52 protein-coding genes (2 of these 52 only partly in view) are annotated in these 57,671 nt (G+C 33.4%); 16 read left to right on the top strand and 36 right to left on the bottom strand.

Going from position 1 to position 57,671, the window contains the following annotated elements; all coding sequences use genetic code 11:
* From mfd to pth, 4 genes are all read left to right on the top strand, one after another.
* On the top strand, positions 1 to 848 hold the 3' end of the coding sequence (gene mfd / locus ACOOWA_RS01660) for a transcription-repair coupling factor (RefSeq protein WP_421372803.1). Its footprint begins 2,515 nt before the window's first position; only the last 848 of its 3,363 coding nucleotides appear in the window; its start codon lies beyond the left edge, outside the window; it ends in the stop codon at positions 846 to 848.
* Positions 849 to 1,386: 538 nt separating this feature from the next.
* A complete protein-coding gene (locus ACOOWA_RS01655; protein WP_421372801.1) occupies positions 1,387 to 2,298 on the top strand; it encodes a hypothetical protein in 912 nt (303 codons plus the stop codon).
* Between the two features lie 99 nt (positions 2,299 to 2,397).
* On the top strand, positions 2,398 to 3,321 hold the full coding sequence (locus tag ACOOWA_RS01650) for a hypothetical protein (RefSeq protein WP_421372799.1): 924 nt from the start codon (positions 2,398 to 2,400) through the stop codon (positions 3,319 to 3,321).
* A 91-nt stretch (positions 3,322 to 3,412) separates the two neighbouring features.
* On the top strand, positions 3,413 to 3,976 hold the full coding sequence (gene pth, locus ACOOWA_RS01645) for an aminoacyl-tRNA hydrolase (RefSeq protein ID WP_421372798.1): 564 nt from the start codon (positions 3,413 to 3,415) through the stop codon (positions 3,974 to 3,976).
* A gap of 52 nt (positions 3,977 to 4,028) precedes the next feature.
* On the opposite strand, the gene ACOOWA_RS01640 is transcribed toward pth, so the two are convergent.
* The 8 genes from ACOOWA_RS01640 to ACOOWA_RS01605 all read right to left on the bottom strand — a co-directional run bounded on the left by ACOOWA_RS01640 (position 4,029) and on the right by ACOOWA_RS01605 (position 11,423).
* Positions 4,029 to 4,664, bottom strand: a complete 636-nt coding sequence (locus ACOOWA_RS01640; protein WP_421372797.1) for a carbonic anhydrase family protein — start codon at positions 4,662 to 4,664, stop codon at positions 4,029 to 4,031.
* A 59-nt stretch (positions 4,665 to 4,723) separates the two neighbouring features.
* Positions 4,724 to 6,319: a SulP family inorganic anion transporter gene (locus ACOOWA_RS01635; protein WP_421372796.1), complete on the bottom strand. Its 1,596-nt coding sequence runs from the start codon at positions 6,317 to 6,319 to the stop codon at positions 4,724 to 4,726.
* Positions 6,320 to 6,449: 130 nt separating this feature from the next.
* Complete coding sequence (locus tag ACOOWA_RS01630) at positions 6,450 to 6,749, bottom strand: hypothetical protein (protein WP_421372795.1); 300 nt, start codon at positions 6,747 to 6,749, stop codon at positions 6,450 to 6,452.
* 22 nt (positions 6,750 to 6,771) lie between these two features.
* Positions 6,772 to 7,440 carry a carbonic anhydrase gene (locus tag ACOOWA_RS01625; RefSeq protein ID WP_421372794.1) on the bottom strand — a complete coding sequence of 223 codons (669 nt, stop codon included), beginning with the start codon at positions 7,438 to 7,440 and terminating at the stop codon, positions 6,772 to 6,774.
* A gap of 158 nt (positions 7,441 to 7,598) precedes the next feature.
* Positions 7,599 to 8,156, bottom strand: a complete 558-nt coding sequence (locus tag ACOOWA_RS01620) for a serine O-acetyltransferase (RefSeq protein WP_421372793.1) — start codon at positions 8,154 to 8,156, stop codon at positions 7,599 to 7,601.
* Between the two features lie 47 nt (positions 8,157 to 8,203).
* Positions 8,204 to 9,355, bottom strand: a complete 1,152-nt coding sequence (locus tag ACOOWA_RS01615) for a glycosyltransferase (protein ID WP_421372792.1) — start codon at positions 9,353 to 9,355, stop codon at positions 8,204 to 8,206.
* A gap of 20 nt (positions 9,356 to 9,375) precedes the next feature.
* Positions 9,376 to 10,272 carry a glycosyltransferase family A protein gene (locus ACOOWA_RS01610; protein WP_421372790.1) on the bottom strand — a complete coding sequence of 299 codons (897 nt, stop codon included), beginning with the start codon at positions 10,270 to 10,272 and terminating at the stop codon, positions 9,376 to 9,378.
* Complete coding sequence (locus ACOOWA_RS01605) at positions 10,269 to 11,423, bottom strand: glycosyltransferase (RefSeq protein WP_421372789.1); 1,155 nt, start codon at positions 11,421 to 11,423, stop codon at positions 10,269 to 10,271. Before ACOOWA_RS01605 ends, ACOOWA_RS01610 begins: the two co-directional genes overlap by 4 nt.
* An 89-nt stretch (positions 11,424 to 11,512) precedes the next feature.
* On the opposite strand from ACOOWA_RS01605, the gene ACOOWA_RS01600 reads away from it, so the two are divergent.
* Positions 11,513 to 12,289: a class I SAM-dependent methyltransferase gene (locus ACOOWA_RS01600; protein WP_421372788.1), complete on the top strand. Its 777-nt coding sequence runs from the start codon at positions 11,513 to 11,515 to the stop codon at positions 12,287 to 12,289.
* A gap of 5 nt (positions 12,290 to 12,294) precedes the next feature.
* On the opposite strand, the gene ACOOWA_RS01595 is transcribed toward ACOOWA_RS01600, so the two are convergent.
* Positions 12,295 to 13,266 carry a glycosyltransferase gene (locus ACOOWA_RS01595; RefSeq protein ID WP_421372787.1) on the bottom strand — a complete coding sequence of 324 codons (972 nt, stop codon included), beginning with the start codon at positions 13,264 to 13,266 and terminating at the stop codon, positions 12,295 to 12,297.
* Positions 13,267 to 13,274: 8 nt separating this feature from the next.
* Positions 13,275 to 13,832: an acyltransferase gene (locus ACOOWA_RS01590; RefSeq protein WP_421372786.1), complete on the bottom strand. Its 558-nt coding sequence runs from the start codon at positions 13,830 to 13,832 to the stop codon at positions 13,275 to 13,277.
* Between the two features lie 70 nt (positions 13,833 to 13,902).
* Here ACOOWA_RS01590 and ACOOWA_RS01585 point away from each other — a divergent pair, with 70 nt between their 5' ends.
* Positions 13,903 to 14,910: a glycosyltransferase gene (locus ACOOWA_RS01585; RefSeq protein ID WP_421372785.1), complete on the top strand. Its 1,008-nt coding sequence runs from the start codon at positions 13,903 to 13,905 to the stop codon at positions 14,908 to 14,910.
* Here ACOOWA_RS01585 and ACOOWA_RS01580 read toward each other — a convergent pair whose 3' ends face one another.
* From ACOOWA_RS01580 to ACOOWA_RS01480, 21 genes are all read right to left on the bottom strand, one after another.
* The gene (locus ACOOWA_RS01580; RefSeq protein ID WP_421372783.1) at positions 14,911 to 15,927 is read right to left on the bottom strand and encodes a glycosyltransferase family A protein; all 1,017 of its coding nucleotides are present in this window, start codon (positions 15,925 to 15,927) and stop codon (positions 14,911 to 14,913) included.
* Positions 15,928 to 15,946: 19 nt separating this feature from the next.
* A complete protein-coding gene (locus ACOOWA_RS01575) occupies positions 15,947 to 16,633 on the bottom strand; it encodes an NAD-dependent epimerase/dehydratase family protein (RefSeq protein WP_421372781.1) in 687 nt (228 codons plus the stop codon).
* 57 nt (positions 16,634 to 16,690) lie between these two features.
* Positions 16,691 to 17,803, bottom strand: coding sequence for a glycosyltransferase (locus tag ACOOWA_RS01570; protein ID WP_421372780.1), 1,113 nt, complete (start codon positions 17,801 to 17,803; stop codon positions 16,691 to 16,693).
* Between the two features lie 11 nt (positions 17,804 to 17,814).
* On the bottom strand, positions 17,815 to 18,672 hold the full coding sequence (locus ACOOWA_RS01565) for a hypothetical protein (RefSeq protein ID WP_421372779.1): 858 nt from the start codon (positions 18,670 to 18,672) through the stop codon (positions 17,815 to 17,817).
* Positions 18,669 to 19,532 carry a glycosyltransferase family 2 protein gene (locus tag ACOOWA_RS01560; RefSeq protein ID WP_421372778.1) on the bottom strand — a complete coding sequence of 288 codons (864 nt, stop codon included), beginning with the start codon at positions 19,530 to 19,532 and terminating at the stop codon, positions 18,669 to 18,671. The genes ACOOWA_RS01565 and ACOOWA_RS01560 overlap by 4 nt, the downstream gene beginning before the upstream one ends.
* On the bottom strand, positions 19,532 to 20,698 hold the full coding sequence (locus ACOOWA_RS01555) for a glycosyltransferase family 4 protein (RefSeq protein WP_421372777.1): 1,167 nt from the start codon (positions 20,696 to 20,698) through the stop codon (positions 19,532 to 19,534). Before ACOOWA_RS01555 ends, ACOOWA_RS01560 begins: the two co-directional genes overlap by 1 nt.
* Positions 20,699 to 20,930: 232 nt before the next feature.
* Complete coding sequence (locus ACOOWA_RS01550) at positions 20,931 to 22,043, bottom strand: acyltransferase family protein (protein WP_421372776.1); 1,113 nt, start codon at positions 22,041 to 22,043, stop codon at positions 20,931 to 20,933.
* Positions 22,044 to 22,057: 14 nt separating this feature from the next.
* Entirely contained in the window at positions 22,058 to 22,957 is a 900-nt protein-coding gene (locus ACOOWA_RS01545) for a glycosyltransferase (RefSeq protein WP_421372775.1), read from the bottom strand.
* Positions 22,954 to 23,880 carry a glycosyltransferase family 32 protein gene (locus ACOOWA_RS01540; RefSeq protein WP_421372774.1) on the bottom strand — a complete coding sequence of 309 codons (927 nt, stop codon included), beginning with the start codon at positions 23,878 to 23,880 and terminating at the stop codon, positions 22,954 to 22,956. The genes ACOOWA_RS01545 and ACOOWA_RS01540 overlap by 4 nt, the downstream gene beginning before the upstream one ends.
* Positions 23,881 to 23,888: 8 nt before the next feature.
* On the bottom strand, positions 23,889 to 24,839 hold the full coding sequence (locus ACOOWA_RS01535; RefSeq protein WP_421372773.1) for a glycosyltransferase family 2 protein: 951 nt from the start codon (positions 24,837 to 24,839) through the stop codon (positions 23,889 to 23,891).
* Positions 24,840 to 24,931: 92 nt separating this feature from the next.
* The gene (locus ACOOWA_RS01530) at positions 24,932 to 25,798 is read right to left on the bottom strand and encodes a glycosyltransferase family 2 protein (protein WP_421372772.1); all 867 of its coding nucleotides are present in this window, start codon (positions 25,796 to 25,798) and stop codon (positions 24,932 to 24,934) included.
* Positions 25,795 to 26,703: a glycosyltransferase family 2 protein gene (locus ACOOWA_RS01525; RefSeq protein ID WP_421372771.1), complete on the bottom strand. Its 909-nt coding sequence runs from the start codon at positions 26,701 to 26,703 to the stop codon at positions 25,795 to 25,797. Before ACOOWA_RS01525 ends, ACOOWA_RS01530 begins: the two co-directional genes overlap by 4 nt.
* A gap of 2 nt (positions 26,704 to 26,705) precedes the next feature.
* Positions 26,706 to 27,806: a DegT/DnrJ/EryC1/StrS family aminotransferase gene (locus tag ACOOWA_RS01520; protein ID WP_421372770.1), complete on the bottom strand. Its 1,101-nt coding sequence runs from the start codon at positions 27,804 to 27,806 to the stop codon at positions 26,706 to 26,708.
* Positions 27,799 to 28,266: an acyltransferase gene (locus tag ACOOWA_RS01515; protein WP_421372769.1), complete on the bottom strand. Its 468-nt coding sequence runs from the start codon at positions 28,264 to 28,266 to the stop codon at positions 27,799 to 27,801. Before ACOOWA_RS01515 ends, ACOOWA_RS01520 begins: the two co-directional genes overlap by 8 nt.
* A complete protein-coding gene (locus ACOOWA_RS01510; protein WP_421372767.1) occupies positions 28,256 to 28,660 on the bottom strand; it encodes a sugar 3,4-ketoisomerase in 405 nt (134 codons plus the stop codon). Before ACOOWA_RS01510 ends, ACOOWA_RS01515 begins: the two co-directional genes overlap by 11 nt.
* Positions 28,661 to 28,675: 15 nt before the next feature.
* On the bottom strand, positions 28,676 to 29,653 hold the full coding sequence (locus tag ACOOWA_RS01505; RefSeq protein WP_421372766.1) for a hypothetical protein: 978 nt from the start codon (positions 29,651 to 29,653) through the stop codon (positions 28,676 to 28,678).
* A 37-nt stretch (positions 29,654 to 29,690) separates the two neighbouring features.
* Entirely contained in the window at positions 29,691 to 30,941 is a 1,251-nt protein-coding gene (locus tag ACOOWA_RS01500) for an ABC transporter ATP-binding protein (protein ID WP_421372765.1), read from the bottom strand.
* A 68-nt stretch (positions 30,942 to 31,009) separates the two neighbouring features.
* Positions 31,010 to 31,867: an ABC transporter permease gene (locus tag ACOOWA_RS01495; protein WP_421372764.1), complete on the bottom strand. Its 858-nt coding sequence runs from the start codon at positions 31,865 to 31,867 to the stop codon at positions 31,010 to 31,012.
* Positions 31,868 to 32,039: 172 nt separating this feature from the next.
* Positions 32,040 to 32,903 (bottom strand): glucose-1-phosphate thymidylyltransferase RfbA, encoded by an 864-nt coding sequence (gene rfbA, locus ACOOWA_RS01490; RefSeq protein ID WP_421372763.1) that lies wholly within the window; start codon positions 32,901 to 32,903, stop codon positions 32,040 to 32,042.
* Positions 32,904 to 32,912: 9 nt separating this feature from the next.
* A complete protein-coding gene (gene rfbB, locus ACOOWA_RS01485) occupies positions 32,913 to 33,992 on the bottom strand; it encodes a dTDP-glucose 4,6-dehydratase (RefSeq protein WP_421372762.1) in 1,080 nt (359 codons plus the stop codon).
* Positions 33,993 to 34,119: 127 nt separating this feature from the next.
* Positions 34,120 to 35,430, bottom strand: a complete 1,311-nt coding sequence (locus tag ACOOWA_RS01480) for a UDP-glucose dehydrogenase family protein (RefSeq protein ID WP_421372761.1) — start codon at positions 35,428 to 35,430, stop codon at positions 34,120 to 34,122.
* Between the two features lie 275 nt (positions 35,431 to 35,705).
* On the opposite strand from ACOOWA_RS01480, the gene rimP reads away from it, so the two are divergent.
* The 3 genes from rimP to infB all read left to right on the top strand — a co-directional run bounded on the left by rimP (position 35,706) and on the right by infB (position 40,526).
* Positions 35,706 to 36,173, top strand: coding sequence for a ribosome assembly cofactor RimP (rimP, locus tag ACOOWA_RS01475; RefSeq protein ID WP_421372760.1), 468 nt, complete (start codon positions 35,706 to 35,708; stop codon positions 36,171 to 36,173).
* Between the two features lie 15 nt (positions 36,174 to 36,188).
* Entirely contained in the window at positions 36,189 to 37,424 is a 1,236-nt protein-coding gene (gene nusA, locus ACOOWA_RS01470) for a transcription termination factor NusA (protein ID WP_421372758.1), read from the top strand.
* Between the two features lie 78 nt (positions 37,425 to 37,502).
* Entirely contained in the window at positions 37,503 to 40,526 is a 3,024-nt protein-coding gene (gene infB / locus ACOOWA_RS01465; protein ID WP_421372757.1) for a translation initiation factor IF-2, read from the top strand.
* Positions 40,527 to 40,788: 262 nt separating this feature from the next.
* Here infB and ACOOWA_RS01460 read toward each other — a convergent pair whose 3' ends face one another.
* From ACOOWA_RS01460 to ACOOWA_RS01440, 5 genes are all read right to left on the bottom strand, one after another.
* Positions 40,789 to 41,724 (bottom strand): IS256 family transposase, variant Zn-binding type, encoded by a 936-nt coding sequence (locus tag ACOOWA_RS01460; protein WP_421374627.1) that lies wholly within the window; start codon positions 41,722 to 41,724, stop codon positions 40,789 to 40,791.
* A gap of 201 nt (positions 41,725 to 41,925) precedes the next feature.
* Positions 41,926 to 42,636 carry a hypothetical protein gene (locus ACOOWA_RS01455; RefSeq protein WP_421372756.1) on the bottom strand — a complete coding sequence of 237 codons (711 nt, stop codon included), beginning with the start codon at positions 42,634 to 42,636 and terminating at the stop codon, positions 41,926 to 41,928.
* A 198-nt stretch (positions 42,637 to 42,834) separates the two neighbouring features.
* Positions 42,835 to 43,032: a hypothetical protein gene (locus ACOOWA_RS01450; protein WP_421372755.1), complete on the bottom strand. Its 198-nt coding sequence runs from the start codon at positions 43,030 to 43,032 to the stop codon at positions 42,835 to 42,837.
* A gap of 114 nt (positions 43,033 to 43,146) precedes the next feature.
* Positions 43,147 to 45,063: a S8 family serine peptidase gene (locus ACOOWA_RS01445; protein WP_421372754.1), complete on the bottom strand. Its 1,917-nt coding sequence runs from the start codon at positions 45,061 to 45,063 to the stop codon at positions 43,147 to 43,149.
* 294 nt (positions 45,064 to 45,357) lie between these two features.
* Positions 45,358 to 45,570: a hypothetical protein gene (locus ACOOWA_RS01440; RefSeq protein ID WP_421372753.1), complete on the bottom strand. Its 213-nt coding sequence runs from the start codon at positions 45,568 to 45,570 to the stop codon at positions 45,358 to 45,360.
* Between the two features lie 694 nt (positions 45,571 to 46,264).
* Here ACOOWA_RS01440 and ACOOWA_RS01435 point away from each other — a divergent pair.
* From ACOOWA_RS01435 to ACOOWA_RS01405, 7 genes are all read left to right on the top strand, one after another.
* Entirely contained in the window at positions 46,265 to 49,138 is a 2,874-nt protein-coding gene (locus ACOOWA_RS01435; RefSeq protein ID WP_421372752.1) for a SusC/RagA family TonB-linked outer membrane protein, read from the top strand.
* 13 nt (positions 49,139 to 49,151) lie between these two features.
* Positions 49,152 to 50,720, top strand: coding sequence for a RagB/SusD family nutrient uptake outer membrane protein (locus tag ACOOWA_RS01430; protein WP_421372751.1), 1,569 nt, complete (start codon positions 49,152 to 49,154; stop codon positions 50,718 to 50,720).
* Positions 50,721 to 50,810: 90 nt separating this feature from the next.
* A complete protein-coding gene (locus ACOOWA_RS01425) occupies positions 50,811 to 52,751 on the top strand; it encodes a putative porin (protein WP_421372750.1) in 1,941 nt (646 codons plus the stop codon).
* 12 nt (positions 52,752 to 52,763) lie between these two features.
* Positions 52,764 to 54,350, top strand: coding sequence for a bacillithiol biosynthesis cysteine-adding enzyme BshC (bshC, locus tag ACOOWA_RS01420; RefSeq protein WP_421372749.1), 1,587 nt, complete (start codon positions 52,764 to 52,766; stop codon positions 54,348 to 54,350).
* A gap of 37 nt (positions 54,351 to 54,387) precedes the next feature.
* Entirely contained in the window at positions 54,388 to 56,112 is a 1,725-nt protein-coding gene (locus ACOOWA_RS01415) for an amino acid ABC transporter substrate-binding protein (RefSeq protein ID WP_421372748.1), read from the top strand.
* Positions 56,113 to 56,166: 54 nt separating this feature from the next.
* A complete protein-coding gene (gene fabD, locus ACOOWA_RS01410) occupies positions 56,167 to 57,042 on the top strand; it encodes an ACP S-malonyltransferase (protein WP_421372747.1) in 876 nt (291 codons plus the stop codon).
* A 188-nt stretch (positions 57,043 to 57,230) separates the two neighbouring features.
* Positions 57,231 to 57,671: the 5' portion of a GLPGLI family protein gene (locus tag ACOOWA_RS01405; protein ID WP_421372746.1), read on the top strand. 348 nt of this gene lie beyond the right edge of the window; the window shows 441 of its 789 coding nt (coding positions 1-441); the start codon lies at positions 57,231 to 57,233; its stop codon lies off the right edge, out of view.

Here is a 57,671-nt window from a genome sequence, read left to right as displayed (position 1 = left end):
CGATTTTCATTAATGATGCACAGCGTTTCGGAATGGCAGATCTTCATCAGATGAGAGGAAGAGTAGGACGAAGCAACCGGAAAGCATTCTGTTATCTGATTACACCGCCATTTGATATGATGACTTCTGATGCAAGAAAAAGACTGGAAGCGATTGAGCAGTTTTCAGATCTGGGAAGTGGTTTCCAGATTGCCATGAAAGATCTGGAAATCCGTGGAGCCGGAGATTTGCTCGGAGCTGAGCAAAGTGGTTTTATCAACGAAATGGGTTTTGAGACCTATCAGAAAATGATGCAGGAAGCTCTTGAAGAATTAAAAGATGATGAAAATTTTGAAGATATCTTTGAAAATGAAGAAGACCGGAATAAGCTTTTCAAATCTGTGAAAGAAGTCAATATCGATACCGATCTGGAATTGATGCTTCCCGATTCTTACGTTTCAAGCACTGAAGAAAGATTGTTGCTGTACCAAAAATTAGCTGAAATTGATAACGAGAAAGATTTAATAAAATTTGAAGATGAATTGAAAGACCGTTTCGGAACTTTACCGCATGAAGTGATCAATTTATTGAAAAGCGTTGCTTTAAAATGGCTTGCTGCAGATATTGGTTTTGAAAAAATTGTAATGAAAAACGGGATTTTCTTAGGATATTTTCCGGGTAATCCGCAGGATAAGTTTTATCAGACCGATAAATTCAGACATATTATTTCTTATTTAACTCAAAATCCTGCGCAGGCTCAATTGAAAGAAAAAGCAGGGAAAGATGGTAATAATCTGATGATGCGAAAAGATAAAGTGAAAAATGTAGATGAGGTAAATGTTTTGCTGAAGTCTGTTTTGGGAATTTAATTGAATCAAAAATATAATTGAATATCCGCGTTTAATTATAAATATAAAATCAACCTCATTTTATCATTCCACAGAAATCTAAACATATTGAAAATAAAGAAGTTTAGATTCCTGCGGAATGACAAACAAACCCTTAAAAATTAAGTTATTATAATTTACAGGCATCAGTAAAAAATATTATAAAATACCTGTTGTGCATTTATGGGAAAATATTAAACAAACTGAAAATCAAAAACTTGTATTTCTTTGATAAGCGAAGCACCCTTGTTTTACTTTATTTCAGCATAGTTTTTGAGTTTTTTGTTTAACCTTGCGTTTATTTTATCGCAAAGGAAAACAAAGAATTTAAATCAAAAAGTTTTTTTAAAGGTAAACAAAGGCTTTTCACTTACTGAAGTAAAACAAATTTATAAATGCACAATAGGTTATAAAATATCTAAAACTTTAGGCTTTGGGGTATTTTTTTTATTAAAATTTTAATATATACCCAATTACGTTGAAAATAAATTATATTTGTGAAATTAAAAAACCCAAAGTTATGATTAAAAATTATTTTCTTACAGGAGTGGCTATCTTACTTCTCAGCTTTATGTTTTCTTGCGACAATACAACAGCAGATCCTATTAATAATACCGTAAATAATAATAACAATCCCGGAAGTGGAGGAGGAAGTACACCTTCAATCACAGGACCACGAATTTTACATAAAATAAATGTGAATAATGTGACGAACCAAGAATTTGTAACCACAGGAAACGTTCTTGAAAAAGCGATTTTCAAGGAGGCGAGCGGTCCTACTTCATTCTTAGTAGGAACAGTTACCTATACTTCGGGAAAAATTACAAGAGTAAAGTTTGCGCAGGAAGTTAATGGTGCTCCGGCAAATACGTTATCTTATGACTTTAATATTACTTATGATTCAGGAGGAAAAATCAATTACACAACTTGTCAGACAATGATGGGAACAATGCCAAACTTCAACAGCGAATATACATACACATATGACGGTTCAGGCAAGATGACAAAAATTGTTGAGAAAAAGAAATCAGGAAGTACTTATACACATTTCACCAATTATAATCTGACAAATATAGGAGATAATATAACGAAAATGGTTACTGAAACAGGGATGACGAATTCGGCTGGTGTTCCGGATTTGTCTGCTACTGTTTTAACGACAACATATGATTACACTATTTACGATAATAAAATTAATCCATATACAACATTGCCAAAAACTTTTTTTGTGATGTGGAGTTTATTTCACCCTATCAATTTCCCTTCATTATCTGCTAATAATCTTCAGAGTTTTAATATAGCATTTCCATCTCCTGCTCCGGGTGTGGCTGGTCAGGTAATTCCTGGTACTTATACTTATCTGTACGATACTCAAAACTATCCGGTTTCAGATCAGACGCAAAGTCAAAAGTATCTTTATAAAGCGTTATAAAGATATTTCATTATTAGTTTTGCTAGAATATGAATAATTATATGATTTTTATACAAAAAAAAATTATATTTGTGGAAAATTAAATAATCCCGTTAGATTATGAAAAGACTTTTCTATTTTGTTGTGCTAATTGCAGGTCTATCTTCTATACATTCTTGTAAAGATTTGACTGATGAGGAAGGAAATCCACTTTTGGATTTGAATCAAAATACCGGTTTAATTGGGCCAAGAGCTTTATCCAGAGAAGTGACAGATGTGGGAACTATTGCAGAATACGAATACAATGGGCTGCTTCTTTCAAGAGTTAAAACCCCGAAAAATTCTGTAACTAACGTAGAATGGAGCGGTGATAAAATAAGTAAAATTACATTTAACGGATTTTTAGATTCCGATGGCGATGGTGTTTTAGATACAGACAGTACTTCTTATACGCAACAATATACTTACGGAAATTTAAGCAGACTGACTTTGATTTCCGAAAACAGAACGGTATACAGAAGAGCAGCACCTGTTCCTCCGGCTACTGTTGGTGTATATGCGGTTTTAGCTAAAACAAAAGCGCTTCACACTCTTACCTACAGTGCAACTACGGGTAAAATGGTAACAATTGATTCTAACTGGGGTGCAGACATTCCTAATTTTGTTTACACAGATTATTCTAAAGCTACTTACAGCTATTCAGGAGATAATGTTTCAGGAGTTTTGAAAAATATAGGAACTTTTACAGGAAGCGTAGTTAATCCTCCAACTGAAAAGTATGGCTTCGATTTTACAAATTACGATTCTAATATTAATGGCTACACATTATTGCCATTCGCGTATAAAGTTTCGGTGCTTATATCAACGGAAGTAAATGATGACAGAGCATTGATTTTGTCTCCAAATAATCCTAAAAGAATGTCTATCACAGATTTAGTTCCGCCAATTCCGGTTTCTGTTCCTTTTGCAACGGATTACAGGTATGATGCGCAAACATATGTAACACAGGGCTTTAAAGTAAATTACTTTTACAAACCATTATAAAGAATAAAAATTCTTTAAGAATATTTAAAACTCAATCCTTTTCGGGTTGAGTTTTTTCTTTCAGAACTCTTAATTTTGCAAAAAATTTCTCATGAAATATTTAATTGTCGGTCTTGGTAACAAAGGCGCAGAATACGAAAATACACGTCACAATATAGGTTTTAAAGTTGCAGATAAAATTGCAGAAACTTTAGAAGCATCATTCAATACCACTAATTTCGGCTGGATGGCAGAAGGAAAGTACAAAGGAAGAAAAGTATTGGTTCTAAAACCCGATACCTACATGAATCTTTCAGGCAATGCCGTGAAATACTGGATGCAGAAGGAAAATATTCCTTTGGAAAATGTGATGATCGTTACGGATGATCTTGCATTGCCCTTCGGAACTTTAAGAATGAAAATGAAAGGCTCGGATGCGGGTCACAACGGTCTGAAAAATATTCAGGAAGTTTTGCAGACCCAAAATTATGCAAGGCTTCGTTTTGGGATTTCAGCTGAATTTTCAGAAGGAAGACAGGTTGACTATGTTTTAGGAACCTGGAACGAAGAAGAAAGTGAGAAACTTCCCGAGAGAATAGAAAAATTTACAAAAGCCTGCTTGTCTTTTGTCTTTGCAGGAATCGGTAATACAATGTCTGCTTTTAACGGAAAATAAAAATAGGGGCGGAACAAATTCCGCCCCTATTTATTTATAAAGATAAGCTAGATTACAACCAAGTTACAACGCCGGTTTCAACGTCATAATTAGCTCCAACGATTTTAATTTTATCTTCTTCTTCAAGTCTCTTCAGAGTAGAGCTTTGCTTACGGATATCGTCAATCGCATTTTTTACATTGTGCTGATTTAATCTTTCTAAAAGATCTGCATTTCCCGAAGAACGGTCTTCACCTTCATTAATAATTGTATTGATAATAGGATTAAAATGATCAATTAGATGATTCAGATTATCCATTCCCATTCCTTCGATTTTAGCTGCATCCAGACCGCCTTTTAAAGCGCCACATTTTGTGTGACCAAGAACAACAACCAGTTTAGAACCCGCTACATTACAGCCAAATTCCATAGAACCTAAAATATCCTGATTTACAAAATTTCCTGCAATTCTGATACTGAAAACATCTCCCAATCCCTGATCAAAGATTAATTCTGCAGAAGTACGGCTGTCAATACAGCTTAAAACCACCGCAAATGGCCACTGTCCTTCACGGGTTGCATTTACCTGTTCCAAAAGATCTCTGTTTGCCTTTAAGTTTCCTACAAATCTTTGGTTTCCTTCCTTTAAAAACTGTAATGCTTTTTCTGGTGTAATTGTAGACTGAGTTTCTGATGTATGTGCTTTCATATAAATGTATTTATTTTTTGAATTATTATTTAAACTAAAGTTATAAAATTTATTTGAGCTTACATGGCTCGTTTATGGGTAATGATGATATGAGAATCTTCATCGGATTCGTAGTCTCTGTACGAAGTTTTGAAACCTAAAAGCTCCACATGAATGTCTTCTTCCTTCGCTCTAATGTTGGCAAAATCCTGAATCATCTCCAGTACATCTGTTGCGATATAAGATGTTCCTCTCGCATCAATTGTTACCGTAGAATTTGATTTAATGTTTTTCAATGTCTTTTTTATTGCCGCTTTATTCAGGAAAGATACTTCCTCTGCCAATTTTATCGTAATTCCGTCTGCATCGCTCAGTTTTTCACGGCTTAGATAATAAGCACGTTTCATATTTCCCTGTAAAATATAGAAAACCGAAATTGCCAAACCAATTCCTACTCCTTTCAATAAATCGGTTGCCACAACAGCAATCACCGTTGCCACAAATGGGATAAACTGAAACTTTCCCAAATGCCAGAAATGCTTAAATGTTGCAGGTTTTGCCAATTTATAGCCTACCAGAAGTAAAACTGCAGCCAGTGTTGCAAATGGAATTAAATTTAAAATGACAGGGATCGACAACACGCAAATCAATAACAAAAACCCGTGAATTATTGTCGATATTTTTGATGTTGCTCCGGAATTTGCATTTGCTGAACTTCTTACCACAACCGAAGTCATTGGAAGTCCGCCGATAAACGAACTGATAAGATTTCCGATTCCCTGAGCTTTCAATTCCAGATTGGTGTCTGTAATTCTTCTCTGAACATCCAGACGATCCGAAGCCTCAATACAAAGCAATGTTTCTATAGAGGCAACGGTAGCAATAGTAGCTCCGGTAAGCCACACTTTCCAGCTTAGAAAACCTGAAAAATCGGGAAGTGTAACATAATTACTAAAATCATCAAGAGTTTTAGGAACGGGTAATGAAACCAAATGTTCGCTACCTATTGCCAAAGAACTTCCGGATAATTTGAATAATTCATTCAGTAAAATTCCCACAACAACAGCCACTAACGCTCCTGGAAGCATTTTCATCCTTTTTAAGGCAGGAATATGATCCCAGGCTAAAAGCACAGCAATGGAAACAGCAGTTATAATAACTGCTCCCGGATGTATGGCTCCTAAAAGTTCTGAAAAGTAATTAAAATTTAATCCGTTATCAAAAATAGATTCGTGACCTTCATAATCTTTATCAAAACCTACCGCATGAGGAATTTGTTTTAAAATAATGATAATTCCTATGGCAGCAAGCATTCCCTCAATCACATTATTTGGAAAATAATTTGAAATACTTCCGGCTCTCGCGAAGCCTAATATCAACTGGAAAATACCGGCAATAATACCGGCGCAAAGAAACAGCTCGAAAGCCCCAAGATCTGTAATTGCCGTTAAAACAATAGCAGTAAGACCTGCAGCCGGACCCGAAACCGAAATGTTTGAATTACTGATTGTGCCAATTACCAAGCCTCCCACAATACCTGCAATGACGCCGGATAATGGTGGTGCACCAGATGCTAAAGCAATCCCTAAACATAAAGGAAGTGCAACTAAAAATACAACGAGGCCTGAAGGAAAATTCTCCTTAATTCCTCCAAATAACGAATTTGTTTTTTTCATGACAGCGAAAAATACTTAGTGTGGCCGATTGATTTTTATGAAAATCTTCGGTAATAAAAATTGGAAATTAATTTAAAAAAGACATTTATTCTACATCAAATCTGACAAGAATATTGTTAATGTATATAAATTAAGCTTCCGGAGGAGGAGAAAATATGGTAAGAAATGGCGAAAGATGAAAAGAATCATCAATCAGCACAAAAGATCTGTGCTCGAGATCAGGCTCGAAAAACTTCAGAAAATCATGTACGTTTAGAGTCTTTGGTAGAGTCTTTTCATAAACCGTAAATGATGAATAATGAGAGTGTGTTTCTTCTTCGTTCAGAATAACATTAGTTCTCTGTAATTTCCACCCGCAAATTGCAGCAATGCTCGGCAAAGCTGTAAAGTTGATGATAAACAGTAATGTAATGATACTCCAGATTTTCATTTACTCAAATTTTAAAGAAAGATTATTTGGTCTTTCTGCTCATAACCCAGTCTGAACTTGTAAGATTGTAGATTTTTTGGATGTCTTTCAGTATTTCTTCAAAATCAATCTCAAGATCTATAATTTTACCTGTTCTAAGGTCAAAAACCCAGCCGTGAACAATAGGATATTCTTCTAAAATATATCGTTCCTGCACACAGGCCATTTTAATTACGTTAATACATTGCTCCTGAACATTGAGTTCTACAAGTCTGTCATAACGTTTGCTCTCACCATCGATAGAATCTAGTTCTGCCTGATGTAATCTGTAAACATCACGAATATTTCTCAGCCAAGGATTTAAAAGCCCTAAATCCTGAGACGTCATCGCTGCTTTTACACCGCCGCAATTATAATGTCCGCAGACTATAATGTGTTTTACCTTCAGATGCTCTACTGCGTATTGTATCACCGCAGTGGAACTCATATCTAACGTATTAACCACATTGGCAATATTTCTGTGAACAAAAACTTCACCCGGTTTGGCTCCCATCAGTTCTTCTGCTGTTGCTCTGCTGTCTGAACATCCTATATAAAGATACTCAGGATTTTGAGTTTTGGCAAGATCTTCAAAGAAATGCGGATTATCTGCAACCTTAGACTCTACCCATTTTCTGTTGTTTTCGAAAATAATTTCGTACGAATTCTTCATCAATTAAAATTTTATAGATTATAATTATTTACTTTCGCTTAAATTATTTTCAAATTCAATAGACTGAATCAATAATTATACAAAAATATTAATTTTGTTGAATTATTCATCATTTTTAACAAAGTTTAATAAAGATAAAGATATGATAAAATTCAGCATTATATTGTATTGTTTATATATCCGTCTGTGGCATTTTCATTAGGATAAATTTTTGCAGGATTTCCTGTAACTACAGAATTATCAGGAACATCAGAATTTACATAAGCATTGGGAGCTATGAGAACATTATTTCCGATGTTTATATTTCCTACAATGACGGCATTCGGGCCAATCCAGACGCTGTTTCCTATTACGGGATAACCTTCATTTTTACCTCTGTTTTGTTGCCCGATGGTAACTCCCTGAGCAATATTACAGTTTTTACCGATTTTAGTTTTTGGATTAATTACCAGACTTCCCCAATGTCCGAGATAGAAACCTTCCCCAATTTGAGTTTCAGGATAAATCTGAAAACCGTATTTAATCTGAAAATGTCTCAAAACCATTCGCCAATAAATACCTAGAATTGGAGTTTTATTGTATTTCTGGGTTTTTCTTAAAATATAAATAAAATGAAGATTGGGATTTAGACATTTCGTCAAAATCTGTAATGTTGAAAGCCATTTTCCGCTTTCACGGTAAAAATCTTTCTGTATAGTAGAGTACTGATCTGCCATGGAACAAATGTAGAAAAATATGAATCAGTTTTAAAATTAAAATTAATTTACAAGTCGTTAAGAACAGATACAATTTTCTGCACCGAATTTTCAAGATTGAAAGGCATTTCGTAATCCTTCAGTTTCTCGGAGTATCTTTCAAAATCCTGAGGCTGTAACAATGCTTTTTTCATCCCGGAATAAATGCCTTCTTCAGAGTTATCTATCATTAAGCCCAGTTCTCCGTTGTTGAGCATTTCCCTCACTCCGGAAACTTCAGTGGCAATAATTTTCTTTTTTAAAGTAATCGCTTCAAATAAAACTGTCGGAAAACCTTCATATCTCGAGCTTAAAATATAAAAATCAGCATTTTTAATATAGGGATAAGGATTGTCTGTAAAACCGATCATTGTAGCGGTTTCATTAACGCGGAGATCATTTTTTAGCTTTTTTATATTTTCAAAATCATACCCGTCTCCCACGATCAGAATTTTATGTTTAAAACCTTCATCCAAAAGTTTTTTATGTACTTTCAGAAGCCTGTCGAAGCCTTTTTGCGGAAAAACGGTTCCTACAGAAATGAATGTTGGGACTTTTTGATCAAATTCATAATTTATAACTGGTTTTTCAGCATTAATTAATATTTCTTCCGTGTCTAAAGGGTTGTAGATCTTTACTATTTTTTGTTTTTCAGTTTCGTTTTGAGCTAAATTGTGAAATAGCGTTTCGATTTTTTCGGAAATCACCATGATTTTATCAAAACCGAAGAATTTTTTTATCTCAGTTTCTGTATAATCTTTTATCTGCGAAAGATCATTATGAATCCAGACTATTTTTTTTGAAGATTGAAGCGGAGAATTTAAAATTTCGTCCCGCATTCCATGGATGGCTGCAAACTCAATATCGTATTTTTTACCTTTTAATTTTCCATTGTAAAGAAGATTGGGAAATTTATTAAGAGCTTTCTGATAGATTACTCTCGCCGCTTTTTTCGGAATATCCTGTAGTCTGTTGGTGGTAATCATTTCCCCTTTATTGAGATGAATTACAGTAATCCACTCCGGAATTTGATCTAAATATTTCCCTGAAAATAAATTTAAAAGTAAATCAATCTCATAGTGATCTTCCGGAATATTTTTCAGAAAAGTTGCCAATACTTTTTCTGCTCCGCCGTGACGAAGCGAACCAATACGAATGAGAATTTTCTTTTTTTCTGGCATCTGAAATTTTTGGTTGTTCTTTAAATAAATCCTGAAACAGGATAGAGCAAGGTAGCAAGAATTTTAACTGGGAAAGAATCTAATTCAGAAATTGTTGTTTTAAAAGTTCGATGATCAGTTTTTGCGAATTTCAGATATCCTCCTATATTTCTGATGAGTGGTTGCGGATTGGTCCATAATTTTGAACTGTACGTATTCAAAAAAGCTTTATAGTTTTCTGCTAATCCGAATGCATTTTTATCATCATAAAATTGGTTGGCAAGAGACTGCTCGTCATCTTTATTCCGGAAATATATTCTTGTTACCTTATTAATGCAGTAGTGATATCCCAATTTGTCAAATTGAAACTGAAAAACTCCTTCCGGAATAAAGCCTTTCCCGGAAAGCCCTTCAAGATTGAGTTTCATTTTTTTGTAAATCTCTGTCTTGCCCATTCCCCATTTATCTCCTTTAATTTTGTACTTGTATCTCATATCGAAGATTGTGCATATGAGAGGTGTATGTGGAAAACGGTCACCTACAATATTTCCAAACTGATCTTCACAAATTGTAGAAACAAAAACAATGTTTTGCTGATCTGAAATATTTTTCCATGTGTTTACTAAAATTTCCATGGAGTCCTTTGGCAAAGCATCATCAGAATCTAACGGTGAAAAATACTGCCCTTCCGCAAGATCAATTCCGCGAAAAAAAGTTAGAAATTTATGCTGGTTTTGCTGATAATAGTAGCGAATTTTAAAACCTGCCTTCAGCCTGAATTCTTCAATAAGTTCTTTCGTTGAATCTGTAGAGCCATCATCGATTACAAGCCATTCAAAATCTTTAAAGGTTTGATTCTGTAAAGATTCAAAAACTCTCGGCAACGTATGAGCGCGATTGAATGTAGGCGTAAGTATTGTAACTAATGGTTTCTTCATCCTTTCAGCTGATATTGTTGTTGAAAAACGGAGCTTACCTCACGATAAATTTTTTCGTTATCAAACTTTTCTACAGATTTCTCCAGATTTTTCTTTAGTTTTTCTGAAACATCGGGATGGGTAAGAAATAATCTCATGCCGTTATAAATATCGTCTTCATTGGGTTCTACAAGATAACCGTCGAAGTTATGCTCAATCATTTCAGGAATTCCGCCTACATTTGTACTTACAATCGGGATATTTAAACCCATAACTTCACCTATCGTGAGAGGATAAGATTCAGACTCTGAAGGAAGTACAAAATAATCTGAGCTTTTGATGTACGGATAAGGATTAATCTGACTGTCGAGCAACAAAAACGAACTTTCAACGCCGAGATTTTTTGCCTGATTTTTCAAATTTTCCATTTCGCCGCCGCCGCCAATTACTGCAACGGTATGTTTTAAGCCTTCATCCAACAGTTTTTTATGGACTTTCATTAAAGTATGATAGTTTTTGCGGCTGTGTAATCTTCCCATTGATGAAAATACAGGATGGCTGTCATAATTTACAGGAAATTCTGAAGCTTTTTTTCGTACTTCATTCATCTTAATTGCATTGTAGATTACAGAGCTTTTAGGAAATGTTACCTGGTAAAGATCGGTAATTACCTCTTTGGTCTGCTGCGATCCAAAGATTACCCAGTCGAATTTTTTAAGATTATTAATTCTATGTAAAACTCTTTTCTTATCAGGATCGTAGCTTACATCAGTATGAAACCATGCGATTTTTCTTGATTGTAAAGGGCTGGACAATATATTATCAAATTCTGCATAAGTAGGGGCAATTTCGAGATCAAAATCTTTTTTGATGATATTTTTATACAGGAATTTCGGAAATTTTCTGAAAAACAGCAGGATGAGACTTCTTTTAATAAGCTGAAAAGTTCTGAGAAACTTATTTTCACTCATATCTTCTCTGCCTTTCTGCAAAGTAATAAACTCAATATCCTGGGGAATTTTTTTCCGGAGCTCTCCCTGATTTAGAGTGAGAAAAAAAGTAATATCAAATAAATCTCTTGGAAGATTTTCCAGAAGATCTAAAATAACCCTTTCAACCCCTCCCATTTCCATGGATCGGTGTCGGAACAACACTTTTATTTTTTGAGGCATTTGTATTTTAAAAAAAATTAATCCTTAAAAAGACAAATATAAGATTGTTTGTCTAATTCTTTTGTATTTTTGTCGCGTAAAACAAATGTATGAGTAAAATCTCTGAAATCACCACTACTTTTTTTGCCTATTTGAAGCGTCCTGATCTTTATCCCGAATTAAGACGCAAAATCTGGAAAAACATTTTTAACCGTTCTTCAGGATTACGCGGAAAAGAGGAAGCGGAACTCTGGTGTAAAAATCTCGCAGTTTCTGAAAAGGATTTTATTCAGAATATTTTAAAAATTGATTTTGTGCCGTTTGAAAATATTTTCGGTAAAGAATATAATGATGCTTTGTCAGCTCAGGAAAAAGCACCGATAAAAATGGGCGGAGCAGGATCTCTCAGCGTAATTTATTATATTAACGAATATGCAAAAGCACAAAATTCTATCGAGACCGGAGTAGCGTATGGCTGGTCTTCTTTTGCTGCTTTGGCCTCTTTGGTTAAAAGAAACGGAACGCTCTACAGTTCTGATATGCCTTATATTTTACAGAACCAGAGTGAAGATTTCGTAGGTTGTGTAATTCCCCAACAATATAAAAGAAATTGGAAACTCTTCCGGTTTGCAGATAAGGAATCTCTTCCCAGAATTTTTGAAAAACAAGATTCTTTTGATGTTGTGCATTATGACAGCGACAAAACGTATGACGGAAGAATGTGGGCGTACAGAATTCTTTGGGATAAGCTTAAGAAAGGAGGAGTTTTTATGAGTGATGATGTAGGAGACAATGCAGCATTTAAAGATTATTGCGAGCAAAATAACCGTAAGGTGCACATTATAGAGTTTGATGGTAAATACGCAGGAGTTATTATAAAAGAATAAATGCGTTAAGATTTATAATTTGAAAATCTACAGAAGGTTAAAAAATTAGATTCGCCGAAATGCAATAAAAGTTGTTGTCTGAAATAGTAATTATCATTGCCGTATAATTTTTTATAGATGTTCATTAATTTTACGAATCCCGTAAAATCATAGTATTTTTTTGATACTTGTATTGCTTCTATGATTAGTTCTTTCGATGGATCTTGGTAGATGTTTAAAAAACGATTGGGATCAAAAGATTCGTATGAATCTTTTCCTTTTTTTAAACGTTCTTTAAAAAAGACTTTTGCCTGATTGATGAACAGATTTTTTATCACTTTATCCTGCTTTCTGGACATGGAATCTTCCAAAACTCTGTATTGAAGTAAACTTTGTTCCAGATTGGCCATCTTTAAAGAATCTGTTATTATTCTCAGATAAAAATCATAATCTTCGCAATAGCGCATTTTTTCACGATAAAAATTTTGGTAAAAATCTTTTCTGAACATAATGACAGGATGGTATAAAGAGATTTTTTTCGGCATCAGGCTTCTAAGTTCTTCATTGTGAAGAGGAGCCTGCATTTTACCCAAATCGTTACCATCTTTTCCTATTTTGGTTAAGGCGGCACCAACAATAAATATATCCGGGTTAGATTCCAAAAAATCGTATTGCAATTGAAACCTGTCCTTTCTGGAAATATCATCATGATCAATTCTTGCAATATATTTCCCGTTTGCTTTGTTACAGCCAAAATTCAGATTTCTTATAAAGCCTTCAATTCCTATATTTTTCTCGCTTTGAAAAATTTTCAATCTTTTGTCATTGAATGCAAAATCATTTAAAACTTTCCACGTGTGATCAGTAGAACAGTCATCAATAATTATAAACTCAAAATCAGTAAATGTTTGGTTCAGAATCGCCTGGATGCTTTCATATAAAAAATCTCCGCCATTATATACGGACATTACCACAGAAATTTTTGGGTCAAAATTCATATTCAGAATTAATAAGATGAATGATTTTGTTTATTGATGATAATAGAATTGGCAGGCACATCCTTATGTATCACACATCCTGCACCGAGAATAACATTATCGCCAATCGTTACATCTTTTAAAATAGTCACATTGGCTCCAGTCCAGACATTGTCTCCCAATTTTATTTTTCCGATGTTGAAATCTGTTTTTGAAACCGAGAAAGGTTTTTTTGTATATTGATGGTTGTGATCAAAAATTTTCATTCCTTCTCCTAAAATACAGTTTTTTCCAATTTCAATTTCTCCTAGACAAGAGATTGTTGCTCTTGTAATATAGGTTTCTTCCCCAATAATGAGCTTGGCATTTTGTTTTACGGTAATGAAATTTGACTGATTGATGAATACATTCTTTCCAAAGTGAAATTCAGCATTTGCAGAAATATCCAGAAAGTTATCAGAGCCAAGTCTGAAAGAAGAATCTACAATGCTTTTACCGGTAAAAAAAAGATCCCGATTTTTTGCATTAATGCAACTGTTTTTGAATTGGCTTAATTTAATGAAACATAGACCTAAAAGCTTTTTCATCTGACAATGTTTTATTCAAAAGTATTAAATATTCTTTATAATTTTGTAATAATTACAGCAAAACAAATTGATGATAAACAATCTACCCTTAATAAGCATTAATATTCCTGTTTTTAAATGTGAAAAATATATCCTTCGATGTCTGGAATCTGTAAAGAATCAAACGTATAAGAATTTAGAGATTATTCTTGTAAATGACTGCACTCCAGATAACAGTATGGCGTTGATCAATGATTTCGTGAGAGATAATTCTGATATTCAGATTGATATTATTGAACATGAAAAAAATTCGGGCCTATCGGTGGTAAGAAATACCGGAATTAAATATTCTACAGGTGAATATATTTATTTTTTAGACAGTGATGACGAAATTACAAAAGATTGTATTCAGTTGCTTGTAAGTAATGCTTTGCAAACAAATTCACAGATAACAATTGCGCAAAACCGATGGATCAACACATTTGATAATACAACGAAAGATTTCGGTTTTCCCACAACAGCCGATAAAAAATATTATAATGACAGGCTTGAAATCTTTTCAGTCTATAGCAATGGTGGATTTCCTTCGTCATCTTGGAATAAACTGGTTAAAAGAGATTTTATTATAGAAAACGAAATTTATTTTGTACCCGGATTATTTGCTCAGGATGAATTGTGGTTTTTTCATTTGCTTCTCAAAACAGACACATTGTCTATCATTGATGATATTACCTATCTGTATTATCTGCATGGAGAATCTGTAATATTCAACAGAACTAAAAAGAATTTTGAAAATTTTTTAACTATTTTAGGTTTTTTTAGCAATGCTTATGATAATGAGCAGAATTGTAGGTTAAAAAAACTGATTAAAAACAAAATTATTCTTTTTAAAGAAATGGTTCTTATCATGCAATGGAAATCTCTCAAGGATAAAGATTATTTAAAAACGAATATTTCTAGAATGCAGAAACTTACACATCTTAAAATCAAAGATTATTTTGACTCTGATTTTAAGATTGAAACCAAGAAAAAGAATTTCTTTCAGAATATTCCTGCAAATCTGGCTGCAAAATTATTTATCTGGCGTTTTGAAAGATAATTACTTTTTGAATTTGTAAAATAATAAAAACAGAGAGAAATTGGACAGCAAAAATGAGTTATAAATCTTACCAATTCCCTGGAATTGGGATATAACGATCTTTTTATCAAGAGAATCGTAGGAATCCTGAAGTCTCTTTTTTTGCGAAGCTCTCTCTTCAATTTTCATCGTATCTGAAAAATTATGAAATATTTTCATAGCATTCACCAGATTTTTATATGCCGTAAATTCAAAAATACTTTTGCGGGCTGTGTAGATTTCTTTTTCTATAAATAATTTTCGCAACAGAAAATCTGTACGGGTAATATCTATTTTTTTTAGTGAAAGTAGTTTTGCGGAAGAGCCCGGATGAATATAATGGGTGTACAATGCATCGCAGCTGCCTACGAATCTGGCTTCTTCAAAAATTAATCTTTCTACAAATTCATCAGCATTCAAAAGAGGCTCGGTAAAAGCGAAAGAATGCGATTTAAAAATAGAATTTCTGTAAAGCCCGCGAATGTGAATGTCATATTTACCAACAGTATCACAGGTGATCTGCTTACCGGAAAATTGTTTATATTTAAACGTCTTATCGGGAGCTTCCTCGGCATAGATATTATGAAAATATTTTATTTCACCGGTTGTAAATTTTGTAACAACCTGCGGCGTAACAATATCTAATTCGGGATGCTTTATGAAAGTTTCATAACATTTCTCTATTGTGTCTAAGTCTAAAAGATCATCGTGATCAAATAAGAAGATGAATTCTCCCGAAGCTTTATCCTGTCCATAAGCTTTAGAATATTGGGCGTATTTTTGATTTTCTTTGGTGTATATTTTTATTCTTTGATCTTGCGATGCAAAATACTCCAGATCTGTCAATGTAGAATCTGTAGAGCCATCGTTTACGCAGATAAATTCGATGTTTTTATAGGTCTGATTAAGCAGGCAATTCATCGATGATTTTACAAAATCACCCAAATGTACAGAATTGTAGTACGTCGTAATTACAGATATTAATGGCAGGCTTTGCATAATAGATTTGTAAATATGCTTATGATATAGAATAATACTTCTGTAAAATGTTTTTTAAATAAGTTTCCTTATTATTCAGATTATTTTTAATAAAATAATTTTCGATTTCAGGAATATTAACGTCATATCCAGAGCCGCTTCTGATGAGGTTTATATCTACTTTTCTACCATAAAACTGCTCAATAATCTCGAGAATTTCAATAATTGAATAGTTTTTGAGATATGCTACATTCACAATTTTGTTTAAATCCAGGCTTTCAATCAACGCAAATGTAATATTTTTGATGTCATCTGCATCGATCAGATTTCGAGTAGCTTTTGTATGAACGTTTATGGTTTCGTTATTATTAACCGCTCTTATAATGTAATTCATAAGTAAATTGGGATTGCCTCCTTTTCCTACGGCATTGCTTACTCTTAGAATAAGAAATTTTGGGCACAGGTTTTTTATCAGCTGCTCCATCTTCAGTTTATGAAGTACATAATCACTGCCCGTTTTTGAAGAATCATAAATACTGCAGGTTGAAAAATAGACAAATATTTTTTCTTTATTATCTGCAATCGTATTTTTTATCAGATTTTCTTCTCTTAAAAACTCTTCAACTTTTGTTTCTAATGAGTTTGAGACACCCGAAGCAAAGAAAATAATTTCTTCCCTGTCGTAATCTTTAAAAAGTGAAGCAATAAGCCCGTTACCAATTATCATATGTATGTTAATATTGATATTAAATATTTTGGAAAAATAATCAAATAATAAATCTGTTTACTCAAGTTCTTTTAAAATTTTCATAAAGTATGAAGCAGTAATACTATTATCCATTAATTTCAGATAATCATTTCGGGTATTTTCTGAAAAATCTGTAAGTTTTTTTCTGTTGTCATATAGTTCGATAATCGCTTTTTCTAAGCTATCGGTTGTACGTTCTATAAAAATTCCGTTTTTATTTTCAATTAAGAATGATAAAGGCAGACCAACTTTGGTAGATATTACAGGAACAGATGACAGACTTGCTTCTGCATACATTGAAGGCCCCGAATCTGCATCGGAAGCAATAATGACGAAGTCTACATCCGAATAAAAACGGTAAAGCTCCTCATAAGCTCCTGAGAATTTTGTTTTCAGCCGAATATCTCTGCCCGTTTTTCTTACATTTTCTATGGCTGGCTCTATGATGGTTCTGAAGCCTTTCATTGGTCGGTCCGGAGTTCCGGTCCAACCGATTGTAATATGTTTATTTTGTCCGACATTTTTGTTTTCAATAAAATTTTCCTGTCCGAAAATTCCATATACGAAATCTACTTTGTCTGTCAGTTTACGATATTCATTCAATAAATTTCCTCCGCCTACTATGATATGCTGATATGGTTTAAGGTAATTATTGTAGAAATCTTTTCGGGATAAAGTATTTCTGTCCAGATTTTTTTTTATGTCTAAATTCGGCCCGTCATGCGGAAATTTATCAGTAAAAATTCCGACTATTTTTTTAGGTGCTTTAAAAGGAAATTCGGCGGTGTATTGTAGATAAAAAGCCATTTCGGTAATGATGTCAAAATCCGTAGTGTGAGTCTGAGTTTTACTTAAATCATGATTGTATTGATAAACCGGCGAAACTTTAAAAACAGGATAAAAATAATTACTGTTATCTGATACCTGAAAAATCCGGCTGGTTTTAGTGAAACGAAATCTTATTTTATTCAGAGTATTATAAATACTTTTTTTAATGCCAAAATGTGTTTTGTTAGATTTTACTGCAAAATCCTGCTGATAAGCTATAAAGCAATTGTAATCTTCCTGAAGATAGGGTATCCATGTTTTTATCATAAATTCATATGCCCAATCTGGTTTGTCCGCAATAAAAAGTATATTTTTTTTCAATTTTCAGTGTTCTATAGTTTGTAATAATTTTTTACAGCTTTATGACCGATGTGCAGAAGTATCTCGTCTCCGCAACCTTCATCGCCATCACAAACACAGAATTGCTTTGGGAGCACATAAGGGAAAATTCCGGTTTTCCATGCAGATTTCCACATCACCAGAGAAGCTCTCGACGGATCATTTTGCATGATTTCCGCACAGTTTTTATAAAACATTTTACCTCTGTTGCTGTCTTTCCAGATGGTCATTGGGCTTTGGTTGTAAGAATATCCGTTTCCCAGACTTTCATCAGAAATAGGTTGTGTATCTTTTGATATTCTCATATCCAAATTAAAGTTTTGACGTACATTCTGCGCTGCACAAACCCCGAATTTTTTGGTTAAGAAAACCAGAGAATAAATGTTTTCATTGGCAAAAAACATATCACTGTCTAAAGCACAGGTGAAATCTGCAGTTGCTTCCGATAATGCAAGAAATTTGAAATAATCTACCGTTCGATAGCCATATCTTGGATGGTCAGGACCGGTAACGGGAGATTTTACTTTTTTTATGTTTAATCCGTCTGTATTATCCCAGTCAAAATCGGTGTAAACAGTAATTTTGGCTTTTGGAAAATATTTTTTTATCCCGCTTAATGAGGGTTCTAACCGGTTTTTCGAATCCAGATCTGCTCCGCCACCGTTTACCCTGTCTTTGCCAAACTCGGTGAAAATAAATTCAATATTGAGTTCTGATATTTGCTTTAATAATTTTGGCTCAACTTCTTTATGACGAATTAGATTTTTATTCCTGTTGTCAGGAATATATTTTATACGGCCAGTAAGAATCTGCCATCCAGTCTGTAAACGATATAGTAGAGTACCGATCATTTGAGTTTTTGTAATAAAAAATTAAAGATAATGCTTTTATTTTTAACCTTAAATAACCGTTCTATGGTTGAATATTGATTGGCTAACTTTGCAAAATACCAATAATTCCTGAATGCTTCTTTTTGTTCTTCTAAGCTTAGCCGGTCATCATTTACTGTTTCCAGATAAGCTAAAGCACTACCTACAGGATTACGTTCGAGTAATTTTCTGAAATCGGAAGATAGTCCGCCCTCAAGATATTCACCTTTTACTATTGATAGGTTAACATATAAATTTTTGTAAATACGGTCAATTCTTTTGTAAACGACTGATTCTTTTATGAATTTTTCCTTTGAAAACTGAGGAAAGGGAAATTGTTTTAAAATGTCTTTCTTAAACAGATAGGAAAATTCTCCTGTTATTCCGTATTTATTTTTTAGCTCTATCGAATTTAGAATTGCCTGATCGAAGTTGATTTTTTTATTTGTCATTGCGTTTTCTACATTTCCTGAATATAAAGGGAAGCAGATTGCAGCAAGATTTTGATCTTCCAGAAAAAAAGGGAGTAGTTCTGATATTTTTTCTAATGAATTTTCCATCATTGTATCATCACTATCTATCGTTAAAAATAAATCGGTAGTAGTATTTTCTACTGCAACATTGAAGGCTTTATGCTTACCCTGATTTTCCTGCCGTATATATTTTATCGTAAAAGGACTTTTGCTTTTAAATTGCCTAATTAACTCCTGCGTTTCATCTGTAGAACCGTCATCTACAATCAGCCAAACAAACGAATAAATGTTTTGCAGAACCAAACTTTCATACAACTTAGAAAGAAAATGTGCGCGGTTATAAGTAGGTGTAAAAATGGTTAGTTGCATTATACTTTTCGTAAGTCTGTTATTATGTTTCTCATTCTTTCTCCCCACACTTCCCAGTTGAGTTCTTTTTCATATTTCATGCGGGCATTTTGTGCGAAAATTTCCATGGAAGTTGGATTTTTTAAAAGTTTTTCTATTTCATCAGCATATTCTTTGGCATTCGCTTCCGGAGGTAAAAGAATTCCGGTTTCACCAGAAACAACATGAGCAGAAACGCCTCCTGTATCTGTAGAGATTACGGGAAGTCCGTAGCTTGCTGCTTCACAAAAAGAGATCGGTGTGCAATCTGCCCGTGTCGGCATAAATATGAAATGTACAGTTTGTAAAATTTCTACAATTTTTTGGGCTTCTGCAGGATTATTTTTATTTAAAAAAGGAATCACATTCATCACCTCATCTTCTATCGGCGGTACACAACCTACTACCAAAAATTTCACATTATAATTTCTTTCATGTAAGATCTTTATAGCATCCAGCGAGATCTGGCCTCCTTTTCTTTGCCATTCTACACCCAGAAAAAGGAAGGTAATCTCTTTGGTGTAATCTTTTTTCAAAATTCTTTCAGGTGCTGCAGCGTTAGATCCAAATTTCACTACCGCAACTTTATTTTTCGAAATTTTATAAAAATCTATCGCATGCTGTGATGCCCATTGGCTGGAAAAAACCAATTGATCAGCTTTTTTCAGGGCTAATTTTTCTATTAAAACAGTTAGTTTTTTAGAGATGAAACCAAAACCACTCATAGAGCCATAATAATTTAAAAGTTGATGAAATGTAGCATCATTCAAATAAATAATGGGTTTTTTTGTTTTAACAAAAGCCAGCTCGGAAGTGTAAGTAGGTGCAAAAACAACATCTGCATGGGAGTTTTTTAATTTTTTTGTAAGATCTCCGGATGCTATTAACGCTTTCAGAAGAAAATGATTCTTATTAAAACCACGTTGAAATATTTTTTTATAAAATTTTTCGATCTTCAGGAACATATTATTCTGGAAAGCAGAGAATTTCCCCACTTCTATCCATTCAATATCAAAACCTTGCTTTTGGAGCGCATCGTACATTCTGAAAATAGTACCAGACCAGATTTTCTTGTCCTGTGGATCACCTGTGCAAAGATACGCGATCTTAATTTTTTTCGGTTTTGAAGTATGTTGTGAATGTATCACTGAAAATATTATTAAAAATTTTAAAATTTCCTGAATGCTATCATTATAAAAGATCAGGGATTATTGCTATTTCCCATTTTTCACAAGATCAAAATTGTTTGACAGGTTTTCTCATTACTTTCAAAAATAGAAATTTATTATTTTACAATAATCGCTTTTGATCTAATAATCAGTTTTATAGTACAAATTTAGCAAAAGAAACTGCAAATGATAATTCGTGCGAAAATATTATTTACTTTTTGATCTTCATGAATGGAATTTCTATCCACTTATACGTTAGACTGCTTATCAGTAAAATAATTGTCAGTGGAAGATAAAACAAGTAGATGTTTGCTGCAAACAGGAGATTATATTTTTGCATAATCATATAGGAGATGAATAAAATAATTGGATGCATGATGTAGATGCTGTAGCTTATTTTACCTAGCCTTCTCAACCCGGTGTTTTTTAGTATGCCGAAGAGATCTGCTCCATTGATAATACACACCGTAATGATTACAAAAAATAAATTTAAATAGGAATTTACTTTTTGATCCGGTTTAAAAATTAAAACAGAGAAAATAGCAATGAGTAACAAAAGTTCCAGATATAATTTTTTTAATTTTAAATAATCCTTTATTTCCACACAAAGCATACCTAATACAAATAAAAAAATGAATTTTAATTCCTCCCGAAATTCAAATATAGCATTGGTATAAACAATTAAAAAACATAGACCAAAGACAAATTCCTTACTTTTTTTTCTAAAGAGATATAGAAGAGGAAGCGAAAAATAAAATCCCCATTCATAGACGATAGTCCATAATACACCTCCAGTAAGATAGTAAGAATTTTTGTAACCATTTATAGGTGTTTTATTGTTGTTTAAAAAATCAAACCATGGAAGCGCTTCCATAAAGGTTTTATAAATAGATTTCAGCCCGAAATTGAAATCGGTGATGATAAGTATTGTTATAATACAGGCAATAGTCTGAAAATAGATCAGTGGTACAATTCTTAGAATTCTTTTTACATACAATTTGTACCAGTTTAGATTTTCAGAATATTTTAATTTTAACCAAAATAGATACCCTGTGAGCATAAAAAACAAGGAAACGCCCACTCCTGCTAAATATCCGATCTTTATATTTGGGTTTTTCCAACTATCTTCCTTAAATAGATAAAACATAGCAACTGTGTGAGTGAATATAACAAAGATAGCTAGGAAGCCGCGCAATGAATCCATGGCATGGTTTCGAGATTGATCATCTTCTTCGTCTAAATAAGAAAAGAGGGGTACAGAAAATAGTAATGCAGCTATTAAAATAAATAAAAAAACGAAGAAGTATTGAAAGTCAATTATCATGTTTCGGCAATATTTTAATTTTTAGATATTTTTTTTAAAAGGTAATAAAATATAATTCTGTTCCTAAAAAGCCAGGGCAAAAATGTGAGGGTAGTTTGAAATTTTCCTGCAGAAAGTGAGATCTCAAGGTCGGCTATACTTCGGGAGAAGATCTGCCAATCTGCTGTCTTTTTTATTTCCCCACCATAATATTTCCCGATAATTGCATCAAGCTTATTGTGCTTGAGGTCTCGTTTAAAATTTATTTTTCCAGCGGAAAGTCCCGCATCATGGCGTCTGTAACAAGACATTTTTCTCTGCATTCCCCAAATCTTCCCAATGCTGCCTGCTGCCAAAAATAAAATAGTGTCAAAATATTGTAGCGTATCATCTAGCATAGTCTCATTTTTTGCTGGACTTTGCAAAACTTCAGCTTTCATCATTACCGTGGCGGTATGTACAATCCAGTGCCGGTAGATTTCCAGTGGTGTATATTCCCGGTCTTCTACTTTCGAAAATAAAGTACTATTTATATCAGAATCGTCCGAAATATTTTCTGCCGTATGGAAACACATGCTGTATGCAGGGTTTTCCTGTAAAAATTGCAGTTGCAGATGTAGTTTTTCAGGATCCGTCCAATAATCATCCCCTTCACAAAAAGCCAAATATTTTCCTGTAACCTGTTTCAGTGCAAAATAAAAATTGGGAGTAGAGCCTAAGTTTTTAGGATGACGAAAATATTTTACGGTAATATTTTGGGGTGCGTCTAAAATGATTTTTTGGATAACTTCATCCGTTCTATCTGTAGAGCAGTCGTCGCAAATAATCAATTCTACAGGAAAATCAATCTTTTGCATAAAAATTCCTTTAAGAGTTTCCTCTATAAAACTCTGCTGATTGTAGGTCAATATGATTATGGAAACACTGTATTTCATTTTACTTTATCAATCAGGTTTTTAGCAATAAATTTTATGTATCTGAAGAAAATTAACGGATTTGTGCGTAGATATTTCTTGTTTTCTGTGATTTTATAAAGAATCGATTTTTTTACATATAATCCGTTCAATAAATCCTCATCTAATGCATTTCTTCCCTTTCTTTCAAATTTTATCAGATTCCAGTATTTTATTTTTCGGTCAGCCAGAAAATAATTTTTCAATCGGTGGGGTGCTGTTTTTTCAGAAAAATTATAATAATGTGCGGTAGTTGATGATGGGATAAGCAGTAATCGGTAATTATCATTATCTCTCATGATTTTCGTTGCTGCGAGATAGGCAATGAGGTAATTTGAAAGTGCTTCATCAATTTTTTGACAAAAATTTGGAATTGTTTTTTTTTCCAAATCAAAATACTGATGTGGATGAGGAGATGTATAGCATTTGTGAAATTCTTGCGACCAGTTTTTGATAAATATGTTATTAGGATTTGATGCTAAAAACCATGTTTCTATTAAAGGAAATTTTGCATCATTAGTGAAAAAATCGGCATTGAAACCAATAAAATCTGGGTTAAAGCTTGCTTTTAGTTGATGCATCCAATCCAGATCTTCAGTTAATAAAACACTTGCATCCATCCATATTCCACCATACTTTTCAAGTAATCGTAGTCGTATTAAATCTGTGTAGTTGATAAATGAAATATCTTTTCGGAGCTGAGGTAAATTTTCTAAAAATTGATTAGCATTTGTCTTTGTAATAATATTAAGAGTATAATCGGGGAGAAGTCGTCGAATTTGTGCAAAACAAATTTCTACCAATGGCGATGGTGTTGGAGAATCCCAGAAAGTCCAGATTATTTTTGGGATAATTTGTTCGTTTTTAGGACCATTTCCCCAAATATTATAATTTTGATTCTTCATTATAATTATTAAAAAAATAATTTTAAGAATTTAGGAAGATATTTATATTCTAATTTATTTTTAAGATCAATTTTTCTAATTTCTTTTCTTTGAGAAAGACTTAAATTTTCCTGAAATAATCTTTCTGTTCGATCAATCACTCCTTCATTAAATGGAAATTTACTATACTTAAACCTAAGGTATTGTTTTACAAGCGATTGATTGTAGGCCTCTTCACTAATGCCTAACGTACTCTTGAAGTACTTTAAGGTATCTATTTCTTCCTTATAATTGAAGCCGTTTTTCAGGGAATGCATAGAAACTTTGATGTCGTGCTGTCTGAAATAATTTAAAAATTTACCGCATATTACAACATCGGCCATTTGACTTATTTCTGCCCAAAAAATCCAATCTCCCGCCAGCTTGAAAGAGGTGTAATGATTTGATACGTTGTAATAAAGAGCTTTTTTAAAGATGACGGCGCTCGCATTTACAATGCCATTAAAGGGAATGAGTTTCTGATGTATAAATTGGTTACTTGGAATAAATTCGCTTATATTTTTTGTGACAATTTGCGGAGCCAAACTATTGTCAGATTCATTAAAAAATACGGATGAACAATAAGCTAATCCTACCGAAGGATGCTTTTCTGAAAGATTTATTAAATTTTCAAGGAAAGTGTTTTCACACCAATCATCACTCTCAGCAATCCATACCCATTCTCCTATCGCTAAATCTATTCCTTTTTTCCATTGTTTGAAAGTAGAACCGGAATTTTCTTCATTGTAGATGATATGAGAAACTTTCGGATGACTTCTATATTGTTCTATAATTTCTTTACTATTGTCGGAAGATAAGTCGTCTAATATAATAATTTCAAAATCCTGAAAAGTTTGTCCTAATACCGAATCTATGCGCTGCTTAAGATAAGGAGCGTGGTTGTAATTGGGGATGATTACAGAAACTAGATGTGTCATCATTTTTTTTAAAATTAAATAAGAACTTATTATATCAAGATAATTAGGTAGTTTAAAGATATAGCATATTTTGTGATAGGACTATGAATTTTAAATTAAGGAAATATTTTATAACGCATTATAGCGATCTTTTTTAATAAAGGGTATTTTTGTACAAGTAAATGTTTTGCAATTCCATAATCTATATACATAAGAAATTTTCCAAATAAAAGGTCGGTAATAATATTTCCTTCATTTACATTTTGTAAAGAATTGATATTAGACGTTTGTTGGCTGTGATAGCGGAATTTCATCAGTTTTTCTTCTATAATTCCGATATTGTAATGTACTAAAACTCTTAACCAATATTCATAATCCAATATCTGCTTAAGATGAATGTTAAAAAGTCCAATTTTTTTCACCAATTTTTTTGAAAAAATACTTACACACGGTTCACCAATAATATTATTTTTGGAGTAATGATGATAATCGAGCTTTCGTAAGTTTTTCTTTGAGATTGTAAAGAAATCTTTCACTTCTATTCCTGCAGCTTTTTGTAGGTCGCCATAGTTTTTGTACCAGTCCCCTTCAATAATTTCATTAGATTGTTCATCGATAATACTTCTTTTGCAAACAACAATTTCTAAATTATGATTGATGATATAAGACATCATTTTCAGAATACACTCAGATTCCATCACATCATCCTGAAAAAGAAATTTTATGTAATCACCGTTTGCTTTTTCTATGGTGTGATTCCAATTTGCTCCTATACCAGAAGGTTTATGTGAATAAATGTGTACAGGGAAATCGACTTCATGTTTGAATTTATTACAAATTTCTAAGGTAGAATCTGTTGAATTATCATCTGAAATGATCACTTCAATGTTCTTGTATACCTGAGATTTTACAGAGTCTAAAGCCTCATTCAAATACTTCTCTCCATTGTAGGTAGGAATGCAGATTGACACTAGAGAACTCATCTTTTATAAATTTTTGTGATTATGTGAAAAAGATAAGGAGGTATCTTATTTTTCAGAAAAAATGATAAATGCTTTGCTCTGTGAGGATATTCCAAATATTCATGTATTATAAAATCCTGTATTTTAATGTTTTGAAGATAGCGTGAATAAATATAATCGTAGATTTGTTTTTTATTAATTCCACTTTTATCATATTTTATTCTTAAATACATATCTTCTTCTATCATTCTGTTATGTCGCTTTCCGGTGATACCCGTTGGAAGAACTCTGTAATACGCTAATTTTTTATTGATGAAAAGAATTTTATATTTTTCATTAATCATCAACCATCTATGATGATCTTCAAGAAGTAAAGATGGATCGTATTTTCCGGTTGACAGAATTGCTTCTTTTTTTACTAAAGTTGTAGGAGCTATAATACAGTTATATTTTACCAGCTGACTATCTTTTAAGGAATAATCTTCATTGAAGTAATTTTTATTTTCATAATTTATATTAAAATCTACAGATTCTCCACCATCATTTACGGGATGAAAATCTGTAAACACCATTCCAAATTCATCGCTTTTTTCTTCTAAAGATTTTACCGATTCTTCTAAACATTCGGGATGTAGGTAGTCATCGGCAGCGATGAATTTCACATATTTTCCTTCGCACAAATCCAGTGCCTCATTTAAAACCGTTGCTAAGCCTGTGTTTTTGGTGTGAAACAGTTCTTTTGCATTTACATTGTTCTCCTTGAGCCAATTTTTAAATTCCTCAACAGAATTATCTGGTGAAGCATCATCAGCAACAATCAATTCCCAATTGGGATAAGTCTGAGCCTTCAGACTATCTAAATTTTCTTTAATATATTTCTCCTGATTATAGGATATAACGACGATGCTTACCAATGGCTTATTCATTTTTAAAAACTATTTAAAACATCAATTACTTTCTGTATTTCTTCGGCTTCCATTACAGGACTTATCGGCAAGCTTAAAACCTCAGTGTGAATTTTTTCTGTAATTGGGAAAGATAAATTATTGTAATATTGATAAGCCTTTTGCTTATGCGGTGGAATCGGATAATGAATTAAAGTCTGAACACCGTTTTCTGTAAGATATTTTTGTAGCTTGTCTCTTTTTGCAGTTCTGATTACAAAAAGATGATAAACGTGTTCTTTCGGTTGAGAAGGTAAAATGGGCAAAATGATTTTGTCATTTTTTATTCCGGCAACATACTGCTCGGCGATTTTTCTTCTTTTATCATTATCTATATCTATATATTTGAGTTTTACATCCAAAACCGATGCTTGAATTTCGTCTAATCTACTGTTTAAACCTTGATATTTATTGATGTATTTTTCTTCAGAACCGTAATTGGCTAAAGCTCTTATCGTTTTTGCCAATAAATCATCTTTACAGGTTACTGCACCTGCATCGCCCAAAGCTCCTAAATTTTTCCCGGGATAAAAGCTAAATCCTGCAGCATCACCAAGGTTTCCAGATTTTATTCCCTGCCATTCTGTGCCAATTGCCTGTGCATTATCTTCAATAATTTTCAAATTGTATTTTTTTGCCAAAACTTCCAATTCTTCACACCAAGAGATTTGTCCATACAGATGAACCACCATGATGGCTTTTGTTTTTTGGGTAATTAAAGCTTCAATTTTTGATATATCCAAATTGTAATGATCAATATCCGGCTCTGCGAAAACAGGTTTTAAACGGTTGTCGGTAATGGCTAAAACAGAAGCAATATAAGTGTTTGCAGGAACGATTACTTCATCTCCGAATTTTAACTGACCAAGTTCTAAATATGCTTTAAAAATAAGTCGAAGCGCATCTAAACCGTTTGCGACACCAATTGCATGAGGAGAACTAATATAAGCAGCTAAATTTGCTTCAAAATTTTTCACTTCATTCCCCAAAAGATACCATCCACTGCGAAAGGTTTCTAGTAAGCGAGTTTCTATTTCAGCTTGATACTGAAGGTTTATTTTCTGAAGGTCAAGGAATTTAATCATATATGTTTTTTAAAAATTTCGCTGGATTTCCAACCCAGATTTCATTGGCAGGAATATCTTTAGTAACTACACTTCCAGCTCCCACTAAAGCATTTTCGCCAATCGTCACACCACCCAAAATAGTGGCATTTGCACCGACGGAAGCACCTTTTTTCACCAAAGTTTTTTTCATGTCGTACTCTGTGTTTTTGGAACGTGGAAAAAGGTCATTGGTGAATGTTACATTGGGCCCGATAAAAACTGAGTCTTCTAAAGTTATTCCGTCCCAGATCTGAACTCCAGGTTTTATGGTGACATTATCTCCTATAAAAACTTCATTCTCAATAAAAACATTGCAGTTGATATTGCAGTTTTTACCTATTTGCGCATCTTTTAGAATAACACAAAACTGCCATACATATGTACCATCTCCCATATTAGAAGATTGTACGTCAGCTAATGGATGAATTTTAATGCTCATCTTTTAGTTTTAAAAAATTTTCATAATCTCTTATATAGTCTGCTTCACTATATTTTTCTGAAGCCAGGCAAAGCAAAACAGCATTGTGAGAAAATTTAATATCTCTCCAAATGTGTTTGGGAATATAAAGTCCTTTTTCTGGACTATCTAAAACGAATTCAGATTTGTTTCCCTGTAAATCTTCTGTCGTAAAAGTGATTGTTCCTGAAACTGCTACAATTACCTGCTCCAAAGCCAAATGGGCATGACCGCCTCTGGTAACATCTTGTGGTGTAAAATAAGTCCAGTAAACCCTCTGCACTTCAAAAGGAATGTTTTCAAAATTTTCAGCAACGGAAATGTAGCCTAAATTGGGCGATCCTATTTTGCTGAAATTAATATAATGTGGAGACATAATGCAAATATTTCTTTATCTTAACTGTTCTTTAGCGCCTTCTATCCCTAATAAACTCTGCACTTTTTTTCCTGCATCATCCATTTTATAGATTAGTTCTCTTGTATCGCCTTTTACAAGTGCAATCTCTTCGGGAACAATATTACAATTATTGATAATGTTGGGAATACTTAATTCTAGTCTGTAACCATCTACAAACTTTTCGTTTAAAAATTCTGGTTTAATATGTATGGTTGGGTTCAAAGTATCTACCGTAACTCTATTTAATTTCGTAAGTAAAAGCTGAGAGTGAATAGGACTGAGACCTATTTTCATCAATTTTTTTTTCCGCATATACTGAAATCCGTTTTCTTCTAACGTTACCGGATTATGATAAGCGATTTTTTTAAGATGCTTTAGTAATCCTTTTGAGTGGTAAATTGTACCATCTACAGAAAAAGGGTAGGTCCAGTGATGAATTTCTTTATCTGCATAATAATCCCACTCGTAATAGCCTTCTTTTTTCTGAACAAACGAAGGGTGACCATCCAGATTTCCTCCTACATACATTCTGTATGAGGCATTTTCTGGGTTTTTTCTAATGATTTCAAAAACTTTCTCAGGGATAACAATATCTTCTAAAAAAACGCCGTCATCTGTGTTGAACATTACAAATTCACAATTGCTTTTTTTAATTTCTTTTTGTACTAAACCTTTGAAATTGTCGGAGGTTTTTTTCATAAAATTTCTTTCTAAAAAAAAAGCTCGATATTCTTTTGATCGAAATGTATCAATGTAAGATGGGTCGAATAAAACTTTTTTTCTTTCGGAAAAGTAAATATTGCTGAATGTAGCGTATTTTTCTTTCAATAAGTCATACCCTTTTTTATGCTCCCCGGAAGTATGATAAATAACAATAAGTTTATAATCAATCTTGAAACGGGCAATAACAGACTTTATCAGATAATCGAGCTGCATTGCTCTGTTGTAAGAGAAAATAATGTTCAAAACCATGATTTGAAAAATTTAATTAGCCGTTGTTTTAAAACTATTATAGTTTTTTAATTGTAGATTTAATAATGGGGAATATTACCCCTGGAGATTTTATTATTTCGCCAAATTGGTTTCTTATTCCGTTTATTTCAAACCCGAATGCTTCTGTTTTAAATGCTACTTCAGATCTATTTATTCCCCAAAACATTTCAAAATAATAACTATCTTCATTTAAAGTGTTGGCAGGAATTTCAAATATGACGAAATATGAACCATCGTCACCTGTCGATGAGATCATAATTCCTGTACTCATTACAGTAACTTCATGCGAATTTCTTAAATAAAAAGATAAATCGAGTGTTGAAGCTTTAATGTTACTTGTAAATTCTATATTTACACGAGCACCAGATGTTATATTTAAAACATTTCCTTCAATCGGGGTAACAGAATATTTATTGATAGAAATATTTTTGTTTTCAATTATAAAATTATCTTTCAATTTATCGTAAGAGGAAATATGGCCGCTTTTTTTCTGATATTCTACGATACATTTATCGATAGAATCTTGTATTAAAACATTACCTTGATCTAGTAATATTCCTGTTTTGCAGAGCTCGTTTACAGCAGCCATATTATGACTTACAAACAATACAGTTCTTCCTTCACTTTGCGTAACATCTCCCATTTTTCCCAGACATTTTTTCTGAAATTCAGCGTCACCTACAGCCAAAACCTCATCAACGATAAGGATTTCAGACTCTAAATGTGCAGCAACAGCAAATGCCAAACGTACATACATTCCGGAGGAATATCTTTTTACAGGAGTATCGATATATCTTTCGACACCTGAAAAGTCTACAATTTCGTCAAATTTTCGGGTAATCTCTTTTTTGGTCATTCCTAGAATAGCACCATTGAGAAAAATATTTTCACGACCAGTCATTTCAGGATGAAAACCGGTTCCTACTTCCAAAAGGGAAGCTATTCTTCCGTTGGTATATATTTTTCCGGTGGTGGGTTTGGTAACTTTACTCAGAAGTTTTAGCAGAGTAGATTTTCCGGCACCGTTTCTTCCGATAATTCCTACGGCGTCGCCCTGCTCAATTTCAAAATTAATATCACGAAGAGACCATACATATTCTGAACTTCCTTTAGAAGATCGGTCATTGGTTTCACCAATCTTCAGATAAGGATCTTCTTTGCCTCTCACTTTATGCCAGAATCGGTTTAAATCGTGAGTTAAAGTTCCTGTACCCACTTGTCCGAGACGGTATTGCTTTGATATGTTATCAGCTTTTAGTGCAAGCATGTGTTTTTAAGTTTAATTTCAAAGTTAATTTAGTGACATTTAATCATCACTCATCATCATTACTGAAGCTATACAGTATCGATAAAAGATTTTTCAGATTTATTGAAAATTACAATTCCCGATAGAAGTACAACAATAATAAAGGCAAAGCTGAACATCAATCTGACGAAGTTGAAATCTCCGGAGCCGATAAATCCGTATTTAAAACATTCAAAAATGGGTGTTAATGGATTAAGGTCAGCCAAAAAACCATAGCTTCCTAATTTCTGCTTCACCAAAGAGGTAGGTAAGATCACCGGTGTAAACCACATGAATAAGCTTACGCCAAAGCCTAATAATAACGATAAGTCTCGATATTTCGTAGTAAGAGAAGAAAAAATCATCCCTAATCCTAATGAAAACAAAGCGAGAAAAATAATTAAAACAGGAAAGAAAAATGCCCATGAATTAGGATGAACCTCGTCCTTAGATATGTAATAAATCAAAACGATCCAAAACAGTACGAGCTGAATTCCCAAACGCATAAAGCTGGAAATGATCGTCGAAATAGGGGTTACGAGTCTTGGAAAATATACTTTACCAAAAACACCTGCGTTGCCGGCAAAAACATTGGATACACTGAGCATTGTAGTACTGAAATATCCCCAAAGTGTATTGCCTGCAAGATAAAATAGGATAGGCGGTATGCCGTCTGTAGGCAGATTGGCAATTCCTCCGAATACAAGGGTAAATACAATAGTCGTTAAAATAGGATTGATAAAAAACCAAAGCGGGCCTAAAACGGTTTGTTTGAAAGATGAAACAAAATCTCTTTTAACAAACATCAACACCAGATCCCTATATTGCCAGACTTCATTTAAATTAAGCCTGAATAATGAGTGATGCGACTCTATCGTTTCTGTCCACCTTTGTTGGGGGTCATTCATTTGTGGGGAATTTTTTACAAATTTAAAATAATTTATTGATTTGCAGTTTCCTGAATCATGAAATGTTCTTTATATTCTCGTAAAAATAGAATTAATTTATGAAAATGTAACGTACCTGCAAAAAAAAGCTACTGACTGCAGGTCAATAGCTTGATGATCTTAAGATAAATTTTTATTTTGAAACTAATTTTTTCAGATACTCACCATATCCGCTTTTTCCGTATTTAGTTGCAGTTTCCAGAAGTTTTTCTTCGTTGATGAATCCGTTTCTGAAGGCAATTTCTTCAATACATCCGATTTTGAAGCCTTGTCTTTTCTCAATGACGCTTACAAATTCTGAAGCATCATTTAAAGAATCAAAAGTTCCTGTATCCAGCCAGGCTGTTCCTCTGTCTAAAACGCCCACTTCGAGTTTTCCTTTGCTTAAATAAACATTGTTTACGTCAGTAATTTCAAGTTCACCTCTTGGAGAAGGCTGAATGTTTTTGGCAATTTCTACCACTTCGTTATCGTAAAAATACAATCCGGGAACTGCATAATTTGATTTTGGCTGTAGTGGTTTTTCTTCAATAGAAACTGCTTTGAAATTATCATCAAACTCTACAACTCCGTATCTTTCAGGGTCTGAAACATGGTAAGCAAAAACAACACCGCCATCAGGATTGGTCTTGTTTTTCAATAAAGTTCCCATTTCAGAACCGTAAAAAATATTATCTCCTAAAACCAAAGCTACGGAATCATTTCCAATAAACTGGTCTCCTAAAATAAAAGCCTGCGCTAATCCGTCCGGACTTGGCTGCACCACGTATTCTATATTGCAGCCAATTTGCGAACCATCACCCAAAAGTTTGATGAACCCTGCCTGATCGTGCGGAGTAGTGATAATCAAAATATCTTTTATTCCTGCCAAAAGCAATGTGGAAAGAGGATAATAAATCATCGGTTTGTCGTAAACCGGCATTAACTGCTTGCTTACAGCAATTGTCAATGGAAAAAGTCTCGTTCCGGAACCGCCGGCTAAAATAATACCTTTCATCGTGTGTTATTAGTTGTATTGTTTTTCGTAATATTTCTGATAATCTCCGCTCGTCACATTCTCCAGCCATTCTTTATTTTCCAGAAACCAGTCGATTGTTTTTCCTAATCCCTGTTCGAAGGTTACAGAAGGTTTCCAGCCGAGTTCAGCATTTAATTTTGTAGCATCGATTGCATAACGTTTGTCGTGACCGGGTCTGTCTTTTACATAAGTAATTAATTTTTCTGAATGTCCTGCAGGATTTCCTAGCTTTTCATCCATTTGTTTAATTAATTCTTTCACCAAATCAATGTTTTGCCATTCGTTGAAACCGCCGATATTGTAAGTTTCTCCGGTTTTAGCATCATTGAAAATCTGGTGGATCGCTTTTGCATGATCGATAACAAATAACCAGTCTCTCGTATATTTTCCGTCACCGTAAATTGGTAAAGGCTTTTCATTAATAATATTTGAAATACAAAGCGGAATTAATTTCTCCGGAAAATGATTCGGGCCGTAATTATTCGAACAGTTTGAAATGATAAAAGGCATTCCGTAAGTGTTTCCGTAAGCTCTCACCAAATGGTCTGAAGCTGCTTTTGAAGCCGAATACGGAGATTGAGGGTCATAAGATGTTGTTTCAAGGAAAAACCCTGTTTCGCCCAAGCTTCCGTAAACTTCATCTGTGGAAACATGATAAAAGAGATGGGTTCTTTTTTCATTGGGAAATCTTCCGTGAGTGTGATCCTCGTTCAAGGTCCAGAATTCTTTGCAGAGATTCAGAAGATTGGCAGTTCCGTTTACGTTGGTATTGATAAATGCCATCGGATCTGTGATACTTCTATCAACATGACTTTCTGCTGCCAAATGAATCACGGCATCCGGATTATATTTTTCAAAAACCTTTCTTAATTCTTCAGGTTTTGTAATATCTGCTTTTTCGAAAACGTAATTGGGTTCGTTTTCAATGTCCTTTAAGTTTTCAAGATTTCCGGCATATGTAAGAGCATCAAGATTAATGATGGTTGATTCAGGATTGTTTTTTACGAATTCTCTTACAACGTGTGAACCGATAAAGCCCGCTCCTCCAGTGATGATAATGTTTTTCATTAGAATTATGCTTTTCTATTTCTTGCACAGATTTTTACTGTGGCTATTTTTCTTTAATTGTCCATAGGTTTTACCTATGGCTATTCATATTAAATCCTTTGGGTTCTTGTATGAAACGTTTACCTTCTTACCGAATAGTTCTACGTCCAATAGATTTATAGTAAAACCCGTTTTGCTCAGGAATTTCCAGAGGGTACATATTTCTTCCGTCAAAAATAGCTTTATTATTCATCTTTTTAGCCATCATATCAAAGTTAGGATTTTTAAATTCCGGCCATTCTGTAGCAATAAATAAGGCATCTGCTCCTTCCAATGCATCGTACATCGTATTCGCATAAGATATTTTGTCACCTAATAATTTCCTTACATTATCTTCAGCAATGAGGTCGTAAGCCACTATTTTTGCGCCTTTTTGAAGAAGTAATTCGATATTATCTAAAGAAGAAGCTTCTCTGATGTCATCAGTATTAGCTTTAAAAGCCAATCCCCATATTGCAATGGTTTTTCCTTCAAGATTTCCTCCGAAATATTTTTCAATTTCAGAAACAAGAATCACTTTCTGAGAGATATTCACTTTTTCAGTAGCTTCTAAAATCTGAAAATTAAAATCATCATCTTTTCCGGATTTAATTAAAGCTTTTACGTCTTTTGGGAAGCAACTTCCTCCATATCCGATTCCGGGGAATAAAAATCGATGACCGATTCTGTCGTCACTTCCCATCCCTAATCGTACTTTGTCTACATCGGCGCCAACTTTTTCACAATAATTGGCAATTTCATTCATAAACGTAATTTTTACCGCTAAAAATGAATTGGCTGCATATTTTGTAAGCTCGGATGATTTTTCATCCATCGCTATAATTGGAATTCCGGTATTGGTAAATGGCTGGTAAATTTTAGCCATAATATCTTTTGCTTTATCGGAACTTGATCCTATAACAACTCTCGCAGGATTCATCGAGTCTTCTACAGCAAAACCTTCTCGTAAAAACTCAGGATTGGAAACAACATCAAAACCAATTGTTGTTTTTGCTGCAATCGTTTCTCTCACTTTGTCGGCTGTTCCTACAGGAACTGTACTTTTATTAACGATAACTTTATATTCCGTCATCATTTCACCAATATCATTAGCTACTTTTAGAACATACGATAAATCTGCCGAACCGTCTTCTCCGGGTGGAGTAGGTAGTGCCAGATAAATAACCTCGCTTTTATCTAAAGCCTCTTTTAAATTGGTGGTGAAAAATAATCTTTCTGCCTGAATATTTCTCAGGAACATTTCTTCAAGATTTGGCTCGTAAATAGGTACGATGCCGTTTTTCATTCCTTCTACTTTTTTTTCATCGATGTCAACACAATAAACCGAATTGCCAAGTTCTGCAAGGGTAGTTCCTGTAACCAAACCTACATAGCCTGTTCCTACTATTGTTATATTCAAAATGTATGTTTTTATAAAATTTGTGACAAAAATACTAAAAATTGTTTCACAGTCTTTTTAAATGACTAATAACTTATTAAATATCACGCATAAATGTATTTATGATGTTGTAAACTTTTAAAGCTGAAAATTTTGGCAAATTCTATTGTATTGATTATGAAGTCTGTTTGTGTATTTTATAAAATTGTCATATATTTGCATAAGATTTACGGAAAAAATGGGAAGGCTTCGAAGAGAAAGCCTTTTTTCGTACTGGTAAATCAGCATTAAATAATATGGAGTTTAGAAAAAATATTGAAACATTATTGAATGATTTTCTTCAGACGAGAGAAGATTTATTCTTAATTGATCTGAAGTTTTCTGCGGGCGACGATATTACCGTAATCTTGGATGGTGACCATGGTGTTACTGTACAGGATTGTTTGGATGCAAGCCGCGCAATCGAGTTTAATATGGATCGTGAAGAGCATGATTTCAGTCTTCAGGTAATGTCTGCGGGATTAAGCGAGCCACTTTCGATGCCGAGACAGTTTCAGAAAAACATCGGTAGAGAAATTGAAATTTTACTTGCTGATTCTTCTACGATAGAAGGAGAACTTGCAAAAGCAGACGAAGAAAAAATTACTCTTGTACTGCGTTACCGAAAACCGAAAGAAGTAGGGAAAGGTAAAGTAGATGTGGAGGAGGAAAAAGAAATTTCTTACTCTGAGATAAAGAAAGCATTGGTAGTACTTAAATTTTAAAAGAAAAAAAGATACATGGATAATATAGCGTTGATTGAATCATTTGGTGATTTTAAAGACGAAAAAGGGATCAGTAAAATTGATCTGATGGCAATCATTGAAGATTCTCTTAAAACTTTATTGAGAAAAAGATTTGATTCTGACGATCACTTTGATGTAATTGTAAATCCTGATAAAGGGGATTTTCAGATATTTTTAAATAAAACAATCGTAGAAGACGAAATGTCCGAAGACGATGATCTTGAGATTGAAATTACGGAAGCAAAAAAAATCGATCCTACTTTTGAAGTAGGTGAAGATTTTACAATGGAAATTCCGGTGGCTCAGTTAGGAAGAAGAAATATTTTGACGCTGAAACAGATTTTAGCAACAAAATTGCAGGAGCATAACAACGCCATGTTGTATGAGCAGTTCAGAGACAGAATCGGGGAGATTGTAATTGGTGAAATTCACCACATTCGTCACAAACATGTCATCTTGTTAGACGATGAAGGGAACGAATTTATCTTGCCTAAAGAAAATCAAATTCCTTCAGATTTCTTCAAAAAAGGAGAAAACATCAGAGCGATTGTTGAAACGGTAGATTTTAAAGGCTCAAAGCCACAGATTATCATTTCAAGAACAGCCCCGAAATTCTTAGAAAAACTTTTGGAATTAGAAATTCCGGAAATTCAGGACGGTACAATTATGCTTAAAAAAGCAGTAAGAATTCCTGGTGAAAAAGCGAAAATAGCAGTGGATGCTTACGACGATAGAATCGATCCTGTAGGAGCTTGTGTCGGGGTGAAAGGTTCTAGAATTCATGGTGTCGTAAGAGAATTGAGAAACGAAAATATAGACGTAATTCAATGGTCTAAAAACCCTGAGATTATGGTAAAGAGAGCTTTAGGAAACGTTACCATCAATAAAATTGAAATCAACGAAGATACAAACTATGCATTGGTTTATACTCCGGTTGAAGAGATTTCTAAAGTAATCGGTAAGCAAGGGCAAAACATCAGATTGGCTTCTTGGCTTTCTGGATACGAAATAGACGTTTTCAGAGAAGCTAGCGAAGATGATGATGTAGACTTGAAAGAATTTAATGATGATATTGAACAGTGGATTTTGGATGAGTTTAAGAAAGTAGGTCTTACAACTGCAAAATCTGTGTTGGATAAAGATACGGCAAGTCTTTTGAATATGGTAGACTTGGAAGAGGAAACTATAGATGACGTAAAGCGTATTCTGAGAGAGGAATTTGAAGATTAATATTTAGAAATAAATTTTAATAACAGTAAAAAAGAATACTTTAATTTTAAGAATTAAAAAAAACAGTAAATAATATAGATGCCAAAAATAAGATTAAATAAAGCGGTTAAGGAATTTAACATATCAATGTCTAGGCTGGTAGAGTTTTTACAGTCTAAAGATATTGTGGTTGAAAACAATCCTAACGCTCAATTAGAAGAAGCGGCATATTCTGCATTGGAAGCTGAGTTTGCCAAAGATGGCGAGCAGCGTAAAGCTTCCCATGAGGTGGTTATTTCTAAAGTTCCGGAAGAAAAACTGGAAATGGAAGAGAAAAAAGCACCTGAAGTAATAAGAGCTAAAGCTAATACAAAACCAGAAACCAGAATTTTAGGCAAAATTGATCTTGAGCCTAAAAAATCTGAACCTGTAGCAGAAGAACCAACTCCTGCACCAGCTGCGCCTGTAGAAGAAAAAAAAGAAGATAAATCAGAAGCGAAGGAGGTGAAAGAAGAGGTAAAAGCTACTAAAGAAGAAGCACCGGTTTCTGAAGTTAAAGCGACTCCTGAAAAACAGGAATTTAAAGTTTTAGATAAAATAGATTTATCTCAGATTGAAGGAAACAGAAACAGACCTGCAAGAAAAGACAAACCTAAAACAGAAGAGGTAAAAGCAGAAGTTGCGAAACCTGCTGAACCCGTAAAAGAAACACCAAAGCCGGTTGAAAAACCTGTAGAAAAAGTGGAAGAGAAAAAACCTGAATCTACACCTGAAGAATCTCAGGAATCTCAGAAAATAGAAACTGTTTATCAGAAACTTGATGGTCCTAAGATTGTTGGTGAGAAAATTGACTTAACTCAGTTTGCACCAAAACCAAACGCAGGAGCGAAGAAGAAAAGAAAAAGAATTGAAAAGCCGGGTGGTCCGAACCAAAACAACGGGAACAATCAACAAGGCGGAAATAATCAGCAAGGCGGGCAAAACCGTCCTCAGGGTCAGAATGGTCCGGGAGGAAACCGTCCACCAGGTCAGGGTAGTGGTTATCAAGGTAACAGACCAGCTGGTCAGGGTGGTCAAAACCGTCCGGGTGGTCCACAAGGAAATAGACCTCCGGGTCAGAATGGTCCGGGTGGAAATCGTCCGGGTGGTTCCGGTCAAGGTGGAAACCGTTTCGGGAACAACAACAGACCGGGTCAAAGAACGATGCCTGTTGAATTAACCGACGAGCAGGTTAAAAACCAGATCAAGGAAACTCTTGAGAAATTAACCAATAAAGGAGGTAAGTCTAAATCTTCTAAACACAGAAAAGACAAAAGAAGTTACCGTAGAGAACAAGACCACCTTCAGCAGGAAGCAGATGCAAGAGATACTACGCTAAAAGTTACTGAATTCATCACTGTTGGAGAATTGGCAAGTTTGATGGATGTAAGTGCAACAGAAGTTATTTCTGCTTGTTTCTCTCTTGGAGTAATGGTGACAATGAACCAAAGATTAGAAGCTGATACTTTATTGTTGGTAGCTGACGAATTTGGATATAAAATTGAATTCTCGGATGCTGATCTTGAAGATACAGATTCTGAAGACGATATCGATACAGAAGAAAGCCTATTGCCAAGAGCACCGATTGTTACTGTAATGGGACACGTTGATCACGGTAAAACTTCATTGTTGGATTACATCAGAAAAACTAATGTTATCGCAGGTGAATCTGGAGGAATTACTCAGCACATCGGAGCTTACAACGTGAAGCTTGAAAATGGCCAGAGAATTACATTCTTAGATACACCGGGTCACGAAGCCTTTACCGCGATGAGAGCGAGAGGTGCACAGGTTACCGATATTGCAATTATCGTAATCGCTGCCGATGATGATGTAATGCCTCAAACAAAAGAAGCAATTTCTCACGCACAGGCTGCAGGTGTACCGATGATTATTGCAATCAATAAAGTAGATAAGCCGAACGCAAACCCGGATAACATCCGTCAGCAACTTTCCGGAATGAATATTTTGGTAGAAGAGTGGGGTGGAAATGTACAGGCACAGGAGATTTCAGCTAAGATGGGTAATAATATGGATCTTTTATTAGAGAAAGTATTGTTACAGGCAGAAATGCTTGAATTGAAAGCTAATCCAGACCGTGCTGCAAATGGAGTTGTCATTGAAGCATCTTTAGATAAAGGTAGAGGATATGTGGCAACAATGTTGGTACAGACCGGAACTTTAAGAGTAGGAGATTATGTAGTAGCCGGTAAAAATCATGGGAAAGTAAAGGCTTTGCTTGATGAAAGAGGTAAAAACCTTGAAGAAGCCGGTCCATCAATTCCTGCAACAATTTTAGGTTTAGACGGCGCACCTACCGCAGGTGATAAATTCCGAGTATACGCTGATGAAAGTGAAGGTAAGGCTATTGCAAACAAGAGAGAGCAGCTACAGAGAGAATTATCAATCAGAACTAAGAAACATACAACTTTAGAAGAATTAGGTAGACGTATTGCATTAAGCCAGTTTACAGAATTAAATATTATCCTTAAAGGTGACGTGGATGGTTCTGTAGAAGCACTTTCTGATCAGTTACAGAGATTATCGACAGAAGAAATCAGCGTAAAAATCCTTCACTCAGGTGTAGGACAGATCACTGAATCTGATATCAACTTAGCGGCAGCATCTGATGCTATTATCATTGGATTCAACGTAAGAGCCGGAGCTAATGCTAAAGATCTTGCAGACCGTGAAGAAATCGAAATCAGAACATATTCTGTAATCTATAAAGCGATTGACGAAGTGAAAGAAGCGATGGAGGGAATGCTTTCTCCGGAAATTCAGGAGCAGGTAATCGGTAACGTTGAGATCAGAGAAGTATTCAAAATTTCTAAAGTAGGAACTATTGCAGGTTGTATGGTTCTTACCGGAAAAGTAACAAGAAACTCTAAAGTAAGATTACTAAGAGACGGTATCGTGAAATTCGATGGTGAATTAGAGAGTTTGAAGCGTTTCAAAGACGATGTAAAAGAAGTTACCAAAGGTTACGAATGTGGTCTGAACCTTAAAGGTTACAATGACATTGAGCAGAACGATATCCTTGAAGTTTACGAAGAGGTTGCTGTGAAGAAGAAATTGAAGTAATTTAATTTTGTTAATATATTAAAACTGCCCGTATCTTTTGATACGGGCAGTTTTTATTTTTAGGTAATGTGGTCAGAAATAGTTGGTGTTTTTCCCAGAAATAATTCGTAATATTTGGCTGTTGATTGGAAGAGGAAATGAGCAATGCTGAGGAGCAACTCATCAGCAATACAATCAGCGCTGTAAACAATAGTTTAGAAGGATGGTTTTGCCATCCTTTTTTCATTAATTATTGGAACAGCTCCATGGCTAAAAAAAAACCTTACTTCTTTTGGTTCTTGTAGAAAAGATACCACTGGATGAACTTTTTTCTCCTGCTTTTCGTAAGCCCTCTGTGAATATTTAAATTTCCTTTCAAATGACCAAAAAAAGACTCAATTCCGTTTGTTGTTTTTGGGATTTTAGGATTTTGAAGAAAAGTGAACATATTAGGCAAGACTTTTCTGATAACAGAGAAACACCTTCTGACCATTTTGTGAGTATACCAATATCTACCGGTTTCCGGGCTGTAGAATTTTTCATCAATAAAATCTTTATGCTTGTCAAACCAATCCAAAAACTCTTTTATCCAATACTGTTTTTTAGATTCATTATCAATGAAATGCAGTTTGCAGACAATTTCCCGCAGTTCAAACCCCACATTCGACTTTGGATAGGTAGAAAGCCATATTTTACACATCCTCTGGATATGAACCAAACACCTTTGAACAGGAACCTTCGGGCAGACTTTTCGGATGGCTTTGAGTAATGATTTATCGCCGTCGCAGGTTATTCCGCCGATTTTTATTCCCAAACTAAGGATGTTTTCCAGGTCTTCCTTCATCTCCTCATAATTTTCCCCGTCAGTAATCCTATAAAGTTGGGTTTGTTTAAAAACATTATCTCTGAAAACAACCAGACAAATTTCATTTGAAAAATAGATCCCATCAATCAGCAAATAAACTTCCTTGTTTTGGCTGTAGGTCAGCTTAGGAACATTTCCAAGCATCACGTTAAAATATCTTTGAAGACTACTCACCGAATATCCCGATTCTACTGCAATCTGCTCATAAGTTTGTTTGCCAATAATCCATTTTTTAAACCAAATTTCTTTGTTTTTCAAGCTCACAGATTTGTTTTCTGAAGTAAAATAAATACCACAATTTTTACATTTATAACGACGTTTGCCATTTTGTTTACCCCACGAAATTACCTCCAGACTTTTGCAACTCCAATAACGATTTTTTTTGAATTTTCAGCCATAAAAAAAGTTTATTGAAACAAAATTCAATAAACTTCCTGTATTATCAGTAATAATCGGCAATACAAACAATTTTACCAACTATTTTTGACTATAAAACCTTTGTTTCTAAGATTTGAATTTAATAAAAGGTTGCTTAAATTTGGTAACCTCTTATTTTTATTGATTTAAAAAAGTAACTAATTTTTTTAAATCTTCTTCTTTATCAAATTTGATTTTATTTTCCTTAAAAAATACTTCAAGAGAATCTTTTTTTTCTGGAAACTGATCTATAATTTCTTTTTTGTTTCTAGGATTTTTAATAAATCCTTTTTCTGTCTTTAAATAATATACAGGATCTAAAAGCTTAAATGATGCTGCTTTATCACTAGCATAAGAATTTGCTGCAGGTATTGCATCTATAAACTTTGTTCTAATTTTTTTATAAAGAGAGATATTATTATGATTTACAATTTCAAAAAAATATCCTTTTAAGTTATCATTTGTTTCTAGAAAAACAATCGTCTCTTTTGGAGAATACAATTCGATTCTATAAAACTTAACTTCTTTAGGTAAAACAAGTGGCTTCCCATCTTTTTGAAATTCTATTTCATCTAAATAACTATTGTATCGAACTGCCGTTTTCTCATAATCTTTAGCGACAGTTGCATCACGAAAACCTTTATCTAAATATGGGCTGCCAATAATTTCATCATATTTTAAAGATTTTCCAGAATTTTCCGACTTAACACCGAAAACAGCATGATCTCCTCCTAAGCTATTCACAGATAATGTTGAAGAATAGCTTGACTGATACCCATTTGGAGTATAATTTTGAGCAAAATTGAATATACCCAAAAATAAGGACTGGTAAATATATATTTTTCTCATTGTAATGAATAATTTATAATTATAGTGTCAAAGATAAAATATTTATTAATATAATTTAAATTATATTAATAAATATTTTGTTAATATAATGTATTTTTAATTTTTAGGCTGATATTAGGACAACCTATTGTGCATTTAATAGAACTTATTTTATATTTAAATTGTAATCTTATTGATTGAAAAGAAAACTTGAGTTTTTTATTTCTTCATAAGACCCTCTATCAAATTGTTTTGAGCTTCTACCAAACTCGTAATATCCTGCTGATTTTTGATAATGCTTGCCAGCAATTCTTCTGATACAGTATTATTGATTATTACTTCACCTTCGATATACCCAATAGATTTATCATTATTAGTTTGAACAATAGATTTTTCATCTAGAAGATCCAGTTGCATGATGATGACAATTTTTTCTTTTCCAAAAAATGCCGGAATTTAATGAATATAAAAATCCGCCTCACTTGGTGGTTGTGAGACGGATTCTTTTCTTAAGAGAAGAATTAAAATGATTTAATCCTTTATGAATTTGAAACTTTTGATTTCTCCTTTTTTAGTTATAAAATTAGCTAAATAGTTTCCTTTTACCAACTCACTTATGTTAATTGTATTGTCAACTAATTTATATGTTAATACAAGTTTTCCAGAAACGTCATAAATGTTAATAAGCAAATCTTTATCCTTTTCATTAATCTTAATATAATTCTTTGCTGGGTTCGGGTAAAAATCAACTTTACTATCATTTGCTTTAATTGCCTCACTTGTTGAAAGGGTTGAAAGATTATCCGATGTAGCAATTAAAGTAAAATTTTGGCTACCTCCAGATAAAGTTCCTTTATGGGTAACAGTAATAGTATAAGTTCCTGAAGGATTATTGATGTCTACTCTTTCAAAATTGTCTACATCATTCGTTGTCGTATTAGTAGCTGGACTATATGGTGCTAGCATTCCTTCAAGTTTCCAAGGGTAATAATTAACTCCATCTTTTGTTACCTTTATATCAAGGTCATTGACTAGATACTTAGTTGATGGATCGTTTGTGCCAGAGTTGGCTACAGGTGCTTGAGGATCTGTCCAAGAAATTGATATTTTTAGAGGATTTGTTCCGGTAGCTGTAATTGTTTTTGTATAAGTAGCGTTGTTAGCTAATGTTAGTTCATCAATAATACTTTTGTTTGTAGTTGTTGAATTTCTATTCTGAATTGTTATAGCAGCTTTTTCAGCATTTACTAAACCCCATCCATACTCATAATCAGGACCTGAAAAAAATCCAGTTTCATCTGCGGTATGCAAAATGAGCCCTTTAGCAGTCGCAGCCTTCATGTAATTTGAATATAATTGATTGTAATATTGCTGTACCAATAAGACTACTCCTGTAATTCCGGGAGATGCCATAGATGTTCCAGACATAAATCCTGTTGCGGTATTAGATGTAGCCAATGTAGATCTTACATTGACTCCTTTCATTGAAATATCTGGCTTTATTCTGCCATCATCAGAAGGTCCCCAACTGCTAAAACTTGACATTACAACACTAGAAGGACCAACGTATTCATCTACTTGTTCAACGGCTGCAACCGTCATAACATTCTTTGCATTACCATGACCAAATATCATATCGTAACCAAACTTATTAGCTATTTGTGTAGACCCTGGAGCGGTTGTTTCATTTCTGCTATTTCCAGCAGAAAAAACAGGAAGGTAAAACGGGTTATTATAACATATTTCATCAATCTGCTTAGCGCGACTATCATATGCTCCATAAAACCACACACTACTCAAAGCACCGAATCCATATGAGTGATTTGAAACTAAAAGACCGTTTCCAGCCTCGCCTAACATTTCAACAAGATCACTATTCCAATCGTAAGAAATACCAGATGCGTTAAATGCTAAACCTTTTACAGATGGTAAAACACCTTTTGCTAATATAGTTCCCATTACATGAGTTGCGTGAGCAGCATAGGTAGAGCCATCAGCATTAGTTATTTTGCTAGCGGAGCCATTCATAAATTCCTGATGAGTCTCTCGTATGTTACCACCATCCCAAACTCCAGCAATCATATTTTGTCCTTGTATGTTTAAGCCCAATGTACCACCACTATAAAGTTTGTTGGCTCTCGCTGTAATTCCAGCTCCTAAATTATCTGTTTTTGCGTATATCATATCACCATTAGGTAATATATCAATTAATTCCTGTATGCCAAATTCTCCAATAGTTAAGCGTTTTATATATGAAGGATTTGAATTTAAGAAATTGTTTAACCTTGTTCTTCTGCTAATTTCGCCCTCATTAAGTGAGGTTAGTAGCTTTTGGTTGGCCAATTTATTAGAATATGATGATATCTTCGAGCGTTCTTCTTTAGTTTGAGAAAAAGATTTTGCAGAAAATAAACAAAGTATAACCGATAAAAATATAGTTTTCTTCATTTTTTTAAAAATTTTAGCAAATATACATAAAATCCTTATCAAATAAATATCTAATAAAGAATTTCGTTTTTCTCTAATTATATGACATATTTTAATTGAAATTATTACATGTAGTTAACTATTTGCAAAACACATACAATTTATATTAAAATTTATTGTATGTGTTTTGCAAGAAGTATTTATTATTTAACCAAATCTTTTTGTAGATAAAGTGTATTTAAATAATATACAAATTTAATTAAATCTTCCTCTTTATTGAATTTTATTTTATTTTATTTGACCTGAAAAACATGTTTATTTCATTATTCTTGCTATTGTTTGACCGAAGAATATCCGTTTCATTTTTTTGTTTTTTTTATAAAAGAGCCATCTGAGATTTGTTTTGATAGTAGCTGGCTTTTCTGAAGTATAGGAATTTGGAGTTGGTACAGCATCTTTGAAATCAGTTTTAATTTTCTTATATAAACTATTTTTTCCATTTATTAATTCAAAAAAATATCCACTCATGTAATAGTTTGTATCAACTAATACAAATGCTATTTTAGGTCTTTCAATTTCAATTCTAGAAAAATTGATTCTTTAGGTAGAACCTTTGTCTTTCCATTCTTTTGAAATTTTATTTTATCTTTATAAGAGTTGTATCTTATTGGAATAATTTCATAGCTGTCAGCAAGCAACATTTGCCTGATAAAAATTTGCATCTAAATATGCTGAGCCATTTATATCTTCATATTTGAGGGATTTTCCTGATTCTGATTTTACTCCTCCAAAAACTGAATTATCACTTAATATTTAATTCACAGATATTGTGTGTTGGGCATGTAATTTTAACATTATCACAAAGAATACTGCCGAGATTATTTTTTTTACTTGAGATTTCTTGGAGTAGGAGCAAATTTTATTCTAAAATAGATAGGGGTATATTTTACAATTAATTTCAATTAATAATTTTGCAAGCATTAATTTATAATGATTCTAGATAATAAATTAATTACCAATAATTAAGTGTTAAAATTAATATCAGTATGAAAATACCTTGAATTAAATGTTTTTTTTTTATATTATTATTGCTAAATTGTATGTATATGAATGAAAAAATAATACTTTTCAAAAAAAAAACTACTTGTTTGTCTAAAAAAACTTGCAAGTGTTAATATTTATTAACATATTTGCTCATTAAAAATATTAAAATTTTGTTAATATGAATGTTAAACTAAGTGTATTAAGTGCTGGAGCGTTGTTCTTTTTAGGGCAGGTTGCTTTTGCGCAGACAACAAAAAATGATACCATTCCTCAACAGGAACAGAAAATCGAAGAAGTTGTTGTTTTGGGATATAGTAAGACGTCTACAAAGGCTAAATCTGTATCATCATCTGTTACAATCGGGTCTGAAACATTGGAAAATAGACCAAATATTTCAGTTCTGAATTCAATTCAAGGAACAGCACCAGGTATTGTTGTGAACTCTGCATCTGGTTCTCCAGGTTCCGGAAAGTTTAATATCTTAATTAGAGGTTTAAGCTCATTAAATGGTTCTACAGATCCATTATTTGTTGTAGATGGTATTATTACTTCTTCTACGCAATTCAGAAATCTTAACTCTTATGATATTGATACTTTCAGTATACTTAAAGATGCTCAGGCAACAGCGATATATGGTAACAGGGGAGCAAATGGTGTTGTAGTAATTACAACAAAAGGAGGTAAATTTAATTCTGGTTTAAGAGTATCTTATGATGGTCTTACATCGTTTTCATATATGCCAAAACCTGATTATAATATGTCTAATGCTAGACAGTTGTTGCAAATTCAGAAAAATTATGGCGGCGGTGGTTTTGCTGTTGAAAATAATTTATCTCAAAGTGATATAGATAACTGGGGAATTGATACTGATTGGAATAAAGAGTTTACAAGAACAGGTATTTCTCAACAGCATAATGTTTCAATTAGTGCTGGAGGTGAAAACTTGAATAACTTTATCTCTTTGGGATACTTGGATAGTGAAGGGATTGTGAAAAGTACTGATTTTAAAAGATTCACTTTAAGGAATAATCTTAGTGGTAAATCTAAAGATAATAGATTAACTTTTGGAACAATTTTAGGTTTAGGTTGGTCTAAGAGAAATCAGCTTGACGATGAGACCAACACTGCAATTAATGCTAACGTAATCCAGAATCCACTATTTGGAGGAGTGTTATCTCCGTCATTTTTGGCGCCATCGCCGTATGCTAATGGTAGAGAGCTTTTTAATGCTATTGGAACAAACTCAGTAGTTGCTAGACCATACGTTCTGTATGATAATATTATGGGGGGGGTAAGAAACCGATTTACTGAAACCAGCATTAATGCTAACGGTAATATTAATTACAAACTTACAGATTGGTTAAGTGTTGGGAACAGAACGGGAATTGAGTATAAAGAATACGGAAGAACTTTTGCAAGAAGTGCAAATGGATATCTATCGTTAGCTGTAGCTGCAGGTCAAGCTGCAGAGTTTGGAGGATCTGAATCGTTTACTACTCAAAGAGATCTTACTTTTAATTCAATTACAAATATTAGTTTTAATAAAACTATTGGTGAAGATCATACCATTTCAGCATCAGCTTTTATGGATTATATTAAAGTAAACTGGAGCCAATCTATACAAACTCAAAATGGTCTAAATCCTTTGAACTGGGCTTTTGGTGCAGGAACAGGTTATGTACCATTTAACCCAGCAACTCCTAACATATATAGACCAACAGTTTCAGCACTGAAAGTTACTGCTGGAACATTAGCGTATTTCGGTACATTAGACTACGATTATAAAGATAAGTATGGAGTTAGTGGAGTTGTAAGAAGAGACGGATCTTACAGATTTGCTCCTGCAAACAGATGGGAGACATTCTGGTCAGTAGGTGCGAGATGGAATATTGATAAAGAGAATTTCATGGAAGGTTCAGGATTTGATCTTTTAAAATTAAGAGGATCAGTTGGGACAACAGGAAATCAAAACCTTTCAACTCCTGCAAATAATAATAATCCACTAATTCTTAATCCAAACAACTTCTTAGATCTTTATACAAGTAATTCAGGTTACCAAAACTTACCTGGATTTGCAATATCAAATTTAGCAAATACTGCTCTAAAATGGGAACAAGTGACTCAATCTGATATTGGTTTAGATTTTAAGTATAAAGGGATTGTTGAAGGATCATTTGATTACTACGAAAAGAGAACTGATAGATTATACGGGCCGATAAGCGTTTCTCCAATTACAGGTGTTTCATCAATAATTGGTAACACCGGTAGAATGGATAATAAAGGTGTTGAAGGTCTACTAAGGTTCAATATAATCAGAAAACAAGATACAAGATTATCGGTATTTGTAAATAGTGCTTACAATAAAAATAAAATTATTTCTTTAGTAACAGAAGATATTGTCAATGGTGATAATAACGATGGAATTGGTGGACCTGCTAGTCAATATTATTTATATCCTTATTTGGGGGTAGATCCTACTGATGGAGAACAATTATTTTTAGATATCAACGGTAATACAACAAAAACACCAACAGCTAATGATAGGAGAGCGACAGGAAAATCTCCTTATGCTAAATTTACTGGAGGATTCGGATTTAACTTCGAGCATAAAGGGTTATTCTTCGACACGTTATTCTCTTTCCAACAAGGAGGATATATTTATGATAACTTATATTCTTGGGTAATGGATCCTTTCTATGCTGCAAATAATATTAATGTTTCTGCAGACTTGCTAAATGCCTGGTCACCTACCAATACAGGATCAAATATTCCATCTCTTACTGCAAATAACGCTGGTTTAGAAGGGCAGTCTGATAGATTCTTATATAAATCAGATTTCATCAGACTTAAAAACGTGTCATTAGGTTATAACTTCTCTAAAAGCAGATTAGGTAATTTGCCAGTAAAATCAATTAAAGTGTTTATTCAAGCTGAAAACTTATTGACTTGGTCAGATTGGAAAGGCTTTGACCCAGAGCCAGTAACTACTTATTCATTAAATGTATATCCTAACCCTAGAACAGTATCAGTAGGGATGAATGTAGATTTCTAAAAATTTTAATATTATGAAAAGAATTATAAAAACAGCCTTTTTTTTAACGGCTTTCGTTTCTGTAGGTTTTACGGTATCGAGCTGTCAGGATGCTATTGAAATTGAGCAGCCTGGTCAGTTAGATGACAATGCAATTTTTACTAATGTAGGAAATTTAAATAGTTTCTTATTGGGTTCTGTATATTCAAGTATGGAAACAAGTAGTGATATTTATTTTACGGCAGTATTTACTGATGAAGTAAAACCTGGAAATGGTAGTGGAGGTCAGGAATTTCAATTACACAGGCATTTTTTAGATGCTTCAGACGGAGTTCCCGGTGGTATTTGGAGTAACCATTACAGATTAATTAATAGAGTAAACAGATTAATTGCAGGGGCACAATTATTTACTCCTGCTGCTTCAGAGCAAGCTCAATATAATAATATTATTGCACAGGCTAGAGCCTTAAGAGCTTATGCTTATGTTCAGTTATTAGCATACTATTCACCAGATATGAAAAATTCTGGAGGATTAGGAGTTATAATTACAGAAGGTATCCCTGAAACAGACGCTAAATTACCTAGAAGTAGTAATCAAGCTGTTTTTGATGTTATCAATGGTGACTTAGACTTTGCTAGAGCTACATTATCTTATTCGGCTGCTAGTAATGCTGCCGCAAGATTTTATGTTGATAAAGGATTTGTAAATGCATTATCTGCAAGGTTTAATATTTATAGAGGTAATGCTACACTAGCTAAACAGTATGCACAAGATGTTATTTCAAACTCTGGTTTATCACTGACGGTATCAACTCCAATAACTACAACGAGTGCACCGACTATTGGTTCGGCAGCTTGGAATTCAGCATTTTATGGTGTAGCTTCATCGTTTAATCCTTATAGAAACTTATGGAATGATTCAGCTAGAGGTGAAATTATATTCTCTTTGAACAGACTTGCTACAGGTGTTGGTGCTAATGTAGGTACAAATTGGAATACTAATACATCATCAGTTTCTGGAGTACCAATGTGGTTTTTAGGTAGAAACTTATTTAATCTAGTTAACACTGGAAGTGATGTAAGAAGATATACATATATAGATCCAACTTCTATTATTGATCCTAATTATGCTACAAGTACATCTCCAATTACATCTGATAGATTGGTAATTGATAAGTATCCTGGTAAAACAAGTGCACCTACAAGAAATGATTTAAAATTATTCAGATTATCTGAGATGTACTTTATTTTAGCTGAAGCTGAAACTGCAGGTAATAATTTGTCAGCAGCTCAAGCAGCAATTCAAGCAGTAAGAGTTGCAAGAAACTATAATGGTACTGCAACAACTCCTGTTTATGGAAATGCACAGACTGCTTATGCTGATATTTTAAAAGAACGTAGAATTGAACTAGGTTTAGAAGGTCACCGTTATATCGATCTTAAAAGAATGGCTGTTCAAGCAGGTGTAACTATGGATAGAAATCCAACGGATGATATAATTTCAGTTACAAACTTGGCTAATGGAAGTTATAAATACACCTTACCAATTCCGTTTACAGAAATTTCCGCAAACCCGAACATCCAGCAAAACCCTGGTTATTAATTTAACACAATTATATAATCTTAGACCTCGTCGCAAGACGGGGTTTTTTATTTCCTTTTATTTCTTATTTTTGCTGTACAAAAAAAATTCATGAAATACCTTTTCCTCATTATATTTTTCTCTGCTTCATTTTCTCAAGCTCAGGTTATCGTTAATAAAACCGACTCCAATATGTTGGAGAAGAAATTAAAAGATACCTTAATTGTAGACTCCGGAACAAAAGATTCATTGAAGATATTTAAGCCGACAATTAACGATTATCAGTATCAGACGCAGTATTCTGAGAAGAAGGTTTTTGATACAGCGATGACATTCAATAAAACTTATATTTTTTCACAATATAACAACAGAGATAATTTCGGAAGAGTGCAGTTTGCGAATATTGGTGCAGGATTTAATCCATTGTCATATGAAGTAAATGCTGAACAGAATCTCTCGTTATTACCAACCAATAAATCATATGGTATTTTAGGAATTAATGATATTAGATACTACGATGTAAAAACACCAACAGCAACCTTTATTTATCATACAGCCATGAAAAATGGTGCTGCGTTACAATCCACTTATACTCAGAATATCGGGAAAAGATTCAATTTTTCGTTAGATTATATGGGACTTCGTTCTCAGGGATTTTATAGAAATTCTTTAGCTGCTAACAACAATACGCTATTTTCAGGACATTATACTTCGAAAAGCGGCAATTATGAATTGTTTGCACATTATCTCCATCAAAATGTAAACAACCAGGAGAATGGTGGAATCATCAATGATGATCTATTCCAATCCGGAGATAGTGAATTTCGAAGCAGGGATAGAGCTCAGGTAAATTTGGCATCATCGAGTTCGCAATATTCCTTTAGAAGATATTATTTGAGTCATCAGTTTACGCCTTTTAATGCTGAAAAGTTTCCTTTTAGAATCCGGCACACAATTTCTAATCAAGGCAATAAATATTATTATAATCAGGGAAGTTTAGAACAGTATTGGTATTCTACTCCCTCGGAAATTATTAATGGGTTTCCTCTGGCTACAAAAAAATATTCAAATAATTTTAGCAATACTTTGAGTTTGGTTTTCGATAATGAGCGTTTCAAGTTAGATGCGGGTGTAAGATATCAAATGCTGAAATTCGGAGTTAATCAGATGACATTGCCAAATCTTGAAATTCCTGCCGAAATGAAGGAAAGCAGATTAGGAGCTGTTGGAAATCTCCAGATTAAGATTTTTGATAAATTTCAGGTGAATTCATTCTTAGAGATTTCAAAAGGAAGTCAGTTTGGCGATTATTTAAAAACGACAAACAACATCAAATTTGAACCTGTCGAAGATTACTTTGTGAATGCAAAAGTAAATTTCCAAAGTGCTTATCCATCTTTTAATTATCTCGCAAATTCATCAGTTTACAGTAATTTCAATTATTTTCTTTCTGATGCTAAAAATCAATCGGTAACAGAAATAGGAGGAAGTTTAAATTTAAAGTGGTTCAAGACAGAATTATTTGCCAATTATTTTAGAATTGATAATTATACCTATTTCAATACGGCTGCCATGCCAAAACAAAGTGCAAATTCTCTCAACATTTCTCAAATTGGAGGCGATGCAACATTTAGTTATGGTAAATTCCATTTGAATACAAGATTGCAGTTTCAAAATGCTTTAACCAATAAAGAACTTTTACCAATGCCTTCTTTTATCGGGCGAGCCAATTTATTTTTTCAGTCTAAAGCGTTTAAAAATTCGGCAGAAATTCAGGCGGGTTTGAAAGTCTATTATTTTTCAAAATTTGCCACAAGAGAATATTTCCCGATTCTTAATGAATATATTTTGCCAAGCGCAGACTCATTTTCAATCGGAGGACAGCCAATTGCTGATCTTTACTTTAATATGAAAGTGAAAAGAATGTTTTTCTTCATCGAAGGTCAGCAAATCGGAACACTTATTTCACATAATCAATCTTACGCATTTCCACATTATCCGGTCTATGATTTTAGGCTGAATATCGGAATTGTTTGGTATTTGTTCAACTAAAATTTAATCAGGTTGAAAACAATAAATAAAATAGCTTTCGGGGAAATCGAAAGTATTCCTACATTAATAAAAGATTTCCTGAATCATGATATTGAAGGATTTGAAACGCAAACTTTCTCGTTGGAAAATTTTGCCAAGCAAATTCAGTTAAGACAAAGTTCATTTACTTTAGAGAGAAGAGAAATTCTTTCTGAAACGATTAAATCTCAACTCTCAGATCTAAAACTCTCATCCCGGCAAATAGAGAATTTAGAAAATTTAAAGCAAAAAAATACGTTTACGATTACAACGGGTCATCAATTGAACCTGTTTTCCGGACCTGTTTTCTTTGTGTATAAAATTCTTCAGACGATAAAAACCTGTTGTTATTTAAAGCAGAATTTTCCGGATTTTAATTTTGTTCCCATTTATTGGATGGCTTCTGAAGACCACGATTTTGCAGAGATTAATCATTTTAAAACCGAGAATAATTATTACGAAATCAACGAAAAATCAGGAAGTGCGGTTGGAAAAATCCAAATTAATGACACATTTTTCATTTCTGAATTTGAAAAAGAATTTAAAGATTCTATTTTCGGAACCGAATTGATTTTAATGCTGAAAGAAGCTTATAAAACCGGGCATACTTTAACGAAAGCGATTCAGACTTTGGTGAACAGATTGTTTTCAGATTTGGGTTTACTTATTTTGGATGGAGATTCTAAAGCTTTAAAAAATCAAATTAAAAATGTATTTAAAGATGAACTGGAAAATTTTAGTCTGCATAAAAATTCAAAAGAAAAAGTTGATTTTCTGAGTGGAAAATATGGGAAAGTTCAGGTGAATCCTCGTGAAATAAACCTTTTCTACCTTTCTGAAACCCGTGACAGGATTGATTTTGACGGTGAAAATTATATCGTTGTTGATAAAAATATTAAGTTTTCAAAAGAAGAAATCCTTGACGAGCTTGAAAATTTCCCTGAAAAATTTAGCCCGAATGCGTTGATGAGACCTGTTTATCAGGAAACAGTTTTGCCAAATCTTGCTTACATTGGCGGAAATGCCGAAATCATGTATTGGCTGGAATTGAAAGATTATTTTACTCAATTAAATTTACCTTTCCCGATTTTGATTCCCAGAAACTCAATGTTGTTTTTAAAGGAAAAAACTTTAGGAAAAATTAATAAACTTGATTTAAAAATAGATGATTTCTTCCAGAATTTTACTAAAATTACAAATGAGAAAATTTTAGATAATAATGAAATTCTTAATTTGCTTGATGAAAAAGAAAGCCTGTTGATGAAACAGTTTTCTGAATTGAAAAATATTGCTGAAACTACAGAACAATCTTTCGGGAATTTAGTAAAAGCAGAAGAAACCAGACAGTTGAAATCTTTCAGTAGAATGAAAAAAAGACTTCTTCGTGCCGAAAGAATCAAACAAAATGAATTGTTGGAGCGTTTGGAGAATTTATTTATAGATGTTCATCCGGCAAAAACGTGGCAGGAAAGGATTTATAATTTCTCTGTCTTTTTTGCAGATTTTGGCTATTCCTGGATAGAATTTTGTTTGGAAGAAATGGTGGTTCATGATTCAAAACTAATAATTGTTGCCATTTAATTTTAAAGAAGTATTTTTGTAAATTATAATATCGAAAATGATTAAGAGGTTTTTTGTACTATCTGGTTTGTGTATGTTTTTGGCTTTAACGGCTCAGAAGACACACACGGTTGTAAAAGGTGACACTCCTTATAATATTTCTAAGAAATACGGAATTTCTGTAGATGAATTGTTGAAGTTGAATCCTAAAGTTAAAGACGGAAAACTTGCATTGGGGGACGTTGTTAATGTAAAATCTGGCGGTGGTGCAACTACTGCTGCTAAAACTCCCGTTACAAACACGTCTGCTAAAACCGGAAAAATTGTTCTTCAGCCTAAACAAACAGTTTACGGTATTACAAAGCAATACAAAATTTCTGAAACTGATCTGAGAAAGCTAAATCCAGATTTGGATTCTCACTTGAAAATTGGTGACGAAATTACTTTACCTCTTGATAGCATCAAAAAATATGGTGGAAACCAAGCTATTGCAACTACAGTTACAAAGCCTGTTGAAACTGTTACTGAAACCACTTCTGCAAATAACAAAACTAAAATAGATTCAGGAAACGAAAGATCTTCTTCCAATTCTCATTCTAACCAGGATGAATATGCAACATATGTTGTGGAGCAAGGAGATACTGTTTTTTCAATTGTTAATAAATTCGGAATTTCAATTGATGAATTAGTTGCTCTAAACCCGGATTTATCGAGAGGATTGAAAGGGGGAATGATTTTAAAAATCAGAAAACTAGATGCTGCTTACATCAAAAAGAATGGCGATGCATTAAGCGTTGTTTTGATGCTTCCTTTTGGCTACAGCACCAATGAAACTCAATATCGTGCGATGGCGACAGATTTTCTTACGGGAGCTAAATTAGCAATTGAAAGAAATGCCGCAGGCGGACAAAAGTTAGATATAAAAATCGTTGATTCTGGTAACGAAGCTTCGTTTAAAAGCTCTTTATCGCAAATCAATCCTAATAATACCGATTTAATTATCGGACCTTTCTTTAAATCAAATGTAATTGATCTTTTAGATTTTACCAAAACTCAGAAAATTCCTGTGGTGGCGCCTTTTGCAAACTCTCCGGAATTATACAACTACAGCAATTTAATTATCGTTGAAACCAATGATCATTCGTATGCAGACAAAATTGCAGAAGAGGTAAAATCGGTTTATTCTGATCAGAAAATTTATATTCTTGCAGACACTAAAAAAGAAAATGCAAATTATCTAAAGTCAAATCTTGAGAAAAATGTAAAAAATGCTCAAGTCATAATTGTAAATTCAGCTTCTGATATTCAATTGGATCAAAATATGATGACAGGACAATCTGCTCCGGTTATTGCAATTTTGGCAAGTGATAATGATGCCCTTGGCGAAGCGTTCTCAAACAAATTAATTGCTTTATCCAAAGAAGTTCAGGGTATAAAAGCATTCAGCATGTATGCAGCTACAAGTTTTGATAAAAAAGTAAATGAACTGCGTCAGGTAAATTTAGTTTATATAATGGATAGAACAATCGATGCTGACGGTAATTTTGAGAAAGAAATTTTAGCAGCTTATAAAGCTAAATATTGTAAAACTCCCGGAAAATATGCCGTTATTGGTTTCGATGTTGTAAACGATATGTTAACAAGAGAAAACAAAAAAGGAGAAATCTTTAAGCAAATCAATAAAGTGCAGACTCAGTTGGCTACTAAATTTGAATTTGTAAAATCTAAAGCAAACGGAGCTTACGTAAATACCGGTTTCCGAGTGATCAGATTGATTCCTTAATTTTAGGAACTTTAGTAATAAACTATATATTTGTATTAATTTTTAAATCAATAAATGAAAGCACTTGTATTTCCTGGGCAGGGTTCACAGTTTGTAGGGATGGGAAAAGAGTTATACGATTCTCGTAAAGACATTAAAGATTTGATGGAATCTGCCAATGAAATTTTAGGTTTTGATATTCTTTCCCTTATGTTTAAAGGGACAGACGAAGATCTGAAGAAAACTGAGGTTACACAACCTTCAATATTTATACATTCGGTTGCTGCATTGAAAGCAGTAAACGGTCTTGGAGCGGAAATGGTTGCAGGACATTCTTTAGGAGAATTTTCAGCATTGGTTGCAAACGGAGTTTTATCTTTTGATGATGGCTTGAAACTGGTTTCCGAAAGAGCAAAAGCAATGCAGGCTGCTTGTGATGCAAATCCGAGTTCGATGGCTGCAATTTTAGGATTGGATGATGCTAAAGTTGAAGAAATCTGCGCTTCAATCAGCGGAGTAGTAGTTCCAGCAAATTACAATTGTCCCGGACAATTGGTGATTTCCGGAGAAACGATTGCTGTAGAAGAAGCTTGTGTGAAGCTGAAAGAAGCGGGAGCAAAAAGAGCTTTGTTATTACCTGTAAACGGAGCTTTTCATTCACCTTTAATGCAGCCTGCACAAGAAAGATTGGCTGCTGCCATTGAAAATACGAAATTCAGAAAAGCGACGATTCCGGTTTATCAGAATATTACGACAACTTCAGTTACAGATCCTGACAAAATTAAAGCAAATCTTATTGCTCAGTTAACTGGTCCTGTAAAATGGACTCAGTCTGTACAAAACATGATTAAAGACGGCGCAACTCACTTTGTAGAAGTTGGTCCCGGAAAAACACTTCAAGGTTTAATCAAGAAAATTGACGGCGAAGTAACTTCTGCTTCTGCGATATAAATAGTTATGATTTAATTTTATATTTGGTGTTTTTTAGTTTTTCAAAATAATTTTTGTAAATTATTTTACATAACTCTGATAGGTTTAAAATTTCATCAATTTTTAAAACAAGTATGAATACTATTTATACATGCAGAAAAATTTAGATAAAATTATTTCTGTTCAGAAATTATTATTATATTTATGAAATGATTAGAAAAGGTATATTTCTATTATTGTTTTTAAAAGTTTTTGTTTGTTTTGCACAAAGTTCTAAAGCACATGTAGAAGTTGTGTACAATTTCAAGATTATAAAGGATAGTATGAATAAATCAAGTATTCAAGAATCTGAAAATGTACTCCTTTATAATAGTAATGAATCCATTTATTATAGTAAGGATGAAAGAGAATATTATCAAGCGATTACTAATGGTGGTGGTTCATTATCTACAATTAAGACATCTATGGGAAATATAATAAAATATCCTAAAAATAGAGGCCAAGTGTATAGAAATGAAGGAATTATTTATATGACGCTTCCATTAGGGTTTGACAATTATGAGTTTTCAGAATCAATACCTGTTTGGGAAATTCTTCCAGATAGAAAGAAAATCAAAAATATTGATTGCCAACTTGCAAAAACAATAAGC

The sequence above is a fragment of the Chryseobacterium sp. GP-SGM7 genome, from assembly GCF_049166575.1.
Lineage (GTDB): Bacteria > Bacteroidota > Bacteroidia > Flavobacteriales > Weeksellaceae > Chryseobacterium.
The sequence above is the reverse complement of the archived record's forward strand: the minus strand, read 5'-3'. Positions and strand labels throughout refer to the sequence as shown.

Bases quoted from the DNA above. Each gene is read 5' to 3' on its own strand.
- ACOOWA_RS01655 (WP_421372801.1), top strand. From the start codon at position 1,387: ATGATTAAAAATTATTTTCTTACAGGAGTGGCTATCTTACTTCTCAGC.
- ACOOWA_RS01650 (WP_421372799.1), top strand. From the start codon at position 2,398: ATGAAAAGACTTTTCTATTTTGTTGTGCTAATTGCAGGTCTATCTTCT.
- pth (WP_421372798.1), top strand. From the start codon at position 3,413: ATGAAATATTTAATTGTCGGTCTTGGTAACAAAGGCGCAGAATACGAA.
- ACOOWA_RS01640 (WP_421372797.1), bottom strand. From the start codon at position 4,664: ATGAAAGCACATACATCAGAAACTCAGTCTACAATTACACCAGAAAAA.
- ACOOWA_RS01635 (WP_421372796.1), bottom strand. From the start codon at position 6,319: ATGAAAAAAACAAATTCGTTATTTGGAGGAATTAAGGAGAATTTTCCT.
- ACOOWA_RS01630 (WP_421372795.1), bottom strand. From the start codon at position 6,749: ATGAAAATCTGGAGTATCATTACATTACTGTTTATCATCAACTTTACA.
- ACOOWA_RS01625 (WP_421372794.1), bottom strand. From the start codon at position 7,440: ATGAAGAATTCGTACGAAATTATTTTCGAAAACAACAGAAAATGGGTA.
- ACOOWA_RS01620 (WP_421372793.1), bottom strand. From the start codon at position 8,156: ATGGCAGATCAGTACTCTACTATACAGAAAGATTTTTACCGTGAAAGC.
- ACOOWA_RS01615 (WP_421372792.1), bottom strand. From the start codon at position 9,355: ATGCCAGAAAAAAAGAAAATTCTCATTCGTATTGGTTCGCTTCGTCAC.
- ACOOWA_RS01610 (WP_421372790.1), bottom strand. From the start codon at position 10,272: ATGAAGAAACCATTAGTTACAATACTTACGCCTACATTCAATCGCGCT.
- ACOOWA_RS01605 (WP_421372789.1), bottom strand. From the start codon at position 11,423: ATGCCTCAAAAAATAAAAGTGTTGTTCCGACACCGATCCATGGAAATG.
- ACOOWA_RS01600 (WP_421372788.1), top strand. From the start codon at position 11,513: ATGAGTAAAATCTCTGAAATCACCACTACTTTTTTTGCCTATTTGAAG.
- ACOOWA_RS01595 (WP_421372787.1), bottom strand. From the start codon at position 13,266: ATGAATTTTGACCCAAAAATTTCTGTGGTAATGTCCGTATATAATGGC.
- ACOOWA_RS01590 (WP_421372786.1), bottom strand. From the start codon at position 13,832: ATGAAAAAGCTTTTAGGTCTATGTTTCATTAAATTAAGCCAATTCAAA.
- ACOOWA_RS01585 (WP_421372785.1), top strand. From the start codon at position 13,903: ATGATAAACAATCTACCCTTAATAAGCATTAATATTCCTGTTTTTAAA.
- ACOOWA_RS01580 (WP_421372783.1), bottom strand. From the start codon at position 15,927: ATGCAAAGCCTGCCATTAATATCTGTAATTACGACGTACTACAATTCT.
- ACOOWA_RS01575 (WP_421372781.1), bottom strand. From the start codon at position 16,633: ATGATAATTGGTAACGGGCTTATTGCTTCACTTTTTAAAGATTACGAC.
- ACOOWA_RS01565 (WP_421372779.1), bottom strand. From the start codon at position 18,672: ATGATCGGTACTCTACTATATCGTTTACAGACTGGATGGCAGATTCTT.
- ACOOWA_RS01560 (WP_421372778.1), bottom strand. From the start codon at position 19,532: ATGCAACTAACCATTTTTACACCTACTTATAACCGCGCACATTTTCTT.
- ACOOWA_RS01550 (WP_421372776.1), bottom strand. From the start codon at position 22,043: ATGATAATTGACTTTCAATACTTCTTCGTTTTTTTATTTATTTTAATA.
- ACOOWA_RS01545 (WP_421372775.1), bottom strand. From the start codon at position 22,957: ATGAAATACAGTGTTTCCATAATCATATTGACCTACAATCAGCAGAGT.
- ACOOWA_RS01540 (WP_421372774.1), bottom strand. From the start codon at position 23,880: ATGAAGAATCAAAATTATAATATTTGGGGAAATGGTCCTAAAAACGAA.
- ACOOWA_RS01535 (WP_421372773.1), bottom strand. From the start codon at position 24,839: ATGATGACACATCTAGTTTCTGTAATCATCCCCAATTACAACCACGCT.
- ACOOWA_RS01530 (WP_421372772.1), bottom strand. From the start codon at position 25,798: ATGAGTTCTCTAGTGTCAATCTGCATTCCTACCTACAATGGAGAGAAG.
- ACOOWA_RS01525 (WP_421372771.1), bottom strand. From the start codon at position 26,703: ATGAATAAGCCATTGGTAAGCATCGTCGTTATATCCTATAATCAGGAG.
- ACOOWA_RS01520 (WP_421372770.1), bottom strand. From the start codon at position 27,806: ATGATTAAATTCCTTGACCTTCAGAAAATAAACCTTCAGTATCAAGCT.
- ACOOWA_RS01515 (WP_421372769.1), bottom strand. From the start codon at position 28,266: ATGAGCATTAAAATTCATCCATTAGCTGACGTACAATCTTCTAATATG.
- ACOOWA_RS01510 (WP_421372767.1), bottom strand. From the start codon at position 28,660: ATGTCTCCACATTATATTAATTTCAGCAAAATAGGATCGCCCAATTTA.
- ACOOWA_RS01505 (WP_421372766.1), bottom strand. From the start codon at position 29,653: ATGGTTTTGAACATTATTTTCTCTTACAACAGAGCAATGCAGCTCGAT.
- ACOOWA_RS01500 (WP_421372765.1), bottom strand. From the start codon at position 30,941: ATGCTTGCACTAAAAGCTGATAACATATCAAAGCAATACCGTCTCGGA.
- ACOOWA_RS01495 (WP_421372764.1), bottom strand. From the start codon at position 31,867: ATGAATGACCCCCAACAAAGGTGGACAGAAACGATAGAGTCGCATCAC.
- rfbA (WP_421372763.1), bottom strand. From the start codon at position 32,903: ATGAAAGGTATTATTTTAGCCGGCGGTTCCGGAACGAGACTTTTTCCA.
- rfbB (WP_421372762.1), bottom strand. From the start codon at position 33,992: ATGAAAAACATTATCATCACTGGAGGAGCGGGCTTTATCGGTTCACAC.
- rimP (WP_421372760.1), top strand. From the start codon at position 35,706: ATGGAGTTTAGAAAAAATATTGAAACATTATTGAATGATTTTCTTCAG.
- nusA (WP_421372758.1), top strand. From the start codon at position 36,189: ATGGATAATATAGCGTTGATTGAATCATTTGGTGATTTTAAAGACGAA.
- infB (WP_421372757.1), top strand. From the start codon at position 37,503: ATGCCAAAAATAAGATTAAATAAAGCGGTTAAGGAATTTAACATATCA.
- ACOOWA_RS01455 (WP_421372756.1), bottom strand. From the start codon at position 42,636: ATGAGAAAAATATATATTTACCAGTCCTTATTTTTGGGTATATTCAAT.
- ACOOWA_RS01450 (WP_421372755.1), bottom strand. From the start codon at position 43,032: ATGCAACTGGATCTTCTAGATGAAAAATCTATTGTTCAAACTAATAAT.
- ACOOWA_RS01445 (WP_421372754.1), bottom strand. From the start codon at position 45,063: ATGAAGAAAACTATATTTTTATCGGTTATACTTTGTTTATTTTCTGCA.
- ACOOWA_RS01440 (WP_421372753.1), bottom strand. From the start codon at position 45,570: ATGAGTGGATATTTTTTTGAATTAATAAATGGAAAAAATAGTTTATAT.
- ACOOWA_RS01435 (WP_421372752.1), top strand. From the start codon at position 46,265: ATGAATGTTAAACTAAGTGTATTAAGTGCTGGAGCGTTGTTCTTTTTA.
- ACOOWA_RS01430 (WP_421372751.1), top strand. From the start codon at position 49,152: ATGAAAAGAATTATAAAAACAGCCTTTTTTTTAACGGCTTTCGTTTCT.
- ACOOWA_RS01425 (WP_421372750.1), top strand. From the start codon at position 50,811: ATGAAATACCTTTTCCTCATTATATTTTTCTCTGCTTCATTTTCTCAA.
- ACOOWA_RS01415 (WP_421372748.1), top strand. From the start codon at position 54,388: ATGATTAAGAGGTTTTTTGTACTATCTGGTTTGTGTATGTTTTTGGCT.
- fabD (WP_421372747.1), top strand. From the start codon at position 56,167: ATGAAAGCACTTGTATTTCCTGGGCAGGGTTCACAGTTTGTAGGGATG.